The organism is Rhizobium redzepovicii (assembly GCF_019793435.1).
GTDB lineage: Bacteria > Pseudomonadota > Alphaproteobacteria > Rhizobiales > Rhizobiaceae > Rhizobium > Rhizobium redzepovicii.
The window spans coordinates 398,556-456,226 of sequence record NZ_JAILYH010000002.1 but is presented as its reverse complement, the minus strand read 5'-3'; the positions used below and the strand labels follow the sequence as shown (position 1 = coordinate 456,226).

The following is a 57,671-nucleotide window of genomic DNA, read 5'->3' as shown; positions in this document are numbered from 1 at the left end:
CTCCGTTCGGGCGTCGATCTGCATCTGGCCGCCGGCGCGATCCTGCGGCCGGTTCCGGACTATGCAGCCTATGCGCATACGACTGTTTCGGTGATCGCCGAGAAGTCAGATCGCGGCATGATCGTCGCCAAGGGCGCGCGGCGGATCGGCCTGACGGGGCCGGGGCGTATCGAAGCCGGCTGCGAGAGCTTCATCATCGGGGATGACGAGACGGTAGGGACCTTCATTCCGGCCGAATTCCGCCCCCGCGTCGTCGTCTTCGAGAGCTGCGACGAGGTCGAGATCAGCGCGCTGCATATCAGCCGTTCGCCGATGTGGACGTTGCACTTCGTCGACTGCACCGATGTCGCGGTCCGCAACGTCACGATCGAAAACGACCGCCGCCTTCCCAATACGGATGGTATCGTGTTCGATGCCTGCCGCGGCGCCGTCATCGAGGATTGCGCGATATCGACGGCCGATGACGGCATATGCCTGAAGACCAGTATCGGCCCGCAGGGTGTCGCAATCGGGCGATGCGAGAATATTTTTATCCGCCGCTGCGCCGTTCAGAGCCTCAGCTGCGCGCTGAAGATCGGCACGGAAACGCATGGCGACGTCACCAATGTCGTCTTCGAGGATTGTAGCGTTTCATCTTCCAACCGAGCGCTCGGTATCTTCTCACGCGACGGCGGCCGGATATCGAACGTCAGGTTTTCGCGGATTGCTGTCGAGTGCCGCGAAACGCTCGACGGCTTCTGGGGCTCGGGGGAGGCGCTGACCGTCAACGTCGTCGACCGTGTCGCTGAGCGCCCGGCAGGCGCCATCGAAAACCTCATTGTCGAAGACATTACCGGGCGCATGGAAGGGGCGATCACCGTCATTTCGGCTTCGTCCGCCGGCATTCGCAATGTATCGCTGGCGCGCATCGGTGTGGATCAACGGCCCGGCGAACTCGGCACCGCGCAGGCCTACGACCTGCGTCCGACAAACGCGGACCTTGCGCCGAAGGCAGACGGTGGCGGCCGCGCCAATGCCTGGACGCGCGGGGCGGACGGGCGGGTGATCGGCCTGCAAGACTATCCGGGCGGAATGCCCGCCGTCTACGTGGCGGGGGTCACCGGGATATTGATGAACGAGGTGCGGATCGCGAGACCGACACCGCTGCCGCAAGGCTGGAACGCAATCGACGTCGTCTTCGAAACGGCGGCACCCGACGGGAGTGGGGCATGGCAGAACTGAAACTTTCCACCGTCAACAAGTCGTATGGCTCCGTCAAAGTGCTGCATGACGTCGACCTCGATATAAAGGACGGCGAATTCGTCGTCTTCGTCGGCCCGTCGGGATGCGGCAAGTCGACCCTGTTGCGCGTCATTGCCGGCCTGGAAGAGGTTACGTCGGGCGGCATTGCCATCGGCGGCCGCGACGTCAGCGCCCTTTCGCCGGCCGAGCGCAAAATCGCTATGGTCTTCCAGTCCTACGCGCTTTATCCGCATATGAGCGTTCGCAAGAACCTCGCTTTCGGCCTTGAAAATCTGAAGTTCAAGCGCGCCGAGATCGAGGCGCGCATTGCCGAAGCCGCCAGGATGCTGGCGATCGAACCCTATCTCGACCGGCGCCCGAAGCAGCTTTCCGGCGGCCAGCGCCAGCGCGTGGCGATCGGCCGCGCCATCGTGCGCGAACCGGATATCTTCCTCTTCGACGAGCCGCTGTCCAATCTCGACGCGGCGCTGCGCGTCCAAACCCGGGCTGAGATCACCAAGCTCCATCGCGAGATCAAGACGACGATGATCTATGTCACGCACGACCAGGTCGAGGCGATGACCATGGCCGACAAGATCGTCGTGCTGCGCGCCGGGCGGGTCGAGCAGGTCGGCGCACCGCTGGAACTCTTCGATCATCCGCGCAATCTTTTCGTCGCCGGCTTCCTCGGCTCGCCGCGCATGAACATCATCAAGGGGAAAGTATCGGGCATCAGCGAGAGCGGTGTCGCCATCGATGTCGCGGGCGGCGGCAGGATCGTCGGCGACGTCGATCCCGAGGGCATTACGGTCGGACAGGATGTGCTTGCCGGCATAAGGCCCGCGCATTTCTCCCGCTCCAGCGAAAAGGGCCTGCCGTTCATCGTCCAGTATCACGAAGGCCTCGGCACCGAGACCTATGTTTACGGCAATCTTGCCGGCCAGGACGAGCAGATCATCATCCATGAGGCCGGCCATTTCGCGCCTGTTCAGGGTGACCGGATCATGATCGATGCCGATCCGGCACGCGTTCACCTGTTCGATCCCGAAAGCGGCTTGGCCTTTGCCCGCAGATCACGACAGGGGAGGCGCTGACCATGGCTGCTGCTGGTGCATTGCTCTCCCAGGCGGGCGACATGGCGATGAGGGTGGTCGAGGCTCCGATGAATGCGGTCGAGCGCATCTTCGGCCGCAAGCGCATGCCCTGGCTGTTCCTGGCGCCGAACCTCGTTCTCTTCGCCATCTTCACATTCCTTCCGATCGCGATCGCGGTCGGCTACGCCTTTACCGGCGGCACCAATCTTTTCGTCTCGGAGCGGCCCTTCGTCGGCTTCGACAATTTCCGCGCCCTGCTTTCCTGCGGCAATTATCTGCAGCCGGGAACCTGCCAGGAATCGCTGTTCTGGACGGCGGTTTGGAACACGCTCTGGTTCGTGGCATTGAACGTCACCGCCACATTGCTGGTGGCACTGATCACGGCATTGATCCTCAATAGGGCGATCTTTGCACGCGGCTTCTTCCGAGCGATGTTCTTCTATCCCGTCTTGCTGTCGCCCGTTGTCATCGGCCTGATCTGGAAATGGTTCCTCGATCGCAACGGGCTGCTGAACGCCTTCTTCCAGATGATTGGCGTGCCGCCTGAGATTTTCCTGCTGGATGTCGGCTGGTCGCGTTTCTTCGTCGTCGTGGTGTCGGTTTGGTTCCATATGGGCTTTTACACCCTCATCCTGCTCGCCGGTCTCCAGGCGATCCCGAAGGAACTCTACGAGGCCGCCTCCATCGACGCCGCTTCGCCGCGCCGCACCCTCTTCAGGATCACGCTGCCGCTGCTTGCGCCGAACCTGCTCGTCGTCTTCATCCTGCTGATGATCAAATCCGTGCAGATCTTCGACGAGGCCTGGGTTCTGACGAATGGCGGCGGGCCCGGCACGGCCAACAGCTTCATCGTCCAATATATCTACCAGATGGCCTTCAGCAGCGATCTCCGCCTCTTCGGCCTTGCCTCAGCCGCCTCGGTTCTGATGGGATTGGTGCTTCTGGTTCTCACCCTCATACAACTGCGCCTCGGCAAGCGAATGGAGTCCTGAATGAACAGCTCTATGAACCCGATCCGCTTCATGACGCGCACGCGCCGGGCCGGACGCATCGACATCACCGATATTCTGTCATGGGTCTGGCTGATTGGCGGAACACTGGCGGTGCTCGTTCCCGTCGTCTGGGCGGGACTTTCCTCGCTGAAGCCGGCGGCCGAAATCACCCGCTTTCCGCCGACGCTGCTTCCGCGCGCCGCCGTGGAGCAGACCGTGCCCGGCTTCGACAAGCCGCTCAGCCTGTGGCAGGTCACGCTCGACGGTCAGCCGCGCGAAATGGCCATGGTGCGGCGCATCGGCCTCAAAGCCCAGATGGTCGATCCGGCAAATCCGGGACAGCCGGTCAGCGTCGACGTGAAGGGGATCACGCCGGTCCAGCATCTGACCGTCGCCACCGAGAATTACACCGACCCGCTGACGCGCTTCAGCTTCCTGACCTTCTTGAAGAATTCAGTGTTCGTCACCGTGGTCGCGACGCTGCTGACGCTGATCGTCAATGCCATGGCCGCCTTTGCGCTGTCGAAATATAAGTTCCGCGGCGACACGACGGTTTTCGTCATCATCATCTCGACCCTGATGATCCCGCTCGCCGTCGTCATGGTGCCGGCCTATCTCGTCATCGTCGGGGTCGGGCTTGCCGACAATCTGTGGGGCGTCATCCTGCCGACGATCGCCTCTCCGACTGCCGTCTTCCTGCTGCGGCAATATATGCTGACCATCCCCGACGAATTGATCGAGGCGGCGCGCGTCGATGCAGCGAGCGAATTCTGCATCTTCTGGCGCATCATCCTGCCGCTGACAGCGCCGGCGCTTGCGGTGCTGGCGATCTTTTCGGTGCTCTGGCGCTGGAACGACTTCCTCTGGCCGCTCATCGTTCTCAACAGCCGTGAGAATTTCACCCTGCAGGTCGGTCTGAACGCATTCCAGGGCGAGTTCTCGGTCCAGTGGCACTATATACTGGCGATGACCTTCCTCAGCCTGCTACCCGTCACCGTCGTCTTCCTGTTCCTGCAGAAATACATCACGACAGGCATTGCAGGTACAGGGATGAAGTGATGAATTCTAACGCGTCGTCCGTTCTGAGCTGAGTGCTTCCAATCTCGTCGCGCCGGCTGATGCGCGCCAAACTTGATCCTGCAGTGCGATTCAGTCCTTCTTAGCGACGCCGTCACGCATTCTTGCGTGCCCCGGCACGAGGGGATGCAGAGTTGGAAGCACGGGCTTGACTGCCGGAGCCTCACAAAACGGTTTCGAAGAGTGGGATCAAGGCCGCGCCAATCGCGCCGGGAGCATCAATGATCTCCGCAACTGCAAGCTGCGGAACGTCGCGCACTGCGCCGTGACGAGGCAGATTGTTGAATTCGGTCCGTTCGATCAGCATTCTCGCAAGGGAATGCGGAAGCTCGCCGCCAAGGACGATGAGCGCCGGATCGAAGATCGCGCAGATCGCATTGATGGCGCGATTGTGGGCCGGCATGACCCGGTCGACCCACTCCTCGACGCCGTCCCAACCCACCAGTTCTTCGTTCTTCAGGTCGTTCAGGGTCAGGCCCGGGCGCCCTTTGGCGCGAAGATGTTCGAGCAACTGGTTGAGTGCGGGACGGTCGTCATAGTCCTCACGCGCAAAGAGAACGGAGAATTCGCCGGCGTTGCCGAAACTGCCGCGAAACGGCATGCCTCCGGAAACCAGGCCGCCACCGTAGCCGTGAAGATGGGCAATATAAGCAAAATCCGCGGCATCTCGGCCAACGCCGAAGATCGCTTCCGCCAAGGCTGCGGTCCTGGCGACATTGTCCGCCCAGACCGGCAAGGCAAGCTGCTTCCCGAGCAAAGGTGCGAGATCGATCAGTGACCAATGAGCAAGCGGCAGAGGACAATTGAAGGCGGTCTCCAGCATACGGTGGCCGGCGACCGCAAGGCCGACGCCGAGAATGTCTCGGCGTTTGGCGCCCCGGCGGGCAAGAATGTCTTCGACTGCCGCTTCGATCCGTTCCAATTCCACCGACAGCAAGTCGCCTGCCTGCGGGATTTCCATATTCTCCAGAGGTTCGCCGAAACCCATGAGACAGAGGCCGATCGAGCCGACGTTGACGGCGATTCCGAGCGTCAGACACCAGTCTTTTCGAAGGGTCAGTTCCGGGCTGGGCGGGCCCGCCCGCCGGGCTTCGGCATGGGAAAAGACGATCATTCCTCGCTCATGAAGCCGCGCGACGATCCTGTGCAGGGATTGCTGGGTGAGGTCGAGCGGCTCGGTCAGGTCGGAGCGCTCGATCCCTGGGGATTTCCAGATCAACCGCAAGAGGTCCCGCTCGTTGCGGGACGCCACCCGGGCCGGTTGTGCATCGCGCAAAAAATGCGTGGCAACATGTTCTAGCGGATCATACTTCATTTGCAGATCGTTTTGATTTACACTGTGAGTGTGAAGCACATTGAAGGGGCGTGTTGCTTCTGTCAAATGAGGGGATTCGGTCCCTCGTTTGCCGAGCTTGCTTACCTCATCAAGATTGGCCAAGCCAGCCGAGATGAGCTTGTTTCAGGGACTCAAAGAGCGGGTCCGTTCGTTTGGAGGAGAACCCATTCGCCACCACTCAAGCCTGAGCGGGATGGAACGTTCGGCCATGGGGAGGCGGGTGCTGAAAGAGAGGATCGAACTGCATGAGGTACGAGAACACGGCGCGCGCTCCTGAGCGCGAGGATTATGAGTTCGCACCGACGCACCAAGGCCACGACTTCGAGTCGATGGTTAAAACATTGTCGACCGGTTATGGGGTTTTTGCCGCACAACCGCTGGGCAACGACCGAAACTTCCGTTGGGCGGCAGACTTGAGAAGAGGCGATGGGTTTACGGTCCTTCACTCCGTCTTTCAAAGTTCATGGACAGTTCGAACGCTCAATGAGACGCCCCAACACCTTGCTTTCTACCTCCCGCAGACAGGGTCCTTTCGAGTGTCCATTGGGAAAAGGGCGGTTGAAAGTGGAGCGGGTTATGTTCTCATGGCCAATAACCATGAGGCCGGTGATCGTTTCGTCCAGGGTCCGCACACTTCGGATGTCCTCTTCCTCGACTGGAAAATCGTGAAACGTGCGCTCATTTCACTTGCGGAAACGCCGCTGTCCGAATCGCTCGACCTTGAGCCCATCCTGGATCTTTCGACACAATCGGGCCAGCTTATCGGCAACCTGGTGCAGACGATCGTGCAAGGCATGCGCAACGGCGGTCCGCTTCTGTCTTCTCCTCTCGCCATGGCAACGATGAGCGAAACGCTCGCTCATCTTGTCATCCGATTTGGCCACCACCGCCTGTCCGGCCATCTGGAAAAAAAGAAAGTGTCGCTGGTTGCGCCTTGGCATGTCCGGCGTGCCATCGACTATATGCATGCCAATATCGCCGAACCTCTCACCATGACGATGGTTGCGGACGATGTCGGCGTTTCACTTCGCGCCCTGCAGACGGGCTTCAAGGCCTTCAGGGGGACTTCGCCGGCTGGTTACCTGCGCACGATCCGGCTGCAAGCGGCCCGTGAGCAATTGCGGGATCCAACGAACCAGCAATCCGTCCGCGAAATCTGCACGATATGGGGCTTCGCGCATGCGGGCAGGTTCTCCATCATCTATCGTAGCACCTTCGGCGAAAGCCCGCGGGATACGCGCCTGCGGGCGGAGCGCTTGCGTTGATTTAGGCTTCAGCCTTTGACGCCTTCGGATGATTTTTTTAGCGCGGCGGGGCGATGCTGCCGCGCAGAACGAGGTGGCATCCGAGTTCCAGGCGATGGGCCGGCCGCTGCGGGTCGTTGGCGACCAGCCTCTGTTCGATGAGCGCCAAGGCGGCAGCGCCGAGCTTGTCGGTAGGTACGCTGACGGTTGAAAGCGGCGGACGGCTGAATTCGCCGGGGACGATATCGTCGAAGCCCAGCACGGAGATCGCTTCAGGCACGCCTATGCCGTGATCGGCCAATGCCTTCAGGCAGCCGAGCGCCAGATTGTCGGCGGCGCAGAAGACGGCGGTGGCACCTTTCATCGTGGGATCGCGGTCGAGCAGCGCGTTGATGGCAGCCTCGCCGTGACGAGGCTCATATCCTTCGGCCTCCACGATCATGTCTTCGGGCACGGGAAGCTGTGCAGCGAAATAGGCATCGGAAAAGCCGTCATATCTGCGCTGGATGGTCGTGCGGCCCTTCCAGGTCAGGTGCAGGATGCGGCGATGTCCGAGCGCCAGCAGATGCTCGATGCCAAGACGCGCCCCGAAGCGGTTTTCCGGTGTCACCGTATCGACCAGCATGGCCGGATCCTCGCCGTTGACGATAACAACCGGCATATCAGGGGAAGAGAGGCTGCGGATGAGTTCCGGCTGATCGTCGTTCAGCACCACGATGCCGTCGGCGCGCTCGGAGAGCGCGATCTGCCTGACCTCAGCGCCGTCGATGCGCCGTCCGGTGCTGACGAAAGGCACGATCCGGATGCCGCGACGCTCGCACTCCTTCCTGAGGCCGTTGAGGATGGTCCAGCTCACCAGGTTAAGGTCGCTCTCCGGCGCGGCATCGCCCGGAATGGCAAGAAGCAGGACGCGCAGCGCCGCGATCGTCGCCTTCTTCCTGCGGCGGTCGAGATATCCTAAGCGTTTGGCCGAATCCAGGACCCTTTCGCGCACTTCGACCGTCAGCGGCGCGGTTCCGTTCAGCGCATGCGAGGCCGTACTCAGCGATACATCAGCGTCGCGCGCGACATCCTTGAGATTGACTTTGCGTTCCACTTTTATTCCGTCGCGAATTGAGGTTGTGCCTTCGAAGACACAAGCTAACGCGATGTTTTCACATAAAGACTTCAGAAAAGCTACGTGCGCTTTCGCCTATTTTTCCGCTTTCGGCGATAACTGGCCGCAGCGCTGCCGCAAACGGGCGATGATTGCGGGCGCCGAGAGCCATTGGTGATCACAGGGGATTGGCGAGCAGGCCGTTGAACAGCAGGTCGAAATAGGTCCGCAGGAAGGCCTCCTTGTTGGGAGTGGGCACGCGGCGGTCGTCGAATATCAGCCGCAGAACCGTCGTCGTCAGGATAGGCGCGACTACGATGTCGGAAAATTCCACCGGAATTGGACGAAACTCACCCGCCGCCACACCCTCCAAGATGAGGGCGTCGATCTTGGCAATGATCGGCGCGATGAACTGATCGTGGTGGCGATCGATCAGGTCGGGGAAACGCTGTCCCTCCGAAATGACCAGCCGCGTCAATTCGCGCGTCGTGCGGTCCTCGGGGATTTGGTCGTAAAAGAGGCCGAGAATGGACGTCAACCTGTCGGTAGCGCTGCCACTCAGCCGATCGGCGATCGCGAGCAGCTCCTGAAACGGCACGGAGAAGTGAATGATCATGGCTTCGAATAGCTTTTCCTTCGTCTCGAAGTAGACGTAGATCGTGCCCTTGGTGACGCCGACTCTGTCGGCGATGTCTTCGACCCGTGTGCCGGAAAAGCCGCATTTGACGAATTCCTCAAAGGCGGCATGCAGGATCTGGACGGGCCGTAGCGCCTTCTGTTCCGCCCTTGTGAGCTTCTTCTGAGCTGCCATTTCCCACCTCCCCGCTGTTGCGCGCGCACTCGTCCCTGCGGCGCAAAGTTTCATTGACTAATGCGTCAGTCAATTATATAGCAGCTGCCGTGGAGAGCAAGAGGTCAACTATGAGAACCATTCGGATCGCTATCGCGATCGTATGCGCCATCGGTCTCGGATCATGCAGCGATTCGAGCGGGCCGACAGAGCCGATCCCGCGGCAGGTCGGCGTCGTCGTGGCCAAGTCTGAGCCACTGGCCGAGGGCGGCGCGCTGACCGGAGAAGTTCGGGCCCGTATCCAGACCGATCTGTCCTTCCGCGTCAGCGGCAAGATCGTCGAGCGGTTGGTGGAGGTCGGGCAGAGCGTGAAGGCGGGCCAACTGCTTGCGCGCATCGATCCGGAAGAGCAGAAGGCCGACCTGGATGTGGCCGCCGCCAATCTTCAGTCCGCTGAGGCGCAGCAGACCCAAGCGCAGCTTGCCTATGATCGCCAGCAGAGTCTGTTTCGAACGCAGGTGACGACGCGTGCCGCGCTCGATCAGGCGCAAGAGGCGCTTCTGACCGCGCAGGCATCGGCGAAGTCGGCGCAGGCACTGTTGGAAACGGCTCAGGACACTCTGTCCTACACGGAGTTGAAGGCGGATGCCGACGGTGTGATCACCGCGCGCAATGCCGAAGTAGGGCAGGTGGCGCAGGCAGCCCAGGTTGTCTTTACCCTTGCTCATGACGGCGACCGTGACGCCGTGTTCGAAGTGGTCGAAAGCGCATTCCTGCGTCCGGTGGACGGCGATGGAACCGTGACCCTTCTGTCGGCCCCTTCGCAGAAGATCACGGCTAGGGTTCGCGAAATTTCTCCGACGATCGATTCCTCCACCGGCACGATCAGGGTCAAGGTCGCGATAACGAGCGATGCTCCCATTCCGCTCGGCGCTCCCGTCGTCGGGCGATTCACTTACGTCCCGCAGGACGTCATCCAATTGCCCTGGTCGGCCATGACCTCCAAGGATGGCAAACCGGCCGTCTGGATCGTCGATCCCGCGTCGTCGGCAGTTTCGGTCAGGGCGGTCGACGTTGCCGGTTACGAGACCGGCAGCTTCATCGTGAAATCGGGCGTCTCGACAGGAGAGACCGTGGTGACCGACGGGACCAAATTCCTCAGACCCGGTGAAATCGTGTCTTATCTCAAGGAAGCTTCCAAGTGAGTATTCGTCTCAAGATAGTCGCGCTGATGGTGGGCACGGCCCTGGTTTCCTCTTGCGCGCCGAAGGAAGACGAGAGCGGAAAGGAGGCGCCTCGTCCGGTGCTGTCGATGACCGTCAAGCAGACGTCCGCTTCGAGGCTCAGCCTGACGGGCACGATCGAGCCGACGATCGAGACCGAACTCGGTTTCCGGATTCTCGGGCGAATGATCGCCCGCAATGTCAATGTCGGGGATGTCGTCAAGAAGGGTGACGTGGTTGCCGCCATCGATCCGCTGGGGCTGGAGCTTGCGGTGCGCAGCGCCCAATCCGACGTGGAAAACAGCGACGCTCAGCTCAGAAACGCCGTGACCACCGAGCAGCGCCAGCGCGCGTTGCTGGAGTCGCGCTCCGGCACCGAGGCCGCGCTCGAAGAGGCCGAGCAGGCAAGACGCACGGCCGCAGCTGCCGTCGCCAAGGCGCAGGCCAATCTCGACAAAGCCAAGGAGCAGCTCGGTTATGCCCAGCTTCGGGCGGAATTCGACGGGGTGGTGACGGCGACCTCGGCCGAGGTCGGTCAGGTCGTCTCCGCCGGCCAGACCGTCGTGACAATCGCGCGGCCGGACAAGCGCGACGCCGTTGTCGACGTGCCGCAGGGCGCCGCCCAGAGGTTGAACATCGGTGCGCCGTTCGAGGTGACGCTGCAGCTCGATCCGACGATCCGCACATCCGGCGTCGTGCGCGAGATTGCGCCGGAGGCGGAGACGGCTACGCGGACGAGCCGGACCAAGATCGCGCTCAGCGATCCGCCTGAGGCTTTCAGGCTTGGCTCCGTCATCACAGCCTTAGCCACCATCGCCGCCGATCCGGAGATCGTGCTGCCGTCTTCGGCAATCCTTGCCGCCACCGACGGCCCGAGCGTCTGGATCGTCGATGTGCCGGGCAAGAAAGTCTCGCGCCGCCGCGTGAAGATCGACGGAGACGTCGTCGATGGCGGCACTGTCCGCGTCACCGAAGGGCTTGCCCCCGGAGAACGGGTGGTCGTGGCCGGCGTGCATAAACTTGAGGATGGCCAGGCCATCAGGATCGACCAGGAGATCAGCCAGTGAAGTCCTTCAATCTCTCCGACTGGGCGCTCGAACACCGGTCGCTCGTCTGGTACTTCATGATCGTCTTCATTCTCGCCGGCGCCTTCTCCTATCTGAATCTCGGCCGCGAGGAAGACCCGAACTTCACGATCAAAACGATGGTGATCACCGCGCAGTGGCCGGGCGCCTCCGCCGATGAGGTGACGCGGCAGGTGACCGACCGGATCGAGAAGAAGCTCCAGGAACTGGAATCGCTCGACTACACGAAGAGCGAGACCGTCGCCGGCCAGACGACAGTCTTCGTCGAACTGCTGCCGACCACCAAGGCAAGGGATGTCGCGCCGACCTGGCTGCGCATCCGCAACATGATCGCCGACATCAAGGGCGATTTCCCGACCGGCGTCGTCGGTCCCTTCTTCAACGATCGCTTTGGCGACGTGTTCGGAAACATCTACGCCTTCACCAGTGACGGCCTGACCCAGCGCCAGCTTCGCGATCTTGTGGAAGATGCCCGCTCCGAGGTTCTGACCGTGCCTAATGTCGGCAAGGTCGATGTGGTCGGCGCGCAGGACGAGGCGATCTATCTCGAATTCTCCACCCGCCAGATCGCAGCCCTCGGCATCGACCAGCAGTCTGTCATTCAGACCCTGCAGGCGCAGAATGCCGTGACGCAATCCGGCTTCGTCGATGCCGGGCCGGAGCGTATTGCCTTGCGGGTGAGCGGACAGTTTACCTCCGAGGAAAGCCTGCGGTCGATCAACCTTCGCATCAACGACCGCTTCTTCCCGCTGACCGATGTCGCTACGATCAAGCGCGGCTATGTGGACCCGCCCTCATCGCTGTTCCGGTTCGACGGCCAGCCGGCGATCGGACTTGCCATCGGCATGAAACAGGGCGCCAACCTGCTGCAGTTCGGCGAGGGGCTCGATGCGCAGATGAAACGTGTCGTCGGCGATCTTCCGATCGGTGTGGACGTCCACCGTGTTTCCGACCAGCCGCATGTCGTCGATGAGGCGGTTTCCGGCTTTACCCGGGCGCTCTTCGAAGCGATCGTCATCGTGCTCGTCATCAGCTTTATCAGCCTCGGCCTTCGCGCTGGTATGGTGGTGGCGATCTCCATACCGCTCGTGCTGGCGATCACCTTCGTGGTGATGGAATATTCCGGCATCTCGCTGCAGCGCATCTCGCTCGGCGCACTCATTATCGCGCTCGGGCTGCTCGTCGATGACGCCATGATCGCTGTCGAAATGATGGTGGCCCGCCTGGAGGCGGGCGACGATCTGAGGAAAGCTGCAACCTACGTCTATACGTCGACCGCCTTTCCGATGCTGACGGGAACGCTCGTCACCGTCGCCGGCTTCATTCCCGTCGGTCTCAACAACAGCGCCGCCGGCGAATTCACCTTTACGCTTTTCGTGGTCATCGCGGTTTCGCTGGTCGTTTCCTGGATTGTGGCGGTGCTGTTCACGCCGCTTCTCGGCGTCACCATCCTGCCGAAGACCATGAAGTCGCATCATGAGAAGAAGGGCCGCTTTGCCGCCGTCTTCTCCTGGCTTCTGGGGTTGGCGATGCGCTGGCGCTGGATCACCATCATACTGACTGTCGGCGTCTTCGGCCTCTCGATCGGCGGCATGGGGCTGGTGCAGCAGCAGTTCTTCCCCAATTCTGACAGGCCCGAGCTGATCATCGACTGGAACCTGCCGCATAACAGTTCGATCGCCGAGACCAACAGGCAGATGGCCATGTTCGAAAAAGAGATGCTGGCCGGCAACAAGGATATAGATCACTGGACAACCTATGTCGGCCAGGGCGCCCCGCGCTTTATCCTTTCCTTCGACGTGCAGACGCCCGACGTGTCGTTCGGACAGACGGTGATCGTCACCAAAGGCCTCGACGTGCGCGACAAGGTGCGGGCGGAACTGCAGGACTATCTGACGAAAACCTTCCCGGGCACCGACGCCTTCGTCAAGCTTCTCGACATCGGTCCGCCGGTGGGCAAGCCGGTCCAGTACCGCATCAGCGGCCCCGATATCCAGACAGTCCGGGAAGTCTCCCAGCAATTTGCCGGCGTCGTCGGGCAACATCCGCTGCTGTCGAACATGGTGCTTGATTGGAACGAACCCTCGCGTGTGGTCAAGGTCGATGTGCTGCAGGACAAGGCGCGCCAGCTCGGCGTCTCCTCGGAGGATATCGCCACCGCTCTCAACGGCATCGTTGAAGGCTCTACCGCCACACAGATCCGCGATGACATCTATCTGGTCAACGTCGTCGGGCGCGCCCGGGCTTCCGAACGCGATTCCATCCAGACGCTTGAGAATCTGCAGCTCTCGACCTCCAACGGCAAGGTCGTGCCGCTCTCGGCGGTTGCGAATTTCCGCTACGAGCTCGAGCAGCCGACGATTTGGCGTCGTGACCGGCAGCCGACGATCACCCTCAAGGCGGCCGTCATTGGTTCGACGCAGCCGGCCACGATCGTCGACCAGCTCAAGCCGAAGGTCGAGGAATTCCAGAAGAGCCTGCCTGTGGGATACAAAGTGGAAGTGGGCGGTGCGGTCGAATCCAGCGCCGAAGCGCAAGGGCCGATTGCGGCGGTGGCTCCGCTGATGCTGTTCATCATGGCGACGATCCTGATGATCCAGCTGCAGAGTTTCAGCCGCCTCTTCCTGGTCTTCGCGGTCGCCCCGACGGCGCTGATCGGCGTGGTGGCGGCGCTGCTGCTCAGCAATGCGCCGATGGGCTTCGTCGCAATCCTCGGCATACTGGCGCTGATCGGCATCCTGATCCGCAACTCGGTCATCCTGGTCGTGCAGATCGAACATCTGCGCGCCGAGGGTGTTGCGGCCTGGCAGGCGGTCATCGAGGCGACCGAGCACCGCATGCGGCCGATCATGCTAACCGCTGCGGCTGCCACCCTCGCGCTGATCCCGATCTCGCGCGAAATATTCTGGGGACCGATGGCTTACGCCATGATGGGCGGCATCGTTGTGGGAACCGCGCTCACCCTGCTGTTCCTGCCGGCGCTCTACGTCGCATGGTTCAGGATCCCGAGAGACGAAGCCGTCAAGGCCGATGTCCCGGCAGAGGCATGAACGAGTCCGTCAGCCATCGCAGCGGCCGAAGCGGCCGCTGCGCGCCTTGACCTGCGAAGGGATCGCTCGGTGGAGCAACGACGTTTGAACGGGCTTGCGAAGATAGCTCCTGCCGTGCTGGTCGCGCTCGGTCTGGTGGCGCTGACGGGCTGCGTCTCGAGGCCGTCGCCTGATGTCTTGAAGCCGGTGCATCTGCAGGCTCGGGCCGATGAGGCCGTTTCGAACCGGGTTAGCGTGCTGGCTGCGACGAACAGGACCCCCGATACCATGCGGGGCGGTTTTGGGAGCGCATGGGCCGACAACCTCACCTATGAGCAATATGCATTTTCGGTCCCTCCGGACAGGAAGGGTACCACGATCGCATACCCGACCTCGACACTGGATCCCGAACGGCAATTTGCCGTCATCGGCCGCAAGCAGCTTGCAAAGGACGCCTTCGTTGAGGAGGCGCTCCGGTCGGTGCAGCCGGACGGCACCATCGGCATCTTCGTGCATGGTTACAACTACAGTTACCAGGAGGCGCTCTATCGTACGGCGCAGATCGCCGCGGATGCGAAAATGCCGGGGGCTCCGATCCTGTTTTCCTGGCCTTCGGCTGCAGCCGTTGCCGGATATGTCGCTGACCGGGATGCGGCGCTCGCCTCGCGTAGCGCGCTCGATTCCCTCGTCACCTCGCTTTCGGCCTCCGGCAAGGTGAAACGCATCGTCCTGTTCGGACATAGCATGGGTGGGTTCCTGGTCATGGAGACGGTCCGCCAGCTCACGCTGCAGCATCGCGACGATGTCGTCGGCAAACTGGCGGTAATCCTCGCTGCCCCCGACATCGACGTCGATGTCTTCCGCTCCCAACTGGCGGATATCGGGCGAATGCCGATCCCCATATCCCTGCTCGTTTCCAAGGACGACCGGGCGCTCGTGGCCTCGAGCTTCATCGCAGGGGAGCGGCCGCGCGTCGGGCGTCTCGATATTAACGATCCCGTTATCGAGGAGGCCGCCGTGAAAGAAAGGCTCCGGGTCATCGACATCACCTCGATCCAGGCGTCCGATGGACTGGGGCATGATCGCTATGCATCACTCGCCAAGTTCGGTGCGCAGCTTGCCTCCTTCGAAAGCGGCAAGCGTACATCCGCCGGCGATGTCGGCGCCTATGTCTTCGACGCGGCCGGCGCTGCAGTCGCAAGCCCGTTTCGTCTGGCTGGACGCGTTGTCGGCGCGCACTGATCCGCGCGAGGCGCCCAGCGGGATCTGTACAGCGCGGGCACCGACATTGTGTACAATATGACTATTAAATTGTCAGATGCCTAAATGAGGCGCAAACTTCCGTCCGGGGTCGAGTCGGCCTCAGGGGATATGGGAGGGCATTCATGAGCATTCGAAATCCGTCTCCCTCGTTATACAACGAGGATCTTGCACCCGCCGAGGAGCGCAAATGGGGTGCGTTCAGTATCTTTAACGTCTGGACATCTGATGTTCACAGCCTGTGGGGCTACTATCTGGCGGCGAGCCTGTTCCTGCTGTGCGGCAGCTTCGTGAATTTCGTCATCGCCATCGGCATCGGCTCGCTGGTCATCTTTGTGCTGATGAGCCTGGTCGGCAATGCCGGCGTGCGCACCGGCGTACCCTTTCCGGTTCTGGCCCGTGCCTCCTTCGGCACGTTCGGCGCCAATGTTCCGGCCCTGGTTCGGGCGGTGGTCGCCTGCTTCTGGTACGGCGCGCAGACCGCCGCCGCATCCGGCGCGATCGTCGCTCTTCTGATCCGCAACGAGAGCCTGCTCGCCTTCCATCAGAACAGCCATATGCTCGGCCACTCGACCCTCGAACTTATCTGCTACATCGTCGTCTGGGCGCTGCAACTGCTTATCATCCAGCGGGGCATGGAGACGGTTCGCAAGTTTCAGGATTGGGCAGGTCCGGCCGTCTGGATCATGATGCTGATCCTGGCCGTCTATCTGGTCGTCAAGTCGGGCACCTTCTCCTTCGGTTCGGAGATCCCGCGCGACGTGCTGATCGAGAAGACCAAGGATGCCGGCGTGCCGGGCGAGCCCGGCTCGTTTGCAGCACTTGCCGCGGTGGCCGCCACCTGGATCACCTATTTCGCAGCACTCTATCTGAATTTCTGCGATTTCTCGCGTTACGCAACCAGCGAAAAGGCGCTGCGCAAGGGCAATCTCTGGGGTCTGCCGATCAACCTTCTGGCCTTCTGCCTTGTCGCAGGCGTCACCACCACGGCGGCCTTCACCGTCTATGGTGAGGTTCTGCTGCATCCGGAAATGATATCGGCGAAATTCGAAAGCTGGTTCCTGGCGCTGCTTGCGGCCCTGACATTCGCGATCGCCACGCTCGGCATCAACGTCGTGGCGAACTTCGTCTCGCCGGCCTTCGACTTCGCCAACGTCTTCCCGCGCCAGATCAACTTCAAACGCGGCGGATACATTGCCGCATTGATCGCTCTCGTGCTTTATCCGTTTGCTCCCTGGGAGACGGGTGCGGCGCATTTCGTCAACTTCATCGGGTCGACGATGGGGCCGATCTTCGGCATCATGATGGTGGACTACTATCTCATGCGGAAAAGCCAGCTGAACGTCGAGGCGCTCTATCATGAGAATGGCGAGTTCCGCTTCCAGAACGGCTGGCACGGCAATGCCTTCATCGCATTTGCGGTCGGCGCGCTGTTCTCCTCGATTCTGCCGACCTTCACCAGCATCCTGCCGGATTGGTGGGGCACCTATGGCTGGTTCTTCGGCGTCGGAATCGGCGGGGCGATCTATTTCGTGCTGAGAATGGGCGCCCGGCGCAATCCGGCCTTCGCCGCACGATAAAAAGAGAGGCGCCCGGCATTGCCGGGCGCCTTCATCTCTGGTCTGTGCAAGCGGTTAGGGCGAGGGCGAGGGCAGTTGCCGCAGAACCGCTGCACACTTTTGCGCGACCTGCTTTAGCGGCGAGCGGCAACCGCATGGATCGCGGCGCGGGCTGTCGGCTGCGCCATCGTTCTTGCCGTCGAGCGAAGGGCTGACGATTGGTTGGACGTCGTATCGTCGAGCCTGAATTGGGCGATAAGCTCGCGAAGTGTCTGGGCTTGCTGCGCGAGTGAATCTGCTGCCGCCGTTGACTCCTGCACCATGGTCGCGTTCTGCTGCGTGGTCTGGTCCATCCTGTTGACCGCAACGTTGACTTCGCTGAGGCCGATCGACTGCTCTTTCGCAGAAGTGGCGATCGAGTCCATATGGTGATTGATCTGGGTGATGAAGCCGCCGATGGTCTTCAGGGCCTGGCCGGTGTCGCGGACGAGCTTGACGCCGCTTTCAACTTCCTTCGAAGAGTTCTGGATCAGCCCCTTGATTTCCTTGGCTGCACTTGCCGAGCGCTGGGCGAGTTCGCGCACTTCCTGGGCGACGACGGCAAAGCCCTTGCCGGCCTCGCCGGCACGGGCGGCTTCCACGCCGGCATTGAGCGCGAGAAGATTGGTCTGGAACGCGATTTCGTCGATGACGCTGATGATGTTGGAGATCTGCTGCGACGAGGTCTCGATGCGTTCCATTGCCTCTTCGGCGTGGGAAACGACTTCCGCGGAGATACCGGCGCTGCGGTTTGCCTCGGTGGCCACCGTGCGCGTCTCCTCGGTCCGTTTGCTGGAGTTCGCAACGTTTGCGGTGATCTCTTCCAGTGCGGCTGCCGTTTCTTCAAGCGAGGCCGCCTGCTGCTCCGTGCGCTTCGACAGATCGCTTGCACCGGAGGAGATTTCGCGCGTGCCTTCATCGATCGTGCCGATGCTGTCGGAAATAGCCCGGAGCGTCGCGCCAAGCTGGGTGACGGACTGGTTGAAGTCGTGGCGCAGTGCCTCGAAATCGGGCGCGAAGGCCTCGTCGAGTTGGAAGGCAAGGTCTCCTGCGGCCAGCCGCTTCAAACCGGCGGCGAGACCCGAGGTGGCGATGCGCAACCGCTCCGATGCGTCGGCTTCCGCCAGCCTCTGGGTGTCAACGCGGTCAGCCTCCGCTCGGACGCGGTTTTCCTCGGCCTCTGTCGCCATCCGCTTGTTCGCGATGGCGGCCTGGCGGAAGATCTCCACCGCCCCTGCCATGGATCCGATTTCGTCGGCGCGGTCGGCAAATGGGATCTGTGAACCTGTGTCCCCCTCTGCCAGACGCCGCATCGAGGTGGTGATGCCGGTAATCGGGTTGGCGATTGCCTTCAGCACGAAAGCGACAGCACCGAGAACGAGCAACCCGGCGACAGCGATCGTTGCAAGCAGGTAGAATTCTATGGAGGCGAAGGTCTCCGTGCTGAGGTCGGCGGCCTTCTTGCTGCCGATGACGTTCAATTCGACCAGGGCCGCCGTGGCTTCCTTGAGCTTGTCGGAATAAGAGCGCATTCCCCCGCCGAGATATTGCCCGGCTTCCTCGGTCTTGTTGGCACGGGAAAGGACGAGGAGTTGCGAGCTGCTGGAGATGTAACCTTCAACGCTTTCCTTGATCGTCTTGATCAGGTCGCGCTCGCGATCGGACGACGCCAGCGGAAGATAGGCGTCGACCGATTTGCGTATCGCATCCTCGGCAACTTTGATTGCCTCTTCGCGTGTTTTCTTTTCCGCCTCCGACTGCGCGATGATGTGATCGCGGTAAGTGAGGCGCAAATTCGTCATGGCGAGATTGATTGCCTGCGACGCCTGCACGCTTGGCAGCCAGTCGGTGGCAATTTCCTCGGTCGAGCCGTTCGTTTTGCAAAGACCGTCGACCGCGAGATAGGCTACAAGACCGAAAAGAAGAGCTACACCGCTGAAAATCAACAGCAAACTCGTTTTAATGTTTGGACGACGCATAGAAAGTCCTCGATCGAACGGTCCGGCCTCATACCGGCTTGGCTAGGGACATTTGTACCGAGAAAAATTTAACGATTTGCTCAATATGTAAAATGCCGTTTACCAACCCTTCCGGAAACCGACGTCGCTTTTGCGCAAAACATATCCCGATCGCGCTGGAAATGTTTATCGATGCGTCAAAGAGATGAGAGGAGCCATACATGATGAAGCGCCTGTTTTCTGCCCTTCTTGCATTGATCCTTCCGGTTCAGGCAGCCGTCTCGCAACCCGCCGATGAGGCAGGGGCGCGCAAAGCCCGGTCTATCGCTCAGCTTCAATCGGAAGGGGTGCCGACGATCGATCATCTGCCGACCGTCGAGCCCGAGAGCGAAAGTACCCGCCGAAATACCAAGGCGGTCGTGCAACGCACGATCGCGCTTGCGATCGTTGCCGTGAAAGGCGAGACCGGCGACCATGCCATGGGTCAGGCTCTCATCCGGCAGTTCGATGCAGTGAGTTTTTTCACCCCGAAAGAAAAGGCCTTCATGGACGATCCTGATCCCTCCGATCAGGATCGCGCAAACTTCGCGTGGCGTTACGAAGGCGTGCACGTCATGTTGTGGGCACTCGGGATTTCGCCGCAGCTCGAACGTCCCGACCATATCTGCGACGTCCCGTTCATTGCGAAAACGCTTCGCGAATTGGGAACGGACGGGTTGATGCGTCGCGCCAAACTGCGCCCGCAAAAAGAACTGCTCGACGCCGCCGACCTGATCTACCGCTATGATTGGGCGGCCGTGAACGCAAGACTGAAGGGTGAAGAGCCGCCGACCGGATTGGACAAGGGCGTGGTCTACGAATGGCATTACGCCCTCAACTGGCTGATCGGCTACATGGATCAGGACTGGGATGACATTTCCACGGACACGTGATGTGGGTTGCGCGTTCTGCAATGAGTCGCTGGCGCAGAGCTGACAAAAGCCAATGCGCAATCAGCGTTTCTTGGTTCCGCACTGAGACGGATGCATGTTTTACGAAATAGCATTATGATCGACGCGACGCCTGGCCGGCGTTGGTGCGGATGCGTGATCCGTGCGGGAGCGGGAGGACGGCAGGATTTGGAACGGCTGAAGGATCTGGACGAAATTTCCGCGCAGGCGGGCGGCGGTTCGGCATCGTTGCCCTATGAACGGCCCGGCGTCGTGGCTGCCGCCGTGTATCAGCATGGGCAGCGCATTCGCGACATCAGGATAGAAGAAGCCGGCGAATGGCGCAGTCGGGAGAACGCCATCGTCTGGATCGGTCTGCACGAGCCGGACGAAGTGCTGCTGCATCAGGTCCAGGCCGAATTCAATCTCCATGCACTGGCGATCGAGGACGCGGCACAGCCCCACCAGCGACCGAAGCTGGAGATTTATGGGGACGCAATGTTCATCGTTGCCCGGACCGCCCATATGAAGGATGACGAAATCATCTTCGGCGAAACGCATTTGTTCGTCGGCCGCGGTTATGTCGTCTCCGTTCGCCACGGTGACTCGTCCTCTTATCTGTCGGTGCGGCAACGGTGCGAAGCAACGCCCGCGGCGCTCGCCCATGGTGAAAATTACATCCTCTATTCCATCCTCGATTTCATCGTCGACAACTATATGCCGGTCATCGAAGTCGTGCAGGAGGAGGTCGAGAAGCTCGAGGATCTGGTGCTGCGCGAACAGCTGGGGAAGTCCGATATCGAGCGGCTTTATCTGCTGCGGCGGAAGCTCTTGCGGCTGCGCAATGCCGTTGTGCCGCTCGTCGACGTCTGCCGGCGATATGAGCACATCGATCTTCCCGGCATGGATCCGACGCTTCAGTCGCTGTTTCGCGATGTGACCGATCACGTGCGCCGGGTTCAGGAAGATATCGACGCTTTGCGCGAGGTGCTGGCCTTCGCCTTCGAGGCTAGCGTGATGATCGGCCAGACCGAGCAGACGGCGATTGCCCGCAAGCTCGCCGCCTGGGCGGCAATTCTCGCCGTTCCCACGGCGATCGCAGGCATTTACGGCATGAACTTCAGCGATATGCCGGAACTGAAAACCCAGTATGGCTACTTCGTCGTGCTCGGCGTCATCGGCGTCCTGTGTCTCGGCCTCTTTGGCTTCTTCCGTCGGAGGAAGTGGCTCTAGCTATAGGAGCGCGTTCAGCAGTCGGTCTCGATGTTGCTGCACATAGTCGATATCGCTTAGATACAGCTGAGCGTCCCCTGCGGCTACGTGCTCCGCGAAGGTCTCGTCTCCGGCCGAAGCCCTTGCCTGCATGAAATTGGCAAGCGCCTGGAGCCGCCCGCAGACCATCTCCGGGAGCTGTTGCCGTTCTTTTGCCGTTGCCCCGTAGGCCGTGCAGAAGATTTCCGCCCGCCGCAGCTGTTCATCGAGACCTGACAGCACGCCGGGATGGGAGGGATCGGACAAAGGCGCCCAGCGATAGACCGCGTAGGCCAGATCCCAGAGTCGCGGTGCGGGATGCGCGGTATCGAAATCGATGATCCCGACAGCCTCATGCTCTGTCGTGGCGACGTTGTAAGGCGCGTAATCTCCGTGGCAGACGATTTCCCGCGGTTCCTGTGGCGGCAGCATCCACGTCTGGATTTCACCATCCTGCTCCAGAAACCCTTGTGATGCCGCGTGAAAATCGCGCAGAAGCCTGGCCGCCGAAACCAGCATGCGCTCCGATCCGACAAACGTGTCGCCCAGGTCTTCGCAGACGCGCCCGGCGACGAAGCTGACGATCTCCTGGTTTTTCCCTGTGATGTCGATCGGCTCCGGCGCCGCCAGAAAACCTCTGTCCCTGACATGGCGCAAAAACCGGTGCACCGTGGGCGTCCACGCGCCTGATGGTCTAACGACGGTATCGCCGTCGCGCCAGATCTGCCCGGTTCGTCCGCCTTCCAATGGCTTTATGTCATTCTCCCCCTGCAGATCCATCTACGCGGATTTCCGTTTTTCCATGTGGGCCTGAAGGGTGGCGCCAAGGTTTGTCTCGTGGCAGTTCCGGTAGAACGTCACCGTTTCCGCAGGCATGCCGTCGGGGATGGCGATGAAATCTTCAAGCCGGAAACCGCTTGAGCGGCTGAGCTGAACGTCCGCCAGCTGGTTCTCGCTCAACCCGTCGACACGTTCGGCCAGGGCTTCGAAATAGGCAAGATTTGCCTTCACCGTCGAAGGCGAAGATGTCTGGCCATGCGCGGGGATGACCAGCCTCGGTTCGAGATCACGGATCCGCTCCAGCGATGAACGGATCAGGCGAAGGTCTTCGGCACTTTTACTCCAGACTTCGGGGATAGGATATTCCACCGCATCGACGGCCAGGCAGATGCGAAGCTCGGGAATCCAGACGGCGATATGGTCGGGCGTGTGCCCGGGCGTATGGATGAGTTCGAGCTTCAGATCGCCGCCGTTGAGAAGCATCGAGCCGGAGAAGGTTATATCGGGACCGATGAGCTCGACATTGCGAAACCGCGGTTCCTGGCCAGCCTTGTCTTTCAGAACCTGTTGCTCGGAGGGATCACGCAAGCGGTCGAGTGCTGCGGCATGCGCGATAATCGGAGCGCGGCCGGCAATGGCGGCATTTCCCCAGAAGTGATCCCAATCCATATGCGAATTGATGACAATCAAGGGGCGAGCCGCCGTCTTTTCTTCTAGCAGATCCAGCGCCATCCGGCATAGCTCGGGCGTTCCAAGCGTATCGATCAGGACGCTGAACCTCTCGGTCCGGACAAACACGCCATCGACTTCATCTCCCGCCCGAACGATCACGATCCGGTCGTCAAGTTCGGGATAGGAGCACAATTCTACCGGTGCATTCACGTCTGGTCGCCTCTATTGCAATCGGTCTCTCATTCAGTACATCAAATCAGCTCGGGTGCTCGCCCTTAAGGGTGGTGCGTCTTTCGCTCTACTGGGACATGTACATCCCACCGTTTCATCACAGCATTCGGCACCGCGTCTGGGCAGACGACCATCACGCTGGGTTTTGAGCGGCCGAGGCTCTTCGGCGTCCACTGTGTCTGAAGCGGGACCGCACATCGGGGAACCAGCACCTTCGCGTTGGGCTCCAGCACGTTCCACTGCTCGTGCTCACTGGCGTTCTCCTGCGCGACGAAGCGCCTGGCCTCCTCGCGAATTTCGAACAGGCCGTGTTTTAATTCTGTCGAACGATCGGTTTCGATGCTCCAGGAGGTGAGGCACAGTATGCAAGCCGACAGGGTTGCGGCGACGAGTATGGATCGAAGCTTGGATGCGCGCTCAATAGCCACCTGACTCCCTCTCCCCGGACGGCGGAAGATTATCCGGATGCGGCTGGAATTCTCAAGGTCTCTTCGTCCCCTGGGCGGGCTTTGGTGCTCGAACGAAATACGTCCCCTCGATCCGGCGCCGATGCGGCTGATGCTTTCGTACAGCCGCGAATTGGCCGTGCCGGTGGAACAACAACCGCCAAAGGAAGTTTGCCTGAAAAGCAACTCGAGGCGGCGGCCGATGTTATTTTCTGCGAACGGGGGTGTGTTGAGCACCCCACCCCGGATCTATTATGCCAATCCGCTCCTTCTCCAGGGCATCGATGCATGGCGCGAGGTTTTCGACCATGCGGCGGACACCGGTTTCGATCACGTGCTGACGGCGCCCCTCTTCGACCGGGACGGGGAGCGCAGCGTGTTTGCTTCCCGGGACTTCGATCGTCTCGATCCTGAACTGTCGCTCGGAAGCGATGTCGGGGAGGGGGTGGCGCGTCTGGCGGAGGCTGGCCGCAAGAGCGGCGTTGCCTTGATGATGGATCTGATGCTCGACGGCAGGGGGAGGCATCCTCAGGCGGGATTTCGTCCCGTCGATCCGAGACGCTCGCCACTGGACCCGGCAGAACCGATGGCGGCGATGGGGGCGGAACGACAATCGCAGCTGTTGGCGGAATGGACCGAACGGCTGCAGCGGCTGTCCGACGCCGGTCTCGCCGGCTATCGGGTGCTTGGGATAGATCGGGCGACGCCGGCGTTTTTCAAATCGCTGATGGCGGCGGTGCGCGAAAAGACCGAGGCGCAATTCCTCGCCTGGACGCCCGGCACCGATTTTGCGGTGAGGGGGGGTATCAACGAGGCAGGTTTCAACGGTTGTTTTTCGTCGATGGCCTGGTGGGATTTCGACGAGAGATGGTTCATCGACGAGCATCGCGTGCAGCAGCCGCTCGGCTGGCAGATCGCTTTTCCGGAACCGCCATTCGCGCGGCGTATCGCGCACGGAACCGAGAGCCGCGAAATCCTTGAACGGCGCGCCGTGAGAGCCCTGCGCCTTGCCGCTTCGCTCGGGGGTGGCCTGATGGTTCCGATGGGCTTCGAATATGGCGCAGCCACGCCGCTCGATCCGACGCATGGCAACAGGGCGGGTCTCAGGGGATTGCGTCACGACCTGGCTTTCGATCTCTCTTCCGAAATCCGGCGTGCGAATAGCGAAATCGGCACGATCGACCATGCGCCTGCTTCATCGCTGCGCCTGATCCGCAACGCCAATGGGCCGGTCTCGGCACTCCTGCAATCCGAGGTGCAGGATCTGCGCAGCGCCGACAATGTGCGCTTCATCCTGCTGAACAGAGACCTTCGGCGAAGCGCGCCCGCGCCGGTGACGGCACTTCGCGAAGCGGCCTCCGGCTTTCTGCCCGTCGCAGCCGACGGTGGGGTTCTCCGCCTGCGGGCAGGGGAGGCGCTGGTCATCCAAGGCAAGGCGCCAACGCCGATCACCTCCAGACCCGCCCTGGAGATCACGCAGGCGACGGCATCGCCTCGGCTTGCCATCGAAAACATCACGCCGCGTGTCGATGATGGGCGCTTTCCGGTCAAGCGGGTGGTGGGCGACATCGTTACCGTCGAGGCTGACATCTTCGCCGACGGCCACGACCCGATCGCCGCCGTCCTGCTCTGGCGGCCGCTCGACGCCATGGCGGATTGGAACGAGACGGAGATGCATCTTATCGAAAACGACCGCTGGCGCGCCGAGTTCCTGCTCGAGCGCACCGGCCGCTACGAGTTCGCCGTCGAGGCGTGGAAAAACGCTTTTGCGATCTTCCGCTACGAGCTGACCAAGAAGAACGACGCCCGGCTCGACCTGAAGCTCGAGCTGCAGGAGGGATTGAACCTCGTCCACGCCGCACAGGCCGGGGCGCCTGCAGCGCTCGGCCCCGAACTGCACGCCCTGAGCGACAGTCTCGAAAGCGCCTCGGACGCCGAGCGGACGGCGATCCTGCTCGATCCCCAGACATCCGAGCTGATGAACAAAGCCGACAGGCGGCCGTTCCGGCTCCGCTCCACGGCAAGCGCCGTCGATGCCGAGCGCAAGGAAGCGGCCTTTGCCAGCTGGTACCAGATCTTCCCGCGCTCGCAGAGCGGTGATCCCAACCGGCACGGCACCTTCGACGACGTCATCCCGAGGCTGGCCGATATCCGCGGCATGGGCTTCGACGTGCTTTACTTCCCGCCCATTCACCCGATCGGCTCGACCAACCGGAAGGGGCGCAACAACAGCTTGAAGGCCGGTCCCGGCGATCCCGGGAGCCCTTATGCGATCGGTTCCGAGGAGGGCGGCCACGATGCCATCCATCCCGAGCTCGGCGATTTCGAGGATTTCGGCCGGCTGGTCGAGGAGGCGGGCCGGCACGGGCTGGAGATCGCCCTCGACCTTGCGATCCAGGCGTCGCCGGATCACCCCTGGCTGAAGGAACATCCCGGCTGGTTCGACTGGCGCCCGGACGGCACGATCAAATATGCCGAGAACCCGCCGAAGAAATATGAGGACATCGTCAACGTCGATTTCTACACCAAAGACGCGCTGCCCTCGCTATGGATGGAGCTGAGGGATGTTGTCCAGCTATGGGTGGACCAGGGCGTCAAGCTGTTTCGCGTCGATAACCCGCACACCAAACCCTTTCCCTTCTGGGAATGGCTGATCGGCGATATCAGAGCGCGTCATCCCGATGTGGTCTTCCTGTCGGAAGCCTTCACCAAGCCCAAAGTGATGTACAGGCTGGCGAAGATCGGCTTTTCCCAGTCCTACACCTATTTCACCTGGCGCAACGCCAAATGGGAACTCGAGCAATATATGCGCGAGCTGACTGAGACGGAGGCGAAGGAATTCTTCCGTCCGCACTTCTTCGTCAACACCCATGACATCAATCCGGACTTTCTCCAGAACGCGCCGCGCCCGGCCTTTCTGATCCGCGCCGCCCTTGCCGCCACTCTCTCTGGCCTGTGGGGCGTCTATAACGGCTTCGAGCTCTGCGAGGGGCGACCCGATGTCAAGCGCAAGGAATATGCCGACAGCGAGAAATACGAGATTCGCGCCTGGGATTATGACCGGCCGGGCAATATCGTCGACGAAATCAGGATGCTCAACCGTATCAGGAACGAGAACACTGCCCTGCATTCGCATCTCGGGCTGACGCTTCTGAATGCTTGGAATGACAATATCCTGTTCTTCGAAAAGGCAAGTAAGGCCCGCGACAATGTCCTGCTGATCGCGATCAGCCTCGACCCTCACAATTTTCAGCAAAGCGATGTCGAACTGCCGCTCTGGCACTGGTCGCTCGGCGACGGCGGCACGCTGGATGCCGAGGATCTGGTCGGTGGGCATCGTTTCAAATGGACCGGCAAACGGCAGAGCATCAGCCTGAACCCTGAGATCCTGCCCTTTGCGATCTGGCGCGTTCGAGCAGCGGAGGCATGAATGGACACGATGAACCCCGATGGCATTGAGCAGCCCCTCTGGTACAAGGATGCGATCGTCTACCAGCTGCACATCAAGTCGTTCTACGACGCCAATGGCGATGGCGTCGGCGACTTTGCCGGCCTGCACGCCAAGCTCGATCACATCGCGGCGCTCGGCGTCAATGCCATCTGGCTGCTGCCTTTCTTTCCCTCGCCGCGCCGCGACGACGGCTACGACATCGCCGACTACGGCAATGTCAGCCCCGATTACGGCACCTTGGAGGATTTTCGCGCCTTCGTCGACGCCGCACACCAGCGTAATATCCGCGTCATCATCGAGCTCGTCATCAACCACACCTCCGATCAGCATCCCTGGTTCCAGCGCGCCCGTCAGGCACCGGCCGGATCCCCGGAGCGCGATTTTTACGTCTGGTCGGATACCGATCAGAAATTCCCGGAAACGCGCATCATTTTCATCGATACCGAAAAGTCCAACTGGACATGGGATGCCGTGGCGGGCGCCTATTATTGGCATCGCTTTTATTCCCACCAGCCTGACCTCAACTTCGACAGTCCCCTGGTCATGGAGGAACTGCTGAAGGTGATGCGCTTCTGGCTGGAAACCGGTATCGACGGCTTCCGCCTCGACGCGATCCCTTACCTTGTCGAGCGCGAGGGGACGATCAACGAGAACCTGCCGGAAACCCATGCGATCCTGAAGCGCATCCGTGCCGCTCTCGATGCCACCCATCCCGGCGTGATGCTGCTGGCCGAGGCCAATCAATGGCCGGAGGATACGCGCGAATATTTCGGCGACGGCGACGAATGCCACATGGCCTTCCACTTTCCGCTAATGCCGCGCATGTATATGGCGATCGCCAAGGAGGACCGGTTTCCGATCACCGATATCCTGCGGCAGACGCCGGAGATTCCGGAGAATTGCCAATGGGCGATCTTCCTGCGCAACCACGACGAACTGACGCTCGAAATGGTGACGGACGCCGAGCGCGACTATCTCTGGGAAACCTACGCATCCGATAAGCGCGCCCGCATCAATCTCGGCATCAGGCGGCGCCTGGCGCCGCTGATGGAGCGCGACCGCCGGCGCATCGAGCTGATGAACGCGCTGCTGCTCTCTATGCCGGGAACGCCGGTGATCTATTACGGCGACGAGATCGGCATGGGCGACAATATCTATCTCGGCGATCGGGATGGGGTGAGGACGCCGATGCAATGGTCTCCGGACCGCAATGGCGGCTTCTCCAGGGTAGACCCGGCGCGTCTCGTCCTGCCGCCGGTCGCCGATCCGCTCTACGGTTTCGAGGCCGTCAACGTCGAGGCACAGAGCACGGACGCGCATTCGCTGCTCAACTGGACGCGCAAGATGCTGGCGCTGCGCGGTCGGCATCCGGCCTTCGGCCGTGGTTCGCTGCGGTTCCTCGCGCCGGAGAACCGCAAGATCCTCGCTTATCTCAGGGAATATGAAGGCGAGACGCTGATGTGCGTCGCAAACCTCTCGCGCCTGCCGCAGGCCGTGGAACTCGACCTGTCGAGCTTCGAGGGCCGCGTTCCGATCGAATTGACCGGCATGTCGCCCTTTCCGCCGATCGGTCAGCTGACCTATCTGCTGACATTGCCGCCCTACGGTTTTTTCTGGTTCCAGCTGGAAGCCGATGCCGACCCGCCGGCATGGCGCACCGCTCCGCCGGAGCAGCTTCCCGATCTGGTGACGATGGTCACCCGTCGCGGCCTGCTCGACCTTGTCGATGAACCCAAGCTTGCACGCGTTCTCAGCAACGAAATTCTGCCGGCCTATCTGGCGAAGCGGCGGTGGTTCGGGGCAAAGGACCAGCCGCTGCAGGCGGCGCGTCTGATCTCCGCAACGCCGATCCCCTTTGCCGACGGGATTGTTCTCGGCGAACTGGAGGCCGTGCTGCCGAACCATAGCGAATCCTACCAGCTGCCGCTGGCGGTCGCCTGGGACGATGCGCAACCATCGGTGCTGACCCAGCAGCTTGCGCTCGGTCGGGTCCGCCAGGGCCGGCGCGTCGGTTTCCTGACGGACGGATTTGCCGTGGAGGCGATGGCGCGCGGCATCCTGCGCGGGCTTGGCGACCGCTCGCGCACCACCGGCCGCACCGGCACGCTCGAATTTCTCGGCACGGAACGGCTCGACCGTCTTGCCGTCACCGACGACCTTCCGGTCCATTGGCTCTCGGCCGAACAGTCCAACAGTTCGCTGATCGTCGGCGATCTGGCGATGATCAAGCTGATCAGGCACATCTTTCCCGGTATTCATCCGGAAGTCGAGATGACGCGCTATCTCACCCGCGCCGGCTACGATCACACCGCGCCCTTGCTCGGCGAGGTCGCGCACACGGACTCCAGTGGACGCCGCTCGACATTGATCATCGTCCAAGGCGCGATCCGCAATCAGGGCGATGCCTGGAACTGGATGCTGAACAACCTGCGCCGCGGGGCAGACGAACTCGTGCTGAACGACCCGGCCGTCCAGCCGGGCGACGACGTCTTCCAGCCGCTGATCAGCTTCGTTGCGATGGTCGGCATGCGTCTCGGAGAACTACATGTCGTGCTTGCCGGGGAGACTGCGGACGAAGCCTTCAGCCCGGTAATCGCCGGCGACAGCGAAGTCGAGGCGATGAAGAAGGCGGTTGCCGGCGAAGTCGCCTATGCCATGTCGAAACTTGCCGAACGGGAGGAGAATGCCGATCCGGCGATCGACCTGCTTGCAGCGCCGTTGCTCAAGCGCCGCTCCGAACTCGTCGAGCTTGCCGCGACGCTGGCCGAGTCCACGCGCCATACGCTGATGACGCGCACGCACGGCGATTTTCACCTTGGTCAGATCCTCGTCAGCGAGGGTGATGCCGTCATCATCGATTTCGAGGGCGAGCCCGCGAAAAACCTGGCCGAGCGCCGCGCCAAGACCAATCCGCTGCGCGATGTCGCCGGGCTTTTGAGGTCACTGAGTTATCTCGTCGCCACCGCCCAGCTTGATAACGACGCCGTCATCGAACATGAGAACGAAGTCCGGCGCGAGGCCATCGCCCGCTTCGGGCGCCAGGCGGAAGAGGCGTTTCTCGACGCCTATGCGCAGGCGGTTTCGGCATCGAAGGCGCTTGATATGCCACCCGATCAACGACGGAGGGTCCTCGATGCCTTTCTTCTCGAAAAGGCCGCCTATGAGATCGCCTATGAGGCCCGCAACCGGCCGAAATGGCTTCCGATCCCGCTTTCCGGCCTCACCGAAATCGTCTCGCGTCTGGCGGGGGTCCCGGCATGAATGTTGAGCGCTCGGAACTTCTCGCCGGAATCGGGCACGATGCCCTCTGGGCTCTGATCGAAGGGCGCCACGGCGATCCTTTTTCGATCCTCGGTCCCCATGAAAGCGGCGGGATGACCATCGTGCGGGTCTATCTGCCCGGGGCGGAGGCGGTCGATCTCATCGAGGCTGGGAGTGGACGGGTGGTGACGCCCTTCAGTGTCGCCCATCCCGCCGGCCTGTTCGCGGCGGCAACCGGTTTGAGGACCGGATACCGGCTGAAGATCACATGGCCGGATGCGGTGCAGATCACCGAGGATCCCTATAGTTTCGGCCTGCTGCTCGGTGAGCTCGACCTCCATCTAATATCGGAGGGCACGCATTACAGTCTGAGCCGCACGCTTGGCGCGGTGGCGATGTCGATCGACGGCATATCAGGCGTTCGTTTCGCCGTATGGGCGCCGAATGCCCGCCGCGTCTCGGTCGTCGGCGACTTCAATGCCTGGGATGGGCGGCGAAATCCGATGCGGCTGAGGCAATCGGCGGGTGTCTGGGAGCTGTTCATTCCGAGCCTCGCCGCCGGCGAAAGATACAAGTTCGAGATCGTCGATGCCGAGGGCACCTGCCTGCCGCAAAAGGCCGATCCGGTGGCGAGGGCGAGCGAAGCTGCCCCATCCACCGCCTCGATCGTCGCATCGTCGACGCCGTTTCGATGGACGGATGACGGCTGGATGAGGGACCGCTCCCGCCAGGAAAGGCTGGAAGGCGCGATGTCAGTCTATGAGGTGCACGCCGGCTCCTGGTTGCGCGACGGGCGGGACGGCAACAGATATCTCGACTGGGTCGAGCTCAGCCAGCGCCTCGTTCCCTATGCCAGCGACATGGGATTCACCCATATCGAACTGCTGCCGATCATGGAGCATCCGTTCGGCGGCTCCTGGGGTTATCAGCCGCTCGGCTTGTTTGCTCCGACCGGCCGCTACGGCACGCCGGAGGATTTCGCCTATTTTGTCGACCGCTGCCATGGCGCCGGGCTCGGCATCATCCTCGACTGGGTGCCGGCTCACTTCCCCACGGATGTCTGGGGTCTTGCCCGCTTCGACGGCAGCGCGCTCTACGAGCATGAGGATCCGCGCGAGGGCTTTCACCGCGACTGGAATACGCTGATCTACAATCTCGGGCGCAACGAGGTGAAAGGGTTCCTGATCGCCAGCGCGCTCGAATGGCTCGAGCGCTATCATGTCGACGGCTTGCGCGTCGATGCCGTGGCCTCGATGCTCTACCGCGATTATAGCCGCAACGAAGGCGAATGGATTCCAAATCAGTATGGCGGCCGGGAGAACCTGGAGGCGGTTGAGTTCTTCAAGCACCTCAACAGCATCGTCCACGAGCGCTGCCCGCATGCAATGACGATCGCCGAAGAATCGACGGCCTGGCCGGGTGTGACGAAGCCGCCGGAAGAAGGCGGGCTAGGCTTCGACATCAAATGGAACATGGGCTGGATGCATGACAGTCTGAGCTACATCGAGAAGGATCCGGTCTATCGGAGCCATCATCATGGCACGATGACCTTCGGCATGATCTACGCCTATTCCGAGCGGTTCATGCTGCCGATCTCCCATGACGAGGTGGTCTATGGCAAAGGCTCGCTGCTGACGAAGATGCCGGGCGACGAATGGCAGAAATTTGCCAATCTGCGCAGCTACCTCGCTTTCATGTGGGGTCATCCCGGCAAGAAGCTGTTGTTCATGGGGAGCGAAATCGCCCAGCCGGGCGAATGGAACCATGATGCTTCGGTGAGCTGGGATGTACTGGAGCGGCCTCAGCATGTCGGCATTCAGCGGCTGGTCAAGGACCTGAATAGCCTCTACGGGGAAGAGCCGTCATTGCAATTCGGCGATTTCCATCCCCAGGGCTTCGAATGGGCAGCAGCCGACGACGCCGCCAACTCCGTCCTCGGCATGCTCCGTTATGGCAAGGACCGCTCTTCATCCGTCCTTGTCGTATCGAATTTCACGCCGGTGCCGCGCTACGGCTATAGGATCGGCGTGCCTGATGATGGCGTGTGGATCGAGCGGATCACCACGGATGCGCGCGAATATGGTGGCTCCGGCCTCGTCAACGGCGCGCTGTCGAGCGAACCCATCCCCGCCCATGGGCGGCCGGTTTCCCTGTCGCTGACGTTGCCGCCGCTGGCGACGATCTTTCTCAAGGGACCGTCGCCTAGATAGGGATTCATTCGGCGTGCGGCGCCGGATGAATGAACGGCCAGGGACTTGCCTCGGATCCCTTTTCGATCGGAACCTCGATGAGCACGGGCTCGTCGAGAGAGAGGGCTTTCTCGATCCTCTCTTTGAGTTCGTCGGGGCTTGTCACCTTGAACGCGCGGACACCGAAGCTCTCGGCAAGCGCGACAAAATCCGGATTGGTCAGCTCCGAGCCAAGATAGCGACCCTGATACGCCTGCTTCTGATCGCGCAGAACATTGCCATAGGCTGAATTGTTGAAGACGATGGCGACGACATTGATCTTGTGCTGGACGGCAGTGGCAAGCTCTTGAACGCCGAACATGAATCCGCCATCGCCAGAAACGGAAACAACCGCTTTATTGGGATTGGCGACCTTCACGCCCAAGGCGGTGTTGAAGCCAAAACCCAGATTGTCCTGATAACCACATGTCACGTATTGGCGCGGGCCGTAGACGGGGAAGGCAAAACGGGCGGTAAAGCCCATCTGGCTGATCTCCTCGACGAAGAAGCCGTCTCTGGGAAGAGCCTCACGAATGGCGTCGAGATAGGCAAGCTGCGGCTGCACTTCCGAGAACCGAGATCTGGCCTCTTTGTTGATGTCGGCAAATTCGCGGGTGCGATCGTCGCGCCGGGAACCTGACAATAAATCGATCAGAGCCCGCGTTCCCGCCTTGGCATCGGCGACGATGCCGACACCGGGCTTGAGGCGGACCATTTCGGTCGGATCGATATCGATGCGAATGATCTTGAGGCCTTTGGGAAGCCATTTCCAACGCATGAACTGCAATTCGAGCCGGCTGCCGATACCGATCAGAACGTCCGTCTTCTTCCAATATTCATAGGCGGCGACGAAATTCAGATAGTTCGGGTGATCGTCGGCGACGATGCCCTTGCCGGAACGATGGGAGGTGACGGGCGACTGCAGCAGTTCCGCAAGCGCGGCGATCTCGGCGCCGGCCTCCGCCGCGCCGCCGCCGACCATGATCATCGGATTGCTGGCACACGCTATCAGCGCCGCTGCGGCAGCGATCTGATCGGAGTTGACAGCCGGGTGAGGCGCTCTCGTACCGACGGAAAGATCGACTTCGGGGCCGGATTGGCCAAACACGTCCCATGGGGCTTCGACCGCTCCCGGACCCTGGCGGCCGGAGAGCATCTTGCCGACGACCTCGGCCATGACGGGGCCTGCCTCGGACGGATGATTGATGCGTTCCGCCGTCTTGGTAAGCCCGCGCATTGTCGCGAGTTGATCGGGCAGTTCGTGCAACTGCCCTCTGCCCTGGCCAATCAGGTGGGACATGATGTTGCCGGTGATGCAAAGTACCGGCGCGTTGGCGCCGTAAGCGGTGCAAAGCGCTGCCCCGGAATTGAGAACACCCGGGCCGGGGACGACGGTATAGGCGCCGATCCGCCCGGTGGATTTGGCATAGCCATAGGCCATATATCCGGCGCCCTGTTCGTGCCTAGTGTGAATGAACCGAACCTTGTCGCGGGCGCCGTAGAGCGCATCGTTGAAATCATACATGTGGGCGCCCGGGATGCCAAACACCGTGTCGATCCCATGGGCGACGAGCGAACGGGTCATCGCCTGGCCGGTCGTTTCCTTCTTGCTCATTTCAAGCAGCCTTCAGCGCGAAGTGCGGTCACGATGGCGCCGGCATCGGCCGGCTGCATGCCCGCAAGGTTCATACGGCCGGAATCGGCCATGTAGATGCCGTGTTTGGCGCGCAGCGCTGCGGCCGTTTCTTTCGACATGGAGAGATTGGAGAACAGGCCGCGCTGCCGGCTGATAAAGGCCAGATCGGCGGCTGCAGCGGCGAGCGCCGCGCGGTTGCCGTTGACACGCTCGCACATCTCCTCGAGTTCTGCGCGCCACATTGCCGACATTTCGGGGCTCTCGAGAATGGTTCTGACGATCGCGGCGCCATGATCGGGCGGCATCGACCAGTTCACACGGGCAAGGGCCGCCATATTGCTTTCGGCCTTGCCGATGTCGTCGACATTGCGGGTCATGAGGTAGAGCGCGCCGACGCGCTCGCGATAGAGACCGAAATTCTTATCGCAGGAATAAGCGATCAGCGCCTCGTCGACCGCGTCGAGGATCATCCGTGTAGGTGCGGCGTCCTGTTCGAGACCGTCGCCAAGCCCTTGATAGGCAAGATCGATGAACGGCACCAGCCCGTGTGCAACGAGGAGTCCGGTAATCTGCCGCCACTGCTCCATGGTGAAATCGATACCGGTCGGATTGTGGCAGCAACCGTGAAGGAGGACGACATCGCCTTCCGCAGCGGAAGACAGGGCGTCGACGACGCTTTCGAATTTGACCTGTTGCGACGTCAGATCGACGAAGGCGTAGTCCTTTACGGCCAGCCGCGCCGAGGCGAAGATCGGCGCGTGGTTCGGCCAGCTGGGCGTCCCCAACAGAACCTTAGCGGATGGATTTGCCGTCTGGATGAGCTCGGCGCCGAGACGCAGCGCGCCGCTGCCGCCGGGTGTCTGAATGCCGACGAGGCGATGATCGAACGTCGGCGATTTGCCGAAAATAATGGGTTGCAGCAGTCGGACGAATTGCAGATCGCCTTCCGGGCCGAGATATTTCTTGCTGTCCTGGGTCTCGAGAAGAAACTGTTCCGCCGCCTTTACGGCTCGCATCACCGGCGTACGGCCCATGGCGTCGCGATAGACGCCGACGCCGAGGTCGATCTTTCCGCTGCGCTCGTCGACCTGAAAGGCCTTGATGAGGGCAAGCAGGCTGTCGGCCGGCCGGTTATTCAGTTTCTCAAACACAAGTCCACCTCCGTTTTATCCAATGGCTGGAGACTAACGGAACTTCCGCGGCGATTTTATGCGATTATCTGCCTAATGCGATATGAAGATGCAGACAATCTGCGTCATTTGGCTATACTATGCGGAAATTCTGCTTATTTGGATGGGCCATGCTTGACCAGTTCGATATCAAATTGCTCGCCGCCCTCCAGCAAAACAGTGAGGTGACGCAGGGTGAATTGTCGCAGAAGGTCAATCTCTCCGCGACCCAATGCGCACGCCGTTTGGAAAAGCTGCGCAATGAGCAATACATCCAGAGCGTCGTTGCTATCCTCAATCCTGCAAAACTGGGTTTTGCCGTCGTCGCTCATACCCTCGTCAGCCTGCGCGCGCATACGGAAGGTGGAAACGAGCGGCTTCATCGCTTCATCGAAACCGCGCCGGAGATTCTGGAGTGTTATTCGCAGACGGGGGATGCCGATTTTCTGATGAAGGTGATGACGCGCGACCTCGACCATCTCAGCCAATTTCTCGAGAGAATGATCCGGGTCACCGATAATCTGGCCTCGGTGAAGTCAAGCATCGTCCTGAAAACGCTGAAAAAGACGACTGCTTTGCCGCTGCAGATCGTGACGTGAGGTGGCCACTTTCATCTGAGATAGTGGATATGCGGGCGCGAATGATGGGGCGAGGCTTCGATGCGGGCTTCGACGGAAAAGACGTCGCGCAGAAGGTTCTCGCTCAGCACGTCTTCAGGTGCGCCCGACGCGACGATCCTACCCTGCTGCATGATGATCAGCTCATCGCAGAACATGGCGGCATGGTTGAGATCGTGCAGGGCGACGATGCTGGTGATCGGCAGGCTGGAGACGAGCCGCATCAAGCCGATTTGGTGCTGGATGTCGAGATGGTTTGTGGGTTCGTCGAGGATCAGCTCCTGCGGCGACTGGGCGAGCGCTCTGGCAATATGGGTGCGCTGCTTTTCGCCGCCCGACAGGTTTTGCCAGCGATCGTCTCGCTTCTCTGCCATACCGGCACGCGCAAGTGCCGCTTCGACCGCCTCTTCGTCGGCTCTCGTCCAGCCGGAGAACATGGAACGATGCGGGAAGCGGCCGAGCTTGACGACATCAATAACCTTCAGATTGGCATTGGTCGCCGCATGCTGCTCGACGAAGGCGATGCGCTGGGCGATCGAGCGGCGGCTGATCGTGCCGATGTCGTTCCGATCAAGAGTGACGCGGCCGGAATGGGGCCGCTTCAGGCCGGCGAGAAGCCGCAGCAGTGAGGTCTTGCCGGAGCCGTTCGGCCCGAGTAGGCCGAGCATCCGGCCCGGCTGAGCCTCCAGGGAAACGCCGTCCAGGATGGTCTTCCTGCCAATTTTCCAGGTGAGGTTGTCGGCCTTGATGCTCATGACGCGCGCTGGAACCGGTAGAGGATGATCGAGAAGAAGGGAACGCCGACGAGCGCCGTGACGACGCCGATCGGCAGGATTTGGCCGGGAATGAGGGCGCGGGCGGCGATATCGGCGAGCACCATGAAGATCGCTCCCGCGATGGCGCAGGCCGGTAGCAGGCGGATATGCAGCGGCCCGACGACGAAGCGGGCGACATGCGGCACGACGAGGCCGACAAAGCCGATCGAGCCGACCATGCTGACGATCGTCGCCGTCATCATGGCAGTGAGCGCGAAGAGCACCATGCGGGCGCGGCCGACATTGACGCCGAGCGAAGAGGCCGCCTCGTCGCCGAAAGCGAAGGCGTCGAGCACGCGGGCATAAAACAGACAGGCGGCAAGACCGAGGCCGACGACAACCGAGACCAACGCGAATTCCGGCCAGCGCACGCCGCTGAAACTGCCCAGCAGCCAGAACATCACGTCGCGGGCCTGCTGGGCATTGGCCGAGGTCGTGACGATATACGAAGTCGAGGCATTGAAGAGCTGCGAGGCAGCCACGCCGGCAAGGATGGTGCGGTCGGCACCGCCGCGGGTGCCGTTCGAGAGCAGCGCCACGAAGAAGAAGGCGGCGAAGGCGCCGGCAAAGGCGCCCGATGACAGCGACACCGCGCCCGCGCCGAGCCCCAGGATGACGATCGCCACGGCGCCGGTGGAGGCACCGGCGGAGATGCCGAGCACATAGGGTTCGGCAAGCGGGTTGCGCAGCAGCGACTGCATAATGGCGCCCGACAGCGCCAGGCCCGCGCCGCAAAAGGCGGCGACCAGCGCGCGGCTTAGGCGATAATCCCAGATGACCGTTTCGTGGATGCGGTTCAATTCGACCGTGGTCCATCCGAGCCGGTTGGTAACGGCCGAAAAGGTGGTCGCCAGCGGAATCGGCAGATCACCGATTCCGACACTGACGCCGATGGCGACAGCGATGAGACAGAAGGAGGCCAGGAGCAGCGCGGCGACCGCTCCCAACTGCCTGAAGAGACGGCCCGCGTCCGTCACTTCAGGAGACCGAGGGCCTTCAACTGCTCGGCCACCTGCTCGGCGCCGTAAATCGTCCGAATGGTCGGGTTCATCGCCTGGCCGTCCATGACGACGAGCGCCTTGTTCTTGACGGCTGGGGTCTGGCTGACGGCCGGATCGGTGTTCAGGAAGTTGATCTTGGCCTCAGGCTTGTCGAGCTCCCAGCGGTTGCGGTCGAGGCTGGCGACGACGATGACGTCCGGGTTGACGGCGATGATGCCTTCCCAGCCGACGGTCGGCCATTCTGCTTCCGCGGTGATTGCGTTGTGGCCGCCGAGCACGTCGGCGATGAAGCCGGAGGCGCTGTTCTTGCCGCCGACATAGGCGTCGGCCGACGGGCTGGGGCTGGAGAACCAGAAGACGTAGGAGAGGTTCTTGCCGTCCTTGGCAACGCTTCCGCGAAGCTTGGCTTCACGCGCCTTGAAGTCGGCGATCAGCGCCTGGCCGCGATCGGCGACGTCGAAAATCTGCGAGAGTTCATCGATCTCCTTGTAGAGCAGATCCATGTTCCACAGTTCGGCGCGGCTGCCGTACTGGTCCTTGACGTCCTTGGTGCTGAGGCAGGTGCTGGGCGAAAGATAGGTGGCGACGCCGACCTTGTCGAAATCCTCGCGCTTGGCGATCTTGCTGTTCGGTCCGACCAGGCTTGGCAACGCCACGGCCACGAAGTCGGGATTTTCGGCGAGCATCGATTCGAAGGTCGGCATCTCGACTGTGAGAAGCTTGACCTTGGCATTGGCTTCCGCCAACTGCGGCAGCACCTTGCTCGGCCAGAAGGCGGTGCCGACCATCTTGTCCTCAAGGCCGAGCAGCAGCAGGATTTCCGCGCTGTTCTGGCCGAGGCCGATCGCCCGCTCGGGAGCCTTCTTGAACGTCACCTCAGCGCCGCAGTTTTCCAGCGTCAGTGGGTAGGTCGTCGAACCTGCCAAAGACGGGGTTGCGGCAAGGCCGATCAGGGCGGAGAGGCCGCAGGCGGCTAGAAGTGATTTGAGGCTGGTCACGTAGAAATCCCAGTGCGTGTGTGTATTCGGCCGGGGTATAGCCTCAGAAACGCCGGGAAAACAAGACCAAATAAATCAACTTATCTGGAAAAGTCGACAATGCTCGACAAGCTGCCGGACAGCGTGCCGGATCCATCCGAGCGATGCGGCGTTTTGTAAACCTTAGACGTCAGCTCAGTTTTCCCACAAGCTTCGCATAATCCGAAAATGTCAGCTGTTCACCTTTCCCGGCGGCTTCACCGGCGAGTTGCAACACCCGGATGGGAAACAGGATCGCGGCGCGGTTGGCGCCCGACAGTTCATGATCGTCGTCCTCCTCGATTGCCTTTTGGGCCTTCGACAGCGCGGCGTTGATTTCCCCGCGCGTCAGCACTTCTTTGTCGACGATTGCGTCGCAGATCGACGTCATCGCCATGATCAGCCCCTTGAGCTGTAGATTGGCCGTATTCATGAGAACTCCAATAAAAAGGGGTGGCCTCTAATCCGGTTGGACTGGGCGGATCGTGTCGACCGAGACCATGCCCTCGACGATGCCGCGCTTGATATCGCGTCTGTTCCGGTCGATCTCTATGACAGTATAGAGCTTGTCGTCGCGGAAGGCACTGGCATTGACCGTGGTCACATCCTCGGCGGGAGCCGCATCCACTTCCATGAAGTCGAGTTCGCGCGCCGCGGCGACGATCCTTGCATCACCCGGCGTTCTGGCGGCCACGATGACGATGCCGTGGCCGGGGGCATTGTCCCATCTTGGATCGTCGGGAGCGGCGATCGGTTCCAGCCGGTAGATGTTGAGCATCTCGCCGCCCGTTTCGGGTGAGGCTTCCGCCGCCGCATCCTGCATTTGCGCTTGGCTCTCGACCGACTTTCCGAAGGTGGTCGGGCTGGTCGCGCTGTTGATCTCTTCCTTGCCTGTCCTTGAGACGTTCGACATGTCGCTCTCCATTATCACGACGGAAACGACGGGTGGCGCGGAACTGTTCCCGCCTGCACGAAAATCCGCAAATCCTTTGAAAGGTCTCAGGCGGGCGTTGTGGATTGATGCAGCTACCAAGTTCATTTTGAATGGCAAATGATGATAAGCTGTATGCGGGGATAGCCCATACCATTTTCCGCGTTGAGCACTAAATTACCAGTCGTCGAAGAGGGGGATTTTCGTGAGCAACCAAACCAGTGAACGCGCGCGCGACAGCGTCGCGGCAGACAGCCTCAATGGCCACGACCACAAAACCATGGCATTCGACGATGCCAGCGCGCTCCTGGAGGTCCTTGTCGCGGTCAGGCGCGGCGACTTTTCGGTGCGGATGCGGTCGGATCTGACCGGCGTCACCGGCAAGATCGCCGATGCCCTCAACGACATTATCGCCGGCAATCAGCGCATGGCCCAGCAACTGGAACATGTCGGCCAGGTTGTCGGTCGCGACGGGCGCACGAGCACGCGCGTGCGCTTCGGCCTGTCGGATGGTTCCTGGTCGGAGATGGAGGGATCGATCAACGGCCTGATCGACGATCTCCTGTGGCCGACGACGGCCGTCACCCGGACGATCACCGCGGTCGCCAAGGGCGATCTGCTGCAGACCGTCCCCCTCGACGTCGACGGCCGGGCGCTCAAAGGCGAATTCCTGCGCTCGGCCGATATCGTCAACACGATGATCAAGCAGCTGAGCGTCTTCACCTCCGAGGTGACGCGCGTTGCCCGCGAGGTCGGCACGGACGGAAAACTCGGCGGGCAGGCGCAAGTGCCTGAAGTGACCGGCGTCTGGAAGGACTTGACCGAAAGCGTCAACTCGATGGCGTCGAACCTGACGGCGCAGGTGCGCAACATCGCGGAGGTGACGATCGCCGTTGCCAACGGCGACCTTTCCAAGAAGATCACCGTCGACGTGCGCGGCGAGATCCTGCAGCTCAAGGAAGCCATCAACACGATGGTCGACCAGTTGCGCTCCTTCGCCTCGGAAGTGACGCGCGTGGCCCGCGAGGTCGGCACCGAAGGCAAGCTCGGCGGCCAGGCGCTGGTGCCGGGTGTCGCCGGTACCTGGAAAGACCTAACCGACTCCGTCAACGCCATGTGCGGCAACCTGACGGCGCAGGTGCGCAACATCGCCCAGGTGACGACGGCCGTGGCGCGCGGTGACCTGTCACGCAAGATCACCGTCGACGTCTCGGGCGAAATCCTCGAGCTGAAGGAAACCATCAACACGATGGTCGACCAGCTGAACGGCTTTGCCGGCGAGGTGACGCGCGTGGCGCGTGAAGTCGGCACGGAAGGCCGGCTTGGTGGCCAGGCGCAGGTGCCCGGCGTCGCCGGCACCTGGAAGGACTTGACCGACAACGTCAATTCCATGGCTTCCAACCTCACCGCGCAGGTGCGCAACATCGCCGAGGTCTCGACCGCGATCGCCAATGGCGACCTGTCGAAGAAGATCACGGTGACGGTGTCGGGGGAAATTCTCGAGCTGAAGGAGACCATCAACACGATGGTCGATCAGCTGAACGCCTTTGCTTCGGAAGTCACCCGCGTCGCCCGCGAAGTCGGCACCGAGGGCCGGCTCGGCGGCCAGGCCAATGTGCGCGGCGTCGCCGGCACCTGGAAGGATCTGACCGAGAATGTCAACTCGATGGGCGGCAACCTGACGGCGCAGGTGCGCAACATCGCCGAAGTCTCGACCGCGATCGCGAATGGCGACTTGTCGAAGAAGATCACCGTCGACGTGAAGGGTGAGATCCTGGAGCTGAAGGAAACCATCAATACGATGGTCGATCAGTTGAACGCCTTCGCCTCGGAAGTCACCCGCGTCGCACGCGAAGTCGGAACCGAGGGCCGGCTCGGCGGCCAGGCCAATGTGCGCGGCGTTGCCGGCACCTGGAAGGATCTGACCGACAGCGTCAATTCCATGGCCTCCAACCTGACGGGACAGGTGCGCAACATCGCCGAAGTCGCGACCGCCGTCGCCCAGGGAGACCTGTCGAAGAAGATCACCGTCACCGTGTCCGGCGAAATCCTCGAGCTGAAGGAAACCATCAACACGATGGTCGATCAGTTGAACGGTTTTGCCGGTGAAGTCACGCGTGTGGCGCGCGAGGTCGGCACGGAAGGCCGGCTCGGCGGCCAGGCCAACGTGCTCGGCGTCGCCGGCACCTGGAAGGACCTGACCGACAGCGTCAATTCCATGGCGGGCAATCTGACGGCGCAGGTGCGCAATATTGCCGAAGTCTCGACCGCGATTGCCAATGGCGACTTGTCGAAGAAAATCACCGTGTCGGTTTCGGGGGAAATCCTGGAACTCAAGGAAACGCTGAACACCATGGTCGATCAGCTGAACCGGTTTGCATCAGAAGTCACGCGCGTCGCCCGCGAGGTCGGCACCGAAGGCAAGCTCGGTGGCCAGGCGCAGGTGCCGGGTGTCGCCGGCACTTGGAAGGACCTGACCGAGAACGTCAATTCCATGGCCTCCAACCTGACCGGCCAGGTGCGCAACATCGCCGAAGTCACGACGGCCGTGGCGCGCGGCGACCTGTCGCGTAAGATCACCGTCGACGTGAAGGGGGAAATCCTCGAGCTGAAAAACACCATCAATACGATGGTGGATCAGCTCAATGCCTTCGCCGGCGAAGTGACGCGCGTCGCCCGCGAAGTCGGCACCGAAGGCAAGCTCGGTGGCCAGGCGCAGGTGTCCGGCGTCGCCGGCACCTGGAAGGACCTGACGGACAGCGTCAACTCGATGGCCGGAAATCTGACGGCGCAGGTGCGCAACATCGCCGAGGTGGCGACCGCGATCGCCAATGGCGACCTGTCGCGTAAGATCACCGTCGACGTGCGCGGCGAAATCCTGCTGCTGAAGGATACGTTGAATACCATGGTCGACCAGCTTCGCTCCTTCGCCGGCGAAGTGACGCGCGTGGCGCGCGAAGTCGGCACCGATGGCCGCCTCGGCGGTCAGGCCGTCGTTCCCGGCGTCGCCGGCACCTGGAAGGACTTGACCGACAACGTCAACCTGCTCGCCGCCAATCTGACGACCCAGGTTCGAAACATCGCCGAGGTGACGACCGCCGTGGCGCGCGGTGACCTCTCCCGCAAGATCACCGTCGACGTGAAGGGGGAAATCCTCGAACTGAAGAACACTATCAACACCATGGTGGACCAGCTCAACGCCTTCGCCGGTGAAGTGACGCGCGTCGCCCGCGAAGTCGGCACCGAAGGCAAGCTCGGCGGCCAGGCGCAGGTGCCGGGTGTCGCCGGCACCTGGAAGGACCTGACCGACACCGTCAACGTCATGGCCGCCAACCTGACCGAACAGGTGCGCGGCATCGTCAAGGTGGTGACGGCTGTGGCGAACGGCGACCTCAAGCAGAACCTCACCGTCGCCTCCAAGGGCGAGGTGGCAGCACTCGCCGAAACCATCAACAACATGACCAATACGCTTGCGACCTTCGCCGATCAGGTGACCACGGTGGCGCGCGAAGTGGGCGTCGAAGGCCGCCTCGGCGGCCAGGCGAATGTGCCAGGTACGGCGGGGACGTGGAAGGATCTGACCGGCAACGTCAACCTGCTTGCCGCCAACCTGACGACGCAGGTGCGCGCCATTGCCGAGGTGGCGACCGCCGTCACCAAGGGCGACTTGACGCGCTCGATCAAGGTCGATGCACGCGGTGAAGTCGCCGAACTCAAAGACAATATCAACACGATGATCGACAACCTGCGCCTGACAACGGAGCGCAACACCGAACAAGACTGGCTGAAGACCAACCTGGCCCGCTTCACCAATATGCTGCAGGGCCAGCGCGACCTGACGCTGGTGGGCAAGTTGCTGCTGTCGGAGCTGGCGCCGCTCGTCAGCGCGCATCAGGGAGTGATCTACCAGGTCGATGCCGATGAGGAACAACCGTTCCTGTCGCTTCTGTCGGTCTATGCGCAAGGGGTCGAGGCGGCGCATCCGCCGCGGCTCGATTTCGGCCAGGGACTTGTCGGCCAGTGCGCCAGTGATGCTCGCCGGATTCTTGTCACCGACCTTCCCGAGAATGTCGTTCCGATCAGTTCCGGCGTGTTCACGACCCTGCCGCGAAGCGCGATCGTGCTGCCGGTGCATTTTGAGGGGCAGGTGAAAGCGGTGATCGAGCTTGCCTCCGCCGGCGAATTCACCGAGCTGCAGCTGTCCTTCCTTGACCAGCTGACAACGTCGATCGGCATCGTCCTCAATTCGATCGAAGCGACCATGCAGACCGAAGGCCTACTCAAGCAGTCGCAGAAACTCGCCGCCGAGCTGCAGACGCAGCAGCGCGAGCTGCAGCAGACTAACGAGCAGCTCGGGCAGAAGGCGCAGCAGCTCGAAGAACGCAACGTCGAAGTCGAGGCGAAGAACCAGGAGATCGAGCAGGCCCGGCGCGCGCTCGAGGAAAAGGCCACCGAGCTGGCCCTGACATCGAAGTACAAATCCGAATTCCTCGCCAACATGTCGCACGAGCTGCGCACGCCTTTGAATTCGATCCTCATTCTCGGCCAGCAGCTCGGCGAAAACCCCGACGGCAACCTGTCGGGCAAGCAGGTCGAATTTGCCAAGACGATCCATGGCGCCGGAACCGACCTTCTGAACCTGATCAGCGATATCCTCGACCTGTCGAAGATTGAATCCGGAACGGTTTCGGTCGATGCCGAGGAGATTTTCGTCAGCAACCTGCTTGAGGTGATGGCCCGGCCATTCCGTCACGAGGCGGAAAACCGGAGCCTGTCGTTTGCGGTCGAGATCGGCGGTGATGTCACGAAGAGCATCATCACGGATTCGAAGCGGCTACAGCAGATCCTCAAGAACCTGCTGTCGAACGCCTTCAAATTCACCGCGCAAGGTGGTGTGACGCTTCGCGTCGCGTTGGCGGCGGGTGGCTGGTCCCCGGATCATCCGTCGCTCCGGCACGCGCCTTCGGTCATTGCCTTCGAAGTCGTCGATACCGGCATCGGCATTCCGCCGGAAAAACAACGCATCATCTTCGAGGCGTTCCAGCAGGCGGATGCCTCAACGAGCCGCAAATATGGCGGCACCGGTCTCGGGCTGGCGATCAGCCGCGAACTGGCAAACCTGCTCGGCGGCGAGATTCAGCTGCGCAGCACGCCGGGCGTCGGCAGCACCTTCGTCCTCTATCTGCCGCTCACCTATGTCGGCGCCGGCGCGGTTGCGCCGAAGTCCCTTCCATCGGCCAATGTGGTGGAGTTCGCCGAGGCGGCAGCCAGCCGCCGCGCCGAGAAGACCATCGAACATGTGGAAGACGATCGCCACCAGATAGCGGCCGGCGATTCGGTGCTGCTCGTCGTCGAGGACGATGCGCATTACGCTCGTGTCCTGGTCGATCTTGCCCGTGACAGCGGATTCAAGGTTCTGGTGGCGATGCGTGGCAGCGATGCGCTGTCACTCGCGCAGGACTACCGGCCGGCGGCGATCTCGCTCGACATCTTCCTGCCCGATATGCTCGGCTGGACGGTGCTGAGCCAGCTCAAGCAGAATCCGCAGACGCGGCATATCCCGGTGCAGATCATCAGCCTCGACGAGGATCGCCAGCATGGGCTCACCCGCGGCGCCTTCGCCTTCATGAGCAAGCCGACGACGCCCGAGGGCCTCGGCAAGGCGCTGTCGCGCTTGAAGGCCTACGCGCAACCGCGCCGCAAGCATCTGCTGCTGGTGGAAGACAACGAGGCCGAGCGGCTGAGCGTCACCGCGCTTCTCGGACATGACGACATCGACATCACAAGTGTCGGCTCCGGATCGGAAGCGCTCGCCGCCCTCAGGCAGGATCCGCCGGATTGCGTGGTGCTCGACCTTTCGCTGCCTGACATGTCCGGCTTCGATGTACTGGAGCAGATACGCGACGACGCCGAGATCGGTGAGGTGCCGGTGGTCGTCTTCACGGGTCGAGAGCTTTCCCCTGAAGAAGATGCGACGCTGCACAGTATGGCCCGAAGCGTCGTCGTGAAGGGCGTCGAGTCTCCGGAGCGTCTCCTCGATGAGACGGCGTTGTTCCTACACCGGGTCGTCGCCGACCTGCCGGCGGCAAAACAGGCGACCCTGCAGGAACTGCACAGCTCGGACGAGGATCTCGTCGGCGAGACCGTGCTGCTCGTCGACGACGATGCCCGCAATATCTTTGCGCTGAGCAGCGTACTGGAACGCCGGGGAATGCGGGTACTGACGGCCACGACCGGCAGCGAAGCCATCGACGTCATCAACAACGAGCCTTCGGTGGCGATCGTGCTCATGGATATCATGATGCCGGGAATGGACGGCTACGAGACGATGCAGGTCATCCGTTCGGAGCCACGGTTCCGACGGCTGCCGATCCTGGCGCTGACGGCGAAGGCGATGAAAGGCGACCGCGAGAAATGCCTGGAAGCGGGTGCATCCGATTACCTGGCGAAGCCGGTCAATACCGAACAGCTTCTGTCGGCGCTTCGCATGTGGCTGCACCGCTGAGGATCCGGTCATGAACCCCGTCAACATCCTCCTCGTCGACGACCAGCCTGCGAAACTTCTGAGCTACGAGGTCATTCTCGAAGAACTCGAGGAAAACCTCATCAAGGCGCAATCGGCGCGCGAAGCTTTCGAGCACCTACTGCGCACCGAAATCGCGGTGATCCTCGTCGATGTCTGCATGCCGGAACAGGATGGCTTCGAGCTGGTCGGCATGATCCGGCAGCATCCGCGCTATCAGAACACCCCGATCATCTTCGTTTCCGCGGTGATGCTAGCCGAACCCGACCGGTTGCGCGGCTATGCGGTGGGCGCCGTCGACTACGTCTCCGTCCCGATCGTGCCTGAGGTGCTAAGAGCCAAGGTCAGGGTCTTTGCCGATCTTTACAGGAAGACGCGGGAACTCGAACGGTTGAATACCGAACTGGAGGCTCGGGTTCGCCAGCGCACCGCCGAACTCGAGGCCTCAGCCGCTCAGCTGCGGGAGCTTAACGAGGAGTTGGAGCACCGGATCGATCAAAGGACGCGCGAGCGTGAGGAAGCGCTGGCGCAATTGTTCGAGGCGCAGAAGCTCGACACGATCGGCCACCTGACGGGCGGGGTGGCGCACGACTTCAACAACCTTCTGATGGCGGTGCTCGGCAGCCTCGGCCTCCTGAAGAAGCGGCTTCCGGCGGATGAACGCAGCGAACGCCTGCTGACGAATGCGATCCAGGCGGCCGAGCGCGGCACGGCGCTGACCCAGCGCCTGCTTGCCTTCGCGCGCCGCCAGGAGTTGAAGCCGCAGGCGGTCGATTTCCTCAGGCTGTTCGAAAACGTCGAGGATCTGCTCGCCAAGGCGGTGGGGCCGCGCATCGAAATCCACAAGCGCATTCCGGCGGATCTGGCTCCGCTTCTGGTGGATAGCAACCAGTTGGAGCTGGCGCTGCTCAACCTGTTCGTCAATGCCCGCGACGCGCTCGAAAGCGGCGGCGCCGTGACGGTTGTCGCGGCAGCGGCCGAAGACGGTCGGCCGGCCGGCCTCGCCGGCGGCAATTACATCAGGATATCGGTGTCGGACGATGGCGAGGGCATGGATGAGGCAACGGTCGCTCGCGCTGCCGAACCGTTTTTCACCACTAAAGGGGTCGGCAAGGGCACCGGCCTCGGCCTGTCGATGGTTCATGGCCTGGCGGCGCAATCCGGCGGCTCGATCCAGATATTGAGCGCGAGGGACAAGGGCACGACCGTATCCCTTTGGCTGCCCGTCGCCGAGGCCTTCGTCAAGACGCAGCCGGCCGTCGAGCCTCCTGCGACGGAAGCCTTAAACCCGGTATCACGGCCGCTCGCCATTCTCGTCGTCGACGACGATGCGCTTGTCCGGACGGGAACTGTGGCGATGCTGGAGGATCTCGGACACCTGCCGCGCGAGGCATCTTCCGCCTCGCAGGCCCTGGAATTCCTCGCTGACGGACGAGATTGCGATCTCGTCATCACCGATCATGCGATGCCCGGCATGACAGGCGCCGAGCTTGCGCGCCACCTCCGCTCAGCCTTCCCGAGCCTGCCGATTATTCTTGCCTCGGGTTATGCCGAATTTTCCGAAGACCACGGCCTCGGCCGGATGCTCCGGATGACCAAACCCTTCACCCAGGAACAGCTTCAGGCGGCGATGGACAAGGCACTCTCGGGCAAAGTCGCGGCGGCGTGACGGTCGAAACGCAGCGGCGGAGTGCGGTCGAAATCTTGGATGAGGTTGAACCCGAACGGGTGGAGTTGGAGCATTTCCACTTTCTATTTGCCTACCTCCCAGGAGACGATCAGAAAGTATGAAAAGCTATCCATTTTATTATCTCTGGGGTTTATCGCCAAAGCTGCCTCATCAAAATCCCTCGTGCCACTCAGAGTGTAAACTGTCTTGCATCTGCCGAGAGTGTCTACCGTTGGATCGCAAAATGTCAGATGGCGACGTTCTATATTTAAATCCTCATTTATAATCTTGCCGACCTCCGACAATATTTCCTTTGCATGAGTGTCTGGATTTCTAATGTAGGAACTGCCGTCAAAGTTTAAGCTCTTCGCGAGTCTTAACGTCCGCTTGCTTCCATCGCACTCCACAACAAGCACCGCGTCGGATGAAGTTTTTCCAAAACCGGGGCATTTAATTTCGACGGAGTCGAGCGACTTTATGGAAAAGTCCTCTGGCAGATCAGGTGTATACAGCCCGAGTATAAGAAACATTGAGGCAAAGCTGAAAGTGTGGACCATAGTCGTCATCTTCGCATCACGGCTGATCGCTGTACAACATAAGCGCGGCTTTCAAATTTAGTGTCCGGAGCTTTCACCAAGCCACTGGTTGCGTTTTGACATATGGCAACGCTTCATCAGTCGTCTTCCCGATCGATTTCGTCCATGCGTGCTTCGAGCCGCTTCCGGGCTTCTTCGAGAAGCTTGGCCCTTGTGGGGTCGGCCTTATGGGCATCATAGGTGGCCACGACTTCAGTTCGCAGCCAGTGCTCGACAGCATTCTCGCGTTCCTGCAAAGCTCGCAGGCCCTCGCGTATGACTTCGCTTTCCGAGGCGTAATCACCGTCGGACACCCGCTGCTTGACTCGCTTCGCCATTTCCACGGGAAGTGTGATGCTCATCTGTTGCGTCGAACGCATACGCTGCACTCCTATTTTGCAGGATAGTTATAGCATACGGTAGGATAAAATCCTACTCGGGATGGATAGAGTCATACTCTTTCCAGCATTTGCTGAACGAGGGATGCCCGATGGCGTCCGCGTGCGGACGAAACTTTTTGCTCCTGCAAAAGTTACCCAAATCCTATGCTCTTCACAGAAGGCTTTCCCTTGACCAATATGACGTTCGGCCCCGCAGTCACTGAAGAGGGTATTCTGTTTCGGCTCTGGGCTCCCCTGCATGAAAGCGTGTCGTTGAAGATCGAAGGCGCCGATCCGCGGCCGATGCAGACGGCGGAAGATGGCTGGCATCGATGCACGGTTCCGAATGCCCATGCCGGCACGCGCTATCGCTTCGTTCTGCCGGACGGTCTTGAAATTCCCGATCCCGCCTCGCGGTTCCAGCCGCAGGATGCGCATGGCCCGAGCGAAGTGGTCGACCTCACCGCCTATCGCTGGAGGACGAGCGACTGGAGCGGCCGGCCGTGGGAGGAAATGGTCATCTACGAGATGCACATCGGCTGCTTCACGCCGGAGGGGACTTTCACAGCCGCGATCGAGCGGCTCGATCATCTCAGGGAGTTGGGCGTCACAGCGTTGCAGGTCATGCCGGTCAGCGAATTCCCCGGCCGCTACAGCTGGGGTTATGACGGCGTGCTGCCCTATGCACCTGACAGCAGTTATGGCCGGCCCGAAGATTTCATGGCGCTGGTGGACGCAGCCCATCAGCGCGGCATCTCGGTATTCCTCGATGTGGTCTACAACCACTTCGGGCCTGACGGAAATTATATCCCTTCCTACGCGCCGCTCTTTACCGACCATCACAAGACACCCTGGGGCCACGGCATCAACTATGACGGCGACGGATCGGAGATGATCCGCGAATTTATCATTGAGAACGCCATCTACTGGATCACCGAATTCAGGCTCGACGGCTTCCGCTTCGATGCCGTTCACGCGATCAAGGACGATAGCGACGAGCATTTGCTTCACGAACTTGCCCGCCGCGTCAGGGCTGCAGCCGGCGACCGGCACGTTCATCTGATCGTCGAAAACGAGGAGAATGACAGCGATCTGCTGAAGCGCGACGAAAAAGGCGAAGCGAAGCTGTTCACCGCCCAGTGGAACGACGACGTCCACCATCTGCTGCATATCACTGCCACCGGTGAAACCTTCGGCTATTATGCCGATTACGCCGGCGACGCCGGTAAGCTCGGCCGGGCGCTGGCGGAAGGCTTCGTGTTCCAGGGCGAACCGATGCCTTATCGGGGGGCAAGCCGCGGCAGGCCGAGCGGTCACCTGCCGCCGACGGCCTTCATCTCCTTCATCCAGAACCATGACCAGATCGGCAACCGGGCGCTGGGCGACCGGGTGTTGGCGTCGAGCCCGGCCGACGCCGTCAAAGCCGTCATATCAATCTATCTGCTGGCGCCCGAGATTCCGATGCTGTTCATGGGCGAGGAATGGGGCGCTGCAGAACCTTTCCCGTTTTTCTGCGATTTCGACGAGGAGCTGAACGAGAAGGTCAGAAAGGGCCGTCGCGAGGAGCTTTCGCGCCTGCCGGGCTTCGACGCCGACGACCTTCTCGACCCGACGGCGCCATCGACCTTCGCTGCGGCCAAACTGGATTGGTCGAAACGCGCTTCCTCCGAGGTGCTCGATTTTTACAGAACGCTTCTCGACCTCCGGCACCGGAGGATCGTTCCTTTGCTGAAAGGCGCGACGGCCGGAAGCGCTGTCTACCGCTCGGCGGGACATGCGATCGCAGTGGATTGGCCCCTTGCGGAAGGCCGGCATCTTCACCTGCGCGCCAACCTCGGCGACGAGGCGACAGCGCACGACTCGCCGCCGGACGATGCTGAGACGATACTCCGGCTCGGCGGACGCGACGGCGGCGGTTTGGCGCCCTGGGCAGTGATCTGGAGCCTGAGCGAGGCGTGACGGCGGTGGGAGGAAAGGGTCGAATGATGAAATCCGCAGAACTCGACAAACTCGCCCGCCGCCACGGCATCAGCCCGACCAGGCCCAGTCCCGAAAACCGGGAGGTGGTGATCTCGGCCGCGACCAAGCGCAAGATACTCTCGGCATTGAATATTGAATTGACGGCGGATCAAGAGGCCGGCGCGCCGCAGTGGAAAGCGAAGCCGGCGCGAGGGAAGATCCCGGCGTCGTTTCTTCCGGATTTCCTGTCTGATACCCGGATCTGGGGCATGAGTCTGCAGCTCTACGAGATCCGGTCGGCACGCAACTGGGGTATTGGAGACTTCCAGGATCTGGCCGATATGGCCGATCTGGCGGGGGCGCTGGGAGCGGATTTCATCGGCCTCAATCCGATTCACGCGCCGTTCCTCGCCGATCCCAACCGCTGCAGCCCCTACGAACCTTCAAGCCGCCAGCATCTCAACCCGCTCTATATCGCGGTCGATCAGGTGCCGGGGTTTGCCGGCAATTCCGAACTCGAACAGGAATTGGAGCGCCTTCGCCAATCCGATCTCGTCGATTACATCGGCGTCGCGCGGACCAAGCTTGGAGCCCTTCGTGATCTCTGGTCGGCGCGGCGACAACGCCGTGTTGATGACGAAGCCGAGTTCGACGCATTTGTCGCGCATGGCGGCGACAGCCTTCGGCTGCATGCGCTGTTCGAATGCCTCTCCTCGTCCATGGTCGAGCGCGGGGCGGGCGCCGGCTGGCAACGATGGCCGGCCGAGTTCCAGCGCTTCGACAGCGACGCTGTCGGCGATTTCGAACGCGAGCATGCAGATGATGTTCGCTTCCACATGTGGCTGCAATGGCTCGCCCACCGCCAGCTGATGCAGGCGGCAGATCGGGCGCGCAAGGGCGGCCTCAGGATAGGACTCTATCTCGATCTTGCCGTCGGGGAGGCGGTCGACGGCTCGGCGACGTGGAGCGAGCCGGATATCTATGTCTCGCAGGCCACGATCGGCAGTCCTCCCGATCCATTCGCCGTCGATGGGCAGGACTGGCACCTTGCCGGATACCTGCCGTCCGAAATTGCCGGAGGGGAGATGTCGCCTTACCGGCGCATGGTCGGCACCGCCATGCGCTACGCCGGCGCCATTCGTATTGATCACGCCCCGGCGATCCGCCGCCTTTTCCTGGTTCCGTTAGGCAGCAGGCCGGATAGCGGCGCCTACGTCCGCTATCCCGAGGACCGGCTGTTGCAGATCCTCGCCGAGGTTTCCGCCGAACATCGATGCCTTGTCATAGGGGAGTCCCTTGGAATGATTCCCGAAGGCTTGCAAGAGGATCTGGCTACCGCCGGCATTCTCTCCTACCGGATCCTTTCCTATGAACAGGATGAGAAGGGCTTCAAGCCCGCCAATGCCTATCCGGTCCTCGCGCTCGCCTGCATTTCGACGCATGACCACCAAACGCTTGCCGGCTGGTGGCGCGGCGCCGACATTCAGGATCGCTGTGAACACGGTATCGTGCCGCCCGATATCACCGAAGAACATCTCAAACACCGCAGGCGCGAGCGGAGGTATCTGAAAGCGGTCTTCAACGCCGCGGGCCTCGACGTGCCGCCCCGGCTCACGGCGGCGCGGGCAAGCCAGGAAGCCTTGCAAGATCTGACGGTGAGCGCCTATCGTTTCATTGCGCGCACTCCATCGCTTCTGACATCGGTGCGGCTTGCCGATCTCACCGACGAGAAAGCGCCGACCAATATTCCGGGCACCAGCGACAGCTATCCGAACTGGAAGCCGAAGCTTTCGGTTTTGCTGGAGGATTTGCTGTCGGTCCCGCTGCTGAAGCGCGTAACGGCGGCGATGCGGGAGGAAAGGCCGCGCTTCGCCTCCGCGGCGCGAATGGAAATCGATCGGGGACGGAACGAATAGGAAGCCGGCGAATTTTTATCAAATAAGGACAGGGAAAGCCGAGATGAGGGCCTATCCGCTGTCGCCGCTTTAAATGCGGCACGACCAATATGATGGAAACAAGATCATGACGACCGCATTCATCCTTATCGCATTGGCCCTGATCATCATCTACGCCGGCCCAACGTTGCTGTTTTTCTGCGTCGGCTATGCCGATTATATGCTGGAGCGGCGAAGACACATGATCGCGCTGAAGCACGCCGTGAGGCGTCGCAGCGACGAGCTGTAGAGCAATTCCAGGAAATCGCCGAATCTCGGCTGGGGAAATGGAGCTGGAGGCAGGTCCGAACCCGCCTCCAGCTGCTGGCGCGCCAGCTTAGTCGTTCGCTGTGACCTTGACGCCAAGGACCGACGGAATGGTGTTCGGCGCACCCATGGCGGCGCCGATGATCATCGGAAATGGAACGGGCTTTTCCGGTGCTGCGCTGACCGTCAGGTTCTTCGGCCCGTCGAGATAGGTGTTGACGGCAGCCGACACCTGGTTCTGCAGCTCCGGCAGGTTGAGCTGCGCCATCATGATCGGCACAAGGCCTTTCAGCGATTGCGTCAGCTGGTCGCCCGTGACGCCCTGTTGGGCGCCGGCATAGTCGAGTGCCTTCTTGGTGATCGAGGCATCGTCGAAACGGATCGAGGCGCTGTTGAACGTCAGCTGCTGCATCAGTCCCAACATCGCAAGGCCGACGGCCTGGTTGGCCTCTTCCTTGTTCGGATTGGCCTCGGCGGTCTTCACCGCTTCCTGCAGCGACTTGACGAAGGCCAGCGTGTAGCCGGAGAAGTCGACGGCGATATTCAGCCGGCCGATATTCTTGAAGTCGAAAGCGTATTCGTCGACAGCGATCTTGCCGCTATCGACTTCCCAGCTGCCCTTCATCGTCACCGTGCCGTCGATCGTGGTCAGCCCGAGTTTCTCGATGGCGTCCTTCGCGCTCGCATCCTCGACCTGCGACAGGTCGGCTTTAAGGCCAGCGACATTGGCGTCATAAGTAAAGCCGCCATCCTGGCGCTCGAGGTTCGACTCGATGCCCTCGATGGCAAACACGTCCTTGCCCTTGATGTTGAGAGCGATCGGCCCGGTGCTGACCGTTTCATAAAGGAGGATGTCGTTCAGCGTCTCGCCCGTGGCATTGGCCGGAATCGTGAGGCCCGCGATCTCGATGTCCTTTGCGGAAAAGCGGCCTTCTTCCTGGCTCATGTCGATATCCGGGAAAGAGACGGTTTTGGCGTGATAGCCGCCGCCTTCGGTCTCCTCGACGCCCTCGAAGGTGAGCTCGCCGATCTTCAAAGTGTCGCCGGGCAGGTTTGCATATCCCACCTGGACGCCCGTCGCGGTTACCGTATCGCCATCGACATCAGCCTTTTCGAAGGTGATGACCGTGCCGCCGGCACTGGTAGCGGCATTGAGCTTTTTCATCATATCAGCGCCGTCAAGCGCGAAGGAGGGGCCGGCGAGGGCCAGGAAGGCAGTGCTTGCCATCATCAGGCGGAGATTGCGCATATGCTTCATGAAAATATCCTTATGGAGTAAGTAGACGTGGGGTTGTGAAATTCCCGGACCTATCCGTCCTGCTCCGAAGGCCCGAGAGCTGGGAGGGATGTCGCGGTTACATCTGGCCGCTAATTCGGTGGTGAGGAGGTCACGCACCGCCGGAACTGTCGGGCCGAGGAGATATAGCCGGCCTTCCCGAGAGGAGGGACGGCGTGATTTTCTCCAGCACGGGTCGTTTTGCGGCTCATTCTCAGACGTAGAGTGTATTCCCTCGATTCTTGCAACCCTGTAATTCCGTTGTCACGTGAAGCCGCTCAGCCCGCATTTTTTAAAACTAATATATTTGTATTTTAGTGTGGACGGCCGCTGGCGGATCGCGATAAGACCGTGGCTGCAGATGCTGGTCAGCGCGCTTGCGGTATCGAACGACCGATATGGCATGGGCTGCACTCGTCGATCAGGAGAAATGGAATGCAGCCCGGTCGCACAGGCCTTGCCGTCTGCATGATGGTGGCGGCCGCCTTGTTAAACAGTCTCGACGCAATCATCGTGCGCTCGCTGGCCGGCGGTGTACATCCATTGATGATCGGCTTTTTCCGATCGTTTTTCGGGCTCCTAGCCGTCTCGCCGTGGATCGTGTCTCGCGTTGGTCTGAGAGCCTCTCCCTACCGGGTCCTGCATGTCGTGCGTGCGGGTCTGAAGCTTGCCTCGCTGGTTGCTTTGTTCATCGCCTTTGCGCATGCGCCATTGGCCGATGCCACAGCGATCAATTTCACCATGCCGATGTTTCTCGTTCTCGGTGCGTGGCTCGTACTCAAGGAACGTGTCGGCGTTTCCAGCGTCGCTGGCATCGTGGCAGGCTTTATCGGCGTCATGATCATCATTCGCCCTGGAGCGTCCGCTTTCGACCAATGGCTGCTTTTTGCGCTGGCGGGAGCGGTCTTGACGGCGGCCAGCCAGTTGATGCTGCGGCGAATGGCGTTGAGGGACAGCGCGGACCGGCTGGTTGCATGGAACCTGATCACGACGGTGCCGCTCGGCCTGATTGTCATGCTGCCTGTTTGGTCGATGCCGAGTTGGAGCCAACTCGGGCTGCTCGCCATGCAAGGGGCACTCGGGGCATTTAACATGACGCTGATCACCCGCGCCTTCGGCATGGCGGCTGCAAGCGTTCTGGCGCCGCTCGACTTTCTCCGGCTGCCCATGGTCGCGCTGATGGCCTTTTTGTTTTTCTCGGAAATTCCTGCGCCCCAGACCTGGATCGGCGCGGCGGTCATCATTGGGGCAACCATCATCGGCACGGGCGATATCGCTTGGAGACGGAAGCCGCCGGTCGATAAGAGCTGATGAATTTGAGAAAGGGGGTTCACAAAAATTCTAGATACACTAATATTTCAGTTTCCGCTTGTCGACAGGGAACTGACGGCGGACACGCGAAGACCAGGCGAACGGTCCCTATGGGTTTCACTCGGGAGGAGTGGCATGAAGAGTTTCATCGGCAAACGCGCGATCGCCAGCGGCGTGTCGCTCGTGGTGCTTATCGTCATCGTGTTCTTCCTGTCCCGGCTGACCGGCGATCCGACCGATCTCTACCTGCCGATTGATGCGACCACGGAAATGCGCCAGCAATTCCGCGAAATGAACGGGTTCAATGAACCGTTGATCATCCAGTTCGGCCGTTATGTCGCGGATCTCGCGCAGGGCAACTTCGGTCAGTCGCTGCGGCAGGCTCGTCCTGCCATGGACGTCGTGCTGGAGGCCTTCGTCTGGACCTTCTGGCTGGCTGTCATCACCATGGCGCTGGTCACAGTCGCCGCGATCGTCATCGGTTCGCTCGCGGCGTTTCGCGTCGGCGGTGTCTTCGATCGTCTTGCCACCTTCTTCTCGCTGATCGGTGCTGCGGCCCCGGATTTCTGGCTTGCCATCGTGGCGATCGTCATTTTCGCCGTCAAACTTCATGTCCTGCCGACATCCGGAACGGGAACCTTCTGGCACTGGGTCCTGCCGGTCAGCGTGCTGTTCATCCGGCCCTTTGGCCTGATTCTGCAGGTGGTGCGCGGCTCGATGATCAGCGTTCTGTCTTCCGCCTACGTGAAGACGGCGCGCGCCAAGGGCGTCCGTTCCAACTCGATCATCTTCGTTCACGGATTGCGCAACGCCATGCTGCCGGTGATCACCGTCATCGGCGACCAGGCCGCCGCTATCTTGAACGGTGCCGTCGTCGTCGAGACGGTGTTTGGTTTTCCGGGAATCGGCAAGCTGATGATCGATTCCATCCTGCTTCGCGATTTCGCCGTCGTGTTGGCCGTCATCATGGTCTCGGCATTGGCGATCTTCATCATGAACCTGTTGATCGACATTGCCTATGTGCTGCTCGATCCGCGCATCCGGTATTGAGCGATGGCGATGACCGACACAGAAATCCTCGTCGAGAAAAAACCGAGTGGCCCGATCGGCCGCTGGCTGACCATGCTGTGGGCGGACAAGCTGGCCTTCTTCGCCGCTCTATTCCTACTGATCGTTCTTCTCTGTGCGATGTTCGGCCCGTTTCTGCTGGAGGGCATCGCCACCAAGCAGAACCTGCGGGGCCGAAACGCGCCGCCCTTCGATATCACCCGCGGATGGCTTTACATCCTTGGCGCCGATGCGCTAGGCAGGCCGCTTTTGGCCCGCGTCGTCGTGGCGGCGCAAAACACCATGCTGGTTGCCGCGGCGGCGGTGCTTGCATCCTCCGTCGTCGGCACGGCGCTCGGTCTGGTGGCCGGTTACAGCCGCTCTTCCGCCGCTCAATGGATCATGCGCCTCGGCGACGTCATCATGTCCTTTCCGTCGCTGCTTCTGGCGGTGATCGTGCTCTATATGCTCGAACCCTCGGTCACCAATATCGTCCTCGTCCTGGCGATTACCCGGATCCCCATCTATCTGCGCACCGCCCGCGCCGAAGTGCTTGAGGTGCGCGAGCGGATGTTTGTGCAGGCGGCCCAGGTCATGGGGGCATCGAACCGGCGCATTGTGTTCCAACACATCCTGCCGGTGATCTTTCCGACGCTGGTGACCATCGCCACGCTTGATTTCGCCTTCGTCATGCTGGCGGAATCCTCGCTGTCGTTCCTGGGGATCGGCATTCAGGCGCCTGAGATCACCTGGGGTCTGATGGTTGCTCAAGGGCGGCCCTATCTCACCAATGCCTGGTGGCTGTCTTTCTGGCCCGGCCTTGCAATCATCCTGACGACGCTGTCGCTCAATCTTCTGTCGAACTGGCTGCGCATCGCGCTCGATCCGACGCAACGCTGGCGGCTTGAAATGAGAGGCCGGGAAATGAGAGGCAAGAAAAATGGCTGAACATCTTCTGGACGTTCGTAACCTTTCGGTCGAGTTCCACACCGCCAGCGGGACCGTCAAGGCGGTGCAGGATGTCAGCTGGCATCTCGATCGCGGCGAGACCCTGGCGATCCTTGGGGAAAGTGGTTCGGGCAAGTCTGTCTCCGCGTCGGCGATCATGAACCTGATCGACATGCCACCCGGCAAGATCACCAGCGGCACCATTCTCCTCAACGGCCGCGACATGCTGAAAATGACGACCGAGGAGCGGCGGACGATCAACGGCGCCAAGATCGCCATGATCTTTCAAGACCCACTCGCCCACCTCAATCCGGTCTATCCGATCGGCTGGCAAATCACCGAGAT

Annotated in this window: 42 protein-coding genes (2 of these 42 cut by a window edge); 25 read left to right on the top strand and 17 right to left on the bottom strand. The window is 61.4% G+C overall.

Translation table 11 applies throughout. The features are described 5' to 3' along the window. The 4 genes in view from pglB to K6N12_RS04440 are tightly spaced (at most 12 nt apart) and all read left to right on the top strand, a layout consistent with a single transcriptional unit that may run on beyond the window. Positions 1–1,221: the 3' portion of a polygalacturonase PglB gene (gene pglB / locus K6N12_RS04455; protein ID WP_097628088.1), read on the top strand. It extends 144 nt beyond the left edge of the window; 1,221 of the gene's 1,365 nt are visible here — the last part of the coding sequence; its start codon lies beyond the left edge, outside the window; the stop codon is at positions 1,219–1,221. After that, positions 1,209–2,315, top strand: coding sequence for an ABC transporter ATP-binding protein (locus tag K6N12_RS04450; RefSeq protein ID WP_097628087.1), 1,107 nt, complete (start codon positions 1,209–1,211; stop codon positions 2,313–2,315). Before pglB ends, K6N12_RS04450 begins: the two co-directional genes overlap by 13 nt. Before the next feature lie 2 nt (positions 2,316–2,317). Beyond that, the gene (locus tag K6N12_RS04445) at positions 2,318–3,307 is read left to right on the top strand and encodes a carbohydrate ABC transporter permease (RefSeq protein WP_097628086.1); all 990 of its coding nucleotides are present in this window, start codon (positions 2,318–2,320) and stop codon (positions 3,305–3,307) included. A gap of 12 nt (positions 3,308–3,319) precedes the next feature. Further along, on the top strand, positions 3,320–4,366 hold the full coding sequence (locus tag K6N12_RS04440; protein ID WP_179867155.1) for a carbohydrate ABC transporter permease: 1,047 nt from the start codon (positions 3,320–3,322) through the stop codon (positions 4,364–4,366). Positions 4,367–4,547: 181 nt separating this feature from the next. Here the strand turns inward: K6N12_RS04440 and K6N12_RS04435 are convergent, their stop codons facing one another. Further along, positions 4,548–5,699, bottom strand: coding sequence for an ROK family transcriptional regulator (locus K6N12_RS04435; RefSeq protein ID WP_097628084.1), 1,152 nt, complete (start codon positions 5,697–5,699; stop codon positions 4,548–4,550). 266 nt (positions 5,700–5,965) lie between these two features. Here K6N12_RS04435 and K6N12_RS04430 point away from each other — a divergent pair, with 266 nt between their 5' ends. Continuing rightward, positions 5,966–6,985 (top strand): AraC family transcriptional regulator, encoded by a 1,020-nt coding sequence (locus tag K6N12_RS04430; protein WP_097628083.1) that lies wholly within the window; start codon positions 5,966–5,968, stop codon positions 6,983–6,985. Between the two features lie 37 nt (positions 6,986–7,022). Here the strand turns inward: K6N12_RS04430 and K6N12_RS04425 are convergent, their stop codons facing one another. Next, positions 7,023–8,060: a LacI family DNA-binding transcriptional regulator gene (locus tag K6N12_RS04425; protein ID WP_097628082.1), complete on the bottom strand. Its 1,038-nt coding sequence runs from the start codon at positions 8,058–8,060 to the stop codon at positions 7,023–7,025. Between the two features lie 178 nt (positions 8,061–8,238). Beyond that, complete coding sequence (locus tag K6N12_RS04420) at positions 8,239–8,871, bottom strand: TetR/AcrR family transcriptional regulator (protein WP_097628081.1); 633 nt, start codon at positions 8,869–8,871, stop codon at positions 8,239–8,241. A gap of 110 nt (positions 8,872–8,981) precedes the next feature. Between K6N12_RS04420 and K6N12_RS04415 the strand changes: the two genes are divergently transcribed. The 5 genes from K6N12_RS04415 to K6N12_RS04395 all read left to right on the top strand — a co-directional run bounded on the left by K6N12_RS04415 (position 8,982) and on the right by K6N12_RS04395 (position 17,027). After that, entirely contained in the window at positions 8,982–10,055 is a 1,074-nt protein-coding gene (locus tag K6N12_RS04415; protein ID WP_097628080.1) for an efflux RND transporter periplasmic adaptor subunit, read from the top strand. Further along, on the top strand, positions 10,052–11,140 hold the full coding sequence (locus tag K6N12_RS04410) for an efflux RND transporter periplasmic adaptor subunit (RefSeq protein ID WP_097628079.1): 1,089 nt from the start codon (positions 10,052–10,054) through the stop codon (positions 11,138–11,140). Before K6N12_RS04415 ends, K6N12_RS04410 begins: the two co-directional genes overlap by 4 nt. Further along, positions 11,137–14,208 carry an efflux RND transporter permease subunit gene (locus K6N12_RS04405; RefSeq protein ID WP_183779661.1) on the top strand — a complete coding sequence of 1,024 codons (3,072 nt, stop codon included), beginning with the start codon at positions 11,137–11,139 and terminating at the stop codon, positions 14,206–14,208. The genes K6N12_RS04410 and K6N12_RS04405 overlap by 4 nt, the downstream gene beginning before the upstream one ends. Positions 14,209–14,277: 69 nt before the next feature. Continuing rightward, positions 14,278–15,429, top strand: a complete 1,152-nt coding sequence (locus K6N12_RS04400) for an alpha/beta hydrolase (RefSeq protein WP_097628077.1) — start codon at positions 14,278–14,280, stop codon at positions 15,427–15,429. Positions 15,430–15,572: 143 nt separating this feature from the next. Then, on the top strand, positions 15,573–17,027 hold the full coding sequence (locus tag K6N12_RS04395; protein WP_097628076.1) for an NCS1 family nucleobase:cation symporter-1: 1,455 nt from the start codon (positions 15,573–15,575) through the stop codon (positions 17,025–17,027). 113 nt (positions 17,028–17,140) lie between these two features. Here the strand turns inward: K6N12_RS04395 and K6N12_RS04390 are convergent, their stop codons facing one another. Next, positions 17,141–19,024 (bottom strand): HAMP domain-containing methyl-accepting chemotaxis protein, encoded by a 1,884-nt coding sequence (locus K6N12_RS04390; RefSeq protein ID WP_097628075.1) that lies wholly within the window; start codon positions 19,022–19,024, stop codon positions 17,141–17,143. 200 nt (positions 19,025–19,224) lie between these two features. Here K6N12_RS04390 and K6N12_RS04385 point away from each other — a divergent pair, with 200 nt between their 5' ends. Continuing rightward, a complete protein-coding gene (locus tag K6N12_RS04385) occupies positions 19,225–19,935 on the top strand; it encodes a DUF4272 domain-containing protein (protein ID WP_097628074.1) in 711 nt (236 codons plus the stop codon). A gap of 186 nt (positions 19,936–20,121) precedes the next feature. Then, positions 20,122–21,165 carry a magnesium and cobalt transport protein CorA gene (locus K6N12_RS04380; RefSeq protein ID WP_097628073.1) on the top strand — a complete coding sequence of 348 codons (1,044 nt, stop codon included), beginning with the start codon at positions 20,122–20,124 and terminating at the stop codon, positions 21,163–21,165. Here the strand turns inward: K6N12_RS04380 and K6N12_RS04375 are convergent, their stop codons facing one another. From K6N12_RS04375 to K6N12_RS04365, 3 genes are all read right to left on the bottom strand, one after another. After that, complete coding sequence (locus K6N12_RS04375; RefSeq protein WP_097628144.1) at positions 21,166–21,939, bottom strand: phosphotransferase enzyme family protein; 774 nt, start codon at positions 21,937–21,939, stop codon at positions 21,166–21,168. Between the two features lie 24 nt (positions 21,940–21,963). Continuing rightward, complete coding sequence (locus K6N12_RS04370) at positions 21,964–22,845, bottom strand: MBL fold metallo-hydrolase (protein ID WP_097628072.1); 882 nt, start codon at positions 22,843–22,845, stop codon at positions 21,964–21,966. A gap of 65 nt (positions 22,846–22,910) precedes the next feature. Next, positions 22,911–23,294: a hypothetical protein gene (locus K6N12_RS04365; protein ID WP_179867150.1), complete on the bottom strand. Its 384-nt coding sequence runs from the start codon at positions 23,292–23,294 to the stop codon at positions 22,911–22,913. A 220-nt stretch (positions 23,295–23,514) separates the two neighbouring features. Here K6N12_RS04365 and K6N12_RS04360 point away from each other — a divergent pair, with 220 nt between their 5' ends. From K6N12_RS04360 to glgB, 3 genes are read left to right on the top strand one after another with little or no spacing between them, the layout of a single operon-like run. After that, a complete protein-coding gene (locus K6N12_RS04360; protein ID WP_097628142.1) occupies positions 23,515–26,742 on the top strand; it encodes an alpha-1,4-glucan--maltose-1-phosphate maltosyltransferase in 3,228 nt (1,075 codons plus the stop codon). Then, on the top strand, positions 26,743–30,024 hold the full coding sequence (gene treS / locus K6N12_RS04355; RefSeq protein WP_097628071.1) for a maltose alpha-D-glucosyltransferase: 3,282 nt from the start codon (positions 26,743–26,745) through the stop codon (positions 30,022–30,024). It abuts the gene before it with no gap. Then, positions 30,021–32,234, top strand: coding sequence for a 1,4-alpha-glucan branching protein GlgB (gene glgB, locus K6N12_RS04350; RefSeq protein WP_097628070.1), 2,214 nt, complete (start codon positions 30,021–30,023; stop codon positions 32,232–32,234). The genes treS and glgB overlap by 4 nt, the downstream gene beginning before the upstream one ends. A gap of 4 nt (positions 32,235–32,238) precedes the next feature. On the opposite strand, the gene K6N12_RS04345 is transcribed toward glgB, so the two are convergent. Both K6N12_RS04345 and K6N12_RS04340 read right to left on the bottom strand, forming a co-directional pair. Then, entirely contained in the window at positions 32,239–33,867 is a 1,629-nt protein-coding gene (locus tag K6N12_RS04345) for a thiamine pyrophosphate-dependent enzyme (RefSeq protein ID WP_097628069.1), read from the bottom strand. Next, positions 33,864–35,039: an amino acid aminotransferase gene (locus tag K6N12_RS04340; RefSeq protein ID WP_097628068.1), complete on the bottom strand. Its 1,176-nt coding sequence runs from the start codon at positions 35,037–35,039 to the stop codon at positions 33,864–33,866. Before K6N12_RS04340 ends, K6N12_RS04345 begins: the two co-directional genes overlap by 4 nt. A 149-nt stretch (positions 35,040–35,188) precedes the next feature. Between K6N12_RS04340 and K6N12_RS04335 the strand changes: the two genes are divergently transcribed. Next, entirely contained in the window at positions 35,189–35,656 is a 468-nt protein-coding gene (locus K6N12_RS04335) for an Lrp/AsnC family transcriptional regulator (protein ID WP_097628067.1), read from the top strand. Between the two features lie 11 nt (positions 35,657–35,667). On the opposite strand, the gene K6N12_RS04330 is transcribed toward K6N12_RS04335, so the two are convergent. The 5 genes from K6N12_RS04330 to K6N12_RS04310 all read right to left on the bottom strand — a co-directional run bounded on the left by K6N12_RS04330 (position 35,668) and on the right by K6N12_RS04310 (position 39,431). Next, positions 35,668–36,429 (bottom strand): ABC transporter ATP-binding protein, encoded by a 762-nt coding sequence (locus K6N12_RS04330; RefSeq protein ID WP_097628066.1) that lies wholly within the window; start codon positions 36,427–36,429, stop codon positions 35,668–35,670. Beyond that, a complete protein-coding gene (locus K6N12_RS04325; protein ID WP_097628065.1) occupies positions 36,426–37,466 on the bottom strand; it encodes a FecCD family ABC transporter permease in 1,041 nt (346 codons plus the stop codon). Before K6N12_RS04325 ends, K6N12_RS04330 begins: the two co-directional genes overlap by 4 nt. Then, positions 37,463–38,488, bottom strand: coding sequence for an ABC transporter substrate-binding protein (locus K6N12_RS04320; protein WP_097628064.1), 1,026 nt, complete (start codon positions 38,486–38,488; stop codon positions 37,463–37,465). The genes K6N12_RS04325 and K6N12_RS04320 overlap by 4 nt, the downstream gene beginning before the upstream one ends. A 169-nt stretch (positions 38,489–38,657) precedes the next feature. Continuing rightward, positions 38,658–38,939: a hypothetical protein gene (locus tag K6N12_RS04315; RefSeq protein WP_097628063.1), complete on the bottom strand. Its 282-nt coding sequence runs from the start codon at positions 38,937–38,939 to the stop codon at positions 38,658–38,660. A 27-nt stretch (positions 38,940–38,966) separates the two neighbouring features. Then, complete coding sequence (locus K6N12_RS04310) at positions 38,967–39,431, bottom strand: hypothetical protein (protein WP_179867154.1); 465 nt, start codon at positions 39,429–39,431, stop codon at positions 38,967–38,969. Positions 39,432–39,642: 211 nt separating this feature from the next. Here K6N12_RS04310 and K6N12_RS04305 point away from each other — a divergent pair, with 211 nt between their 5' ends. Together K6N12_RS04305 and K6N12_RS04300 are read left to right on the top strand one after the other, a co-directional pair. After that, complete coding sequence (locus K6N12_RS04305; RefSeq protein WP_097628061.1) at positions 39,643–45,942, top strand: HAMP domain-containing protein; 6,300 nt, start codon at positions 39,643–39,645, stop codon at positions 45,940–45,942. Between the two features lie 10 nt (positions 45,943–45,952). Continuing rightward, positions 45,953–47,629 carry a response regulator gene (locus K6N12_RS04300; RefSeq protein WP_097628060.1) on the top strand — a complete coding sequence of 559 codons (1,677 nt, stop codon included), beginning with the start codon at positions 45,953–45,955 and terminating at the stop codon, positions 47,627–47,629. Positions 47,630–47,712: 83 nt separating this feature from the next. Here K6N12_RS04300 and K6N12_RS04295 read toward each other — a convergent pair whose 3' ends face one another. Then, positions 47,713–48,195, bottom strand: a complete 483-nt coding sequence (locus tag K6N12_RS04295) for a hypothetical protein (RefSeq protein ID WP_143541930.1) — start codon at positions 48,193–48,195, stop codon at positions 47,713–47,715. Between the two features lie 107 nt (positions 48,196–48,302). Then, a complete protein-coding gene (locus K6N12_RS04290) occupies positions 48,303–48,584 on the bottom strand; it encodes a type II toxin-antitoxin system ParD family antitoxin (protein WP_097628058.1) in 282 nt (93 codons plus the stop codon). Positions 48,585–48,749: 165 nt separating this feature from the next. Here K6N12_RS04290 and treZ point away from each other — a divergent pair, with 165 nt between their 5' ends. The 3 genes from treZ to K6N12_RS04275 all read left to right on the top strand — a co-directional run bounded on the left by treZ (position 48,750) and on the right by K6N12_RS04275 (position 52,727). After that, positions 48,750–50,543, top strand: coding sequence for a malto-oligosyltrehalose trehalohydrolase (treZ, locus tag K6N12_RS04285; protein WP_097628057.1), 1,794 nt, complete (start codon positions 48,750–48,752; stop codon positions 50,541–50,543). A gap of 26 nt (positions 50,544–50,569) precedes the next feature. Further along, complete coding sequence (malQ, locus tag K6N12_RS04280) at positions 50,570–52,459, top strand: 4-alpha-glucanotransferase (protein WP_179867153.1); 1,890 nt, start codon at positions 50,570–50,572, stop codon at positions 52,457–52,459. 106 nt (positions 52,460–52,565) lie between these two features. Next, positions 52,566–52,727 carry a hypothetical protein gene (locus K6N12_RS04275; RefSeq protein WP_003591297.1) on the top strand — a complete coding sequence of 54 codons (162 nt, stop codon included), beginning with the start codon at positions 52,566–52,568 and terminating at the stop codon, positions 52,725–52,727. Between the two features lie 87 nt (positions 52,728–52,814). On the opposite strand, the gene K6N12_RS04270 is transcribed toward K6N12_RS04275, so the two are convergent. Continuing rightward, positions 52,815–54,002, bottom strand: coding sequence for a hypothetical protein (locus K6N12_RS04270; protein ID WP_097628055.1), 1,188 nt, complete (start codon positions 54,000–54,002; stop codon positions 52,815–52,817). Between the two features lie 453 nt (positions 54,003–54,455). Between K6N12_RS04270 and K6N12_RS04265 the strand changes: the two genes are divergently transcribed. The 4 genes from K6N12_RS04265 to K6N12_RS04250 form a co-directional block, all read left to right on the top strand. Beyond that, complete coding sequence (locus K6N12_RS04265) at positions 54,456–55,331, top strand: DMT family transporter (RefSeq protein WP_097628054.1); 876 nt, start codon at positions 54,456–54,458, stop codon at positions 55,329–55,331. 135 nt (positions 55,332–55,466) lie between these two features. Further along, complete coding sequence (locus tag K6N12_RS04260) at positions 55,467–56,381, top strand: ABC transporter permease (RefSeq protein ID WP_097628053.1); 915 nt, start codon at positions 55,467–55,469, stop codon at positions 56,379–56,381. Between the two features lie 3 nt (positions 56,382–56,384). Next, positions 56,385–57,326, top strand: a complete 942-nt coding sequence (locus tag K6N12_RS04255; protein WP_179867149.1) for an ABC transporter permease — start codon at positions 56,385–56,387, stop codon at positions 57,324–57,326. Further along, positions 57,319–57,671, top strand: the beginning of a protein-coding gene (locus tag K6N12_RS04250) for an ABC transporter ATP-binding protein (protein WP_097628051.1). It continues 1,282 nt past the right edge of the window; only the first 353 of its 1,635 coding nucleotides appear in the window; the start codon lies at positions 57,319–57,321; its stop codon lies off the right edge, out of view. The genes K6N12_RS04255 and K6N12_RS04250 overlap by 8 nt, the downstream gene beginning before the upstream one ends.

What these genes read in the sequence shown, in the direction of transcription:
- K6N12_RS04255 (WP_179867149.1), top strand. Translation starts at nt 56,385, where the DNA reads ATGGCGATGACCGACACAGAAATCCTCGTCGAGAAAAAACCGAGTGGC.
- K6N12_RS04260 (WP_097628053.1), top strand. Translation starts at nt 55,467, where the DNA reads ATGAAGAGTTTCATCGGCAAACGCGCGATCGCCAGCGGCGTGTCGCTC.
- K6N12_RS04440 (WP_179867155.1), top strand. Translation starts at nt 3,320, where the DNA reads ATGAACCCGATCCGCTTCATGACGCGCACGCGCCGGGCCGGACGCATC.
- K6N12_RS04315 (WP_097628063.1), bottom strand. Translation starts at nt 38,939, where the DNA reads ATGAATACGGCCAATCTACAGCTCAAGGGGCTGATCATGGCGATGACG.
- K6N12_RS04430 (WP_097628083.1), top strand. Translation starts at nt 5,966, where the DNA reads ATGAGGTACGAGAACACGGCGCGCGCTCCTGAGCGCGAGGATTATGAG.
- K6N12_RS04345 (WP_097628069.1), bottom strand. Translation starts at nt 33,867, where the DNA reads ATGAGCAAGAAGGAAACGACCGGCCAGGCGATGACCCGTTCGCTCGTC.
- treS (WP_097628071.1), top strand. Translation starts at nt 26,743, where the DNA reads ATGGACACGATGAACCCCGATGGCATTGAGCAGCCCCTCTGGTACAAG.
- K6N12_RS04300 (WP_097628060.1), top strand. Translation starts at nt 45,953, where the DNA reads ATGAACCCCGTCAACATCCTCCTCGTCGACGACCAGCCTGCGAAACTT.
- K6N12_RS04330 (WP_097628066.1), bottom strand. Translation starts at nt 36,429, where the DNA reads ATGAGCATCAAGGCCGACAACCTCACCTGGAAAATTGGCAGGAAGACC.
- treZ (WP_097628057.1), top strand. Translation starts at nt 48,750, where the DNA reads ATGCTCTTCACAGAAGGCTTTCCCTTGACCAATATGACGTTCGGCCCC.
- K6N12_RS04390 (WP_097628075.1), bottom strand. Translation starts at nt 19,024, where the DNA reads ATGCGTCGTCCAAACATTAAAACGAGTTTGCTGTTGATTTTCAGCGGT.
- K6N12_RS04420 (WP_097628081.1), bottom strand. Translation starts at nt 8,871, where the DNA reads ATGGCAGCTCAGAAGAAGCTCACAAGGGCGGAACAGAAGGCGCTACGG.
- K6N12_RS04335 (WP_097628067.1), top strand. Translation starts at nt 35,189, where the DNA reads ATGCTTGACCAGTTCGATATCAAATTGCTCGCCGCCCTCCAGCAAAAC.
- K6N12_RS04395 (WP_097628076.1), top strand. Translation starts at nt 15,573, where the DNA reads ATGAGCATTCGAAATCCGTCTCCCTCGTTATACAACGAGGATCTTGCA.
- K6N12_RS04290 (WP_097628058.1), bottom strand. Translation starts at nt 48,584, where the DNA reads ATGCGTTCGACGCAACAGATGAGCATCACACTTCCCGTGGAAATGGCG.
- K6N12_RS04295 (WP_143541930.1), bottom strand. Translation starts at nt 48,195, where the DNA reads ATGACGACTATGGTCCACACTTTCAGCTTTGCCTCAATGTTTCTTATA.
- K6N12_RS04450 (WP_097628087.1), top strand. Translation starts at nt 1,209, where the DNA reads ATGGCAGAACTGAAACTTTCCACCGTCAACAAGTCGTATGGCTCCGTC.
- K6N12_RS04310 (WP_179867154.1), bottom strand. Translation starts at nt 39,431, where the DNA reads ATGGAGAGCGACATGTCGAACGTCTCAAGGACAGGCAAGGAAGAGATC.
- glgB (WP_097628070.1), top strand. Translation starts at nt 30,021, where the DNA reads ATGAATGTTGAGCGCTCGGAACTTCTCGCCGGAATCGGGCACGATGCC.
- K6N12_RS04445 (WP_097628086.1), top strand. Translation starts at nt 2,318, where the DNA reads ATGGCTGCTGCTGGTGCATTGCTCTCCCAGGCGGGCGACATGGCGATG.
- K6N12_RS04385 (WP_097628074.1), top strand. Translation starts at nt 19,225, where the DNA reads ATGATGAAGCGCCTGTTTTCTGCCCTTCTTGCATTGATCCTTCCGGTT.
- K6N12_RS04435 (WP_097628084.1), bottom strand. Translation starts at nt 5,699, where the DNA reads ATGAAGTATGATCCGCTAGAACATGTTGCCACGCATTTTTTGCGCGAT.
- malQ (WP_179867153.1), top strand. Translation starts at nt 50,570, where the DNA reads ATGAAATCCGCAGAACTCGACAAACTCGCCCGCCGCCACGGCATCAGC.
- K6N12_RS04360 (WP_097628142.1), top strand. Translation starts at nt 23,515, where the DNA reads ATGTTATTTTCTGCGAACGGGGGTGTGTTGAGCACCCCACCCCGGATC.
- K6N12_RS04270 (WP_097628055.1), bottom strand. Translation starts at nt 54,002, where the DNA reads ATGAAGCATATGCGCAATCTCCGCCTGATGATGGCAAGCACTGCCTTC.
- K6N12_RS04275 (WP_003591297.1), top strand. Translation starts at nt 52,566, where the DNA reads ATGACGACCGCATTCATCCTTATCGCATTGGCCCTGATCATCATCTAC.
- K6N12_RS04265 (WP_097628054.1), top strand. Translation starts at nt 54,456, where the DNA reads ATGCAGCCCGGTCGCACAGGCCTTGCCGTCTGCATGATGGTGGCGGCC.
- K6N12_RS04415 (WP_097628080.1), top strand. Translation starts at nt 8,982, where the DNA reads ATGAGAACCATTCGGATCGCTATCGCGATCGTATGCGCCATCGGTCTC.